This is a genomic window from Halomonas urmiana (assembly GCF_005780185.1).
Classification (GTDB): domain Bacteria; phylum Pseudomonadota; class Gammaproteobacteria; order Pseudomonadales; family Halomonadaceae; genus Halomonas; species Halomonas urmiana.
This window is the reverse complement of sequence record NZ_VBUI01000007.1, coordinates 1-56,911: the sequence shown is the minus strand read 5'-3', so window position 1 is coordinate 56,911 and position 56,911 is coordinate 1. Positions and strand designations below refer to the sequence as shown.

Sequence of the window (56,911 nt, the reverse complement as noted above, 5' to 3'; positions counted from 1 at the left end):
CAGCCGCGTGGTACCGCGGGGCGACGCGGCGTTGACCGGCCACTGGATCGGTGCCAGGGCATCGTAGCCCTCGCGATCCAGCTCACACAGCGCCGAGATATCGAAGACGCGCTCGCCGTCGTTCTCGAACCCGGACAGCCGGGCATGCTCGGCGAAGATCTCGCCGGGATGGGCATAGGCGAAGGCCTCGCCGTAGCCCAGGCGACGAGCCACCTCGGAGATGATCCACCAATCGTGGCGCGCCTCCCCCGGCGGCGGCAGCAGGCCGCGCTGGCGCGAGATGCGCCGCTCGGAGTTGGTCACAGTGCCGTCCTTCTCGGACCAGGACGTGGCCGGCAGCACGATATCGGCATACGGGAGCAGGTCGGTGTCAGCCATGCACTCGGAGACGATCACCAGCGGACACTTGGCCAGGGCCGCACGCACACGGTTGGCGTCGGGCAGGCTGACCGCCGGGTTGGTGGCCATCACCCACAGGGCCTGGATCTCGCCGCGCTCGATGGCCTCGAACAGCTCGACGGCCTTGTGGCCCGGCCCCTCGGGCAGGGTCGGCACCAGGCTGGCGGTGGTCCAGAAGCGGCGCACCCGGTCGAGGGCGCCGGGACTGTCGTAGTCCATATGAGCGGCCAGCTGGTTGGCAAGCCCGCCCACCTCGCGGCCGCCCATGGCATTGGGCTGGCCGGTGATGGAGAAGGGGCCTGCCCCGGGCAGGCCGATCTTGCCGCCGGCCAGATGGCAGTTGATGATGGCGTTGCACTTGTCGGTGCCGCTGGACGACTGGTTGATGCCCTGCGAGTACAGGGTCACTACGTGCAGCTGGCTGGCGAACCAGTAGAAGAAGGTCTCCAGACGCTCCGGATCGACATCGCAGTCGGCGGCGATGGCCTCGATGCTGATGTCATCCTCACGGGACGCGGCAAGCGCCTCGTCCAGCCCCTGGGTGTGCTTCTCCAGGTAGACCCGATCGAGCTTGCCCTTGTCGGCCATCCAGGCCAGCAGGCCATTGAACAGCCGCGCGTCGCTGCCAGGCCTGAGGCCCAGGTAGAGATCGGCGATCTCGCAGCTGTCGGTGACCCGGGGATCGATCACCACCACCCGCATCAGCGGGTTGCGGGTCTTGGCGGTGCGCAGGCGCTGGTAGAGCACCGGATGGTTCCAGGCCAGGTTGGAGCCCACCAGCACCACCAACTCGGCCTCTTCCAGGTCCTCGTAGCTGCACGGCACGGCATCGGCGCCCAGCGAGCGCTTATAGGCGGCCACCGCCGAGGCCATGCACAGCCGCGAGTTGGTGTCCAGGTGCGGCGTGCCGAGGAAGCCCTTGAACAACTTATTGGCAGCGTAGTAATCCTCGGTGAGCAGCTGGCCAGACAGGTAGGCCGCCACGGACTGGTTGCCATGGGCGGCGCGTGTGGTCTGCAGCCGCTCGGCGACGGTATCGAGCGCGCTATCCCAGTCGACCTCGACACCATCGACGCGTGGACGGGTCAGGCGGCCGTGATCACCGAGGGTCTCGGCGAGCGCCGAGCCCTTGACGCACAGACGCCCGTAGTTGGCCGGATGATCGCCGTCGCCTTCCACGTCGGCCAGGCGATCCCCGTCGACGTGAGCCAGCACGCCACAGCCGACGCCGCAGTAAGGACAAGTCGTTCGGGCCTGGTGCATGGCATACCTCTTGGTTGCGCAAGAAAGAAAAAGGCGCCCACCCCCATCGTGACCCGCAGGTCACCGAGGTTGGACGCCGTTGTCATGTTGCCGAATGGTTGGCTGCGAGAGCCCTCTTTGGCTCCCGGTTACTTGTTACCCCACCATCATGCAATCGATATGCCATTCTTTCCTACAGGACCGCCATCAGCCCATGCTGCCGGGCCTCACGGAGGCCAGCAGGGTCATGGCGTCGTCTGGCGGCAAGGCCAAAAACGCACCATGACACCCCTCATGAAGCGGTCTTCGCACCACAGGGATGCAGGAAGCCCGCTGTCGCTCGCCCGGGTCCAGGAAGCCATTTGCTGACACCGCCAGGCACCCGGCGACGATGAGGCGCCACCCATGCCCTGTCGTAGTGCACAGCGCCTCTTACTTGTCACGTTCTGGAACATTGCTTGCATGGAACACTGGCTGACTTGCATAGCTGGCTTGCAGAGAAGGCAGCCAGACACCCATCGAGAACATCCACGAGAACGAGCCAAACGCCATGCCACCACCGCTCAAGGTCCTACTCGTCGACGATGAGGTCGTGCGTGCCGCCATGGTCGAGGAGGCCCTGACCAACGAGGGCCATCAGGTCACCTGTCGCCTGCAGAGTCCGGCGAGCCTCAATGAGATGGTCGCCCGCCACCAGCCCGACGTGGTGATCATCGACATGGACTCCCCCGATCGCGACACCCTCGACAGCATGGCCGTGCTGAATCGCGAGAATCCCCGCCCGGTGGTGTTCTTCGCCGACCAGCACGACCCGGACACCATGCAGGCGGCGCTGAAGTCAGGCGTCAGCGCCTATGTCGTGGACGGCCTGGTCCCCGGCCGAGTCAAGACCATCATCGAGGTCGCTATCGCCCGCTTCGACTCCTTCCAGTCGATGCGTCAGGAGCTCGAAAAGGCACGCAACCAGCTGGCCGAACGCAAGCGCATCGAACGCGCCAAGGGGCTGCTGATGAAGCACCAGAGCTGCGACGAGGAACAGGCCTATCGCATGCTGCGCAAGATCGCCATGGACCGCGGCCAACGCATCGCCGACGTCGCCGAGAGCGTCATCGATATCCTCGAACGCCTGGAGAATGGATCATGACCACACTGCAAGATGCCGAGCTCGACCGCTTGACACTGGGCTTCGTGCCGCTATTGGACGCGGCCCTGCCGATCATCGCCCGCGAGGGTGGCTTCTTCGACGCCGCGGGGCTCGAGGTCACGCTCTCGCGGGAGAATGCCTGGTCGACATTGCGCGACAAGGTCGCCGCCGGGCTGCTCGACGGGGCCCACATGCTCGCTCCGCTGCCGCTGGCCATGAGCCTGGGGCTGGGACGCGCGCCCTGCGATACCCTGGCGCCGATTACCTTGAGCCGCAACGGCAACACCATCGTCTTGTCCCGCTCTCTTGCCGAAAGCGCCGGCGTGGCACTCGGCGATGAGCCGGCCGACAGCGCCCGGGCGTTGGGCGCCTACCTCGCCGCCCACCCCGAGACGCGCCCGCGCCTGGGCATGGTCTACCCCTTCTCCTGCCAGCACTATCAGCTGCGCCAGTGGCTGGCCCTGGGCGGCCTGGATCCCGACCGGGACGTAGAGCTCAGCGTACTGCCGCCACCGCGCATGGTGGAGGCCATGCAAGCCGGGGAGATCGACGGGTGCTGTGTCGGCGAACCCTGGGGCAGCCTGGCAGTCGCCCGCGAACTGGGCACCCTGGCCGCCACCGGCGTCCAGCTATGGCCCGACCACCCGGAAAAGGTCCTTGGCGTGACGCGCTCCTGGGCCAGGCGCTATCCGGCCACCCTGCAACGCCTGATCGCGGCACTCCTTGACGCCAGCCGGTGGCTCGCCGCCGATCCCGACCACCTCCGCCAGGCCCGCGAGTGGCTGTCCCTGCCGCCCTACCTGGACCGCTCGGTGGATCATCTCTCCCTGCTGTCGATGGATACACCCCCTATCGCCCAGCGCCTGTTCGGCGAAGCTGTGCTGCGTCCGGACCCCACGGCGGCAGGCCACTTCGCCGAGCACATCGACCAGCACATGCGAAACCATGGCCGCCGGCTCGATCACGCCACCCTGAGCGAGTGCTACAGCCCCGTGCATTTCGATGAGGTAGCGCACCAGCCAAGTGCAACTCCTCGCTGACCCGATCGATGGCGACCCAACACTCACCATTATAAATACCTGAATTAAAAGAAAATAAAAACAAAATGGCACATCCTGGCTAATCCTTTGCCTCTATTCAGGACAAGAAGCATGGCGGTCAATGGCGACCGTCTTGGCAAAGCGATGACAAAGGCGTCTCCGCACTCCCCTTCTCGGGTGTGCCGAGACGCCTTTTCTTTTTTGCGGATGAGGAGCGCACGATGCCCCATCAAGGTTCCACACAGGACGCGACCCTGCCCACACGGGATGAGCACCTGGTCATCATCGGTAACGGCATGGCCGGCCACCGGCTGCTCGAGTCCCTGCTCGACAAGCAGGCACGACCGTCGCGCATCACCGTGATCGGCGAGGAAAAGGCTCCCGCCTACAACCGTATCCTGCTCTCGCCGCTGCTGGCCGGCGAGATGGAGCGTGACGCCCTGACCCTGCGCGATACCGACTGGTATGCCGAACAGGGGGTCGAGCTGGTGCTCGGCGAGCGGGTCATGGAGATCGACCGCCAGGCTCATCGGATCACCACCTCCGGCGGCCGCCAGGTCACCTACGACCGTCTGGTGCTGGCCACCGGCTCACAACCAGCGATGCCGCCGATCCCGGGCCTCGACCTGCCCGGCGTCTATGTCTTCCGCGACCTCGACGACGCCGCGGCGCTGGTCGATTGCTCCCAGGCCCTGGCCGCCGAGGGCGGCGGTCGCGCGGTGGTCATCGGCGGCGGCCTGCTGGGCCTGGAAGCCGCCGAGGGGCTGCGCAAGCGCGGCATGACGGTGAGCATCGTCCAGCGCGACGACCGGCTGATGAACCGCCAGCTGGACCTCACCGCCGCCGGGCTGCTCGAGGGCGAACTCGCGAGCCGCGGCCTCGAGATCATCACCGACGGCCAGCTGGACCACCTGGAGGCCGACGACCAGGGCCATGTCGCCGGCGCCCGACTCGCCGACGGCCGCTTGCTGGCCGCCGACTGCGTGGTGATGGCGATCGGCATCACCCCCAACGTGGCGCTTGCCCGGACGGCCAGGCTCGAGGTCAACCGCGCGGTGGTCGTCGATGCCCACCTCACCAGCTCCGACCCGGCGATCCACGCCCTGGGCGAATGTTGCGAGTTCGACGGCCAGACCTACGGCCTGGTCGAGCCGATCTGGCAACAGGTCGAGGTGCTGGCCGCACGGCTGGCCGGCGAGAGCGTCGACGGCTACGTGGAGGCCCCCACCGCCACCAAGCTCAAGGTCAGTGGCGTCTCGCTGTATGCCTTCGGGCCCATCGAGGCCACGGACGACCATGAGGTGCTGACCTACCACGACCCGGAACATGGCGACTACCGCCGGCTGCTGCTGCGCGACGGCCGCCTCGAAGGGGCCGTGCTCTACGGCGATACCGCCTCGGGCCCCTGGTACTTCAAGCAGTCGCTGGCCGGCCGCGACCTCTCCGCCTGCCGTCAGGCACTGCTGTTTGGCAAGGCCGACGCCACCCCGCTTCTCGATACCCCGACGTCCAACACGCCGAATCACACCACGGACAGCCCCCTACAGGAGGAGGCCGCATGAATAAGCCCCAGTCCGACAAACAGCAGTTGATCATCATCGGTAACGGCATGGTCGGCCACCATCTGGTCGAGCAACTCATCGAACGCGGCGCCACCGAGCAGTACCGCATCACGGTGTTCGGCGAGGAGCGTCACCGCGCCTACGACCGCGTCCACCTCTCCGAGTACTTCGCCGGTCGCGACGCCCAGTCGCTGGCCATGTGCGATGCGGACTTCTACGCGGAGAACGGCATCGAGCTGCGCCTCCACGAGACGGTGACCGCCCTCGACCGCGACCAGGGCGAGGTGATCACCGACCAGGGCCGCTACGCCTATGACCGGGTCGTGCTGGCCACCGGCTCCTACCCCTTCGTGCCACCGATCCCCGGCAACGACCGCGAGAACTGCCTGGTCTACCGCACCCTGGATGACCTCGACGACATCCGCGCCGCGGCCGAGAAGGCCACTACCGGCGTGGTGGTCGGCGGCGGCCTGCTGGGCCTGGAGGCGGCCAACGCCCTGCGCGGCCTCGATCTCGACACCGCCGTGGTCGAGTTCGCCCCGCGGCTGATGCCGATGCAGGTCGACACCGAGGGTGGCGAGCTGCTGCGCGAGAAGATCGAGGCGCTGGGCGTCCAGGTGCTGACCGGCCGCGCCACCCAGCAGATTGAGGACGGCGAGGCCAGCTTCCACCGCATGGTCTTCCAGGACGACAAGGTGCTGGAGACTGACCTGATCGTGTTCTCCGCGGGCATCCGTCCCCGCGACGAGCTGGCCCGGGACGCCGCCCTGGAGATGGGCGAGCGCGGCGGCGTGGTGATCGACGACCGTTGCCTGACCAGTGACCCGGCGATACTGGCCATCGGCGAGGTGGCGCTGTGGAACAACAGCATCTTCGGCCTGGTGGCCCCCGGCTACCAGATGGCCAAGGCCGCCGCGGATACCCTGCTGGGCGGCGAGCTCACCTTCGAAGGCGCCGACATGAGCACCAAGCTCAAGCTGCTCGGCGTCGACGTGGGCGCCATCGGCGATGCCCACGGCAACCAGCCCCCCGGCGCGCGGATGTTCCGCTACCTGGACCAGATCAAGCAGGAATACCGCAAGCTGGTGGTCTCCAGCGACGGCAAGAAGCTGCTCGGCGCCATGCTGGTGGGTGACAACGCCACCTACGACACCCTGATGCAGTACTACAGCAACGGCCTGGAGCTGCCCGAGGACCCGGCCGCGCTGATCCTGCCCTCCACCGAGGGTGCGCCGACCCTGGGCGCCGACGCCCTGCCCGACGACGCGACCATCTGCTCGTGCCACAACGTCACCAAGGGCTCGATCTGCGCGACCCTCGATGCCGGGGCCACCGACCTGGGCAGCGTCAAGGCCTCCACCCGCGCCAGCACCGGCTGTGGGGGCTGCGCGGCCCTGCTCAAGAGCGTGGTCGATCACGAACTGGAGGCCCGCGGCGTGGAGGTCGACCAGTCGATCTGCGAGCACTTCGCCCACACCCGCCAGGAGCTCTTCGACATCGTCCGCGTCGAGGGCATCAAGACCTTCGGCGAACTGGTCGAGAAGCACGGCTCTTCACAAACCGAGGGTCTGGGCTGCGACATCTGCAAGCCGGCGGTGGCCTCGATCCTGGCGTCCTGCTTCAATGAGCCGATCACCGATGCGGCGCACATCCCGCTGCAGGACACCAACGACACCTTCATGGCCAACATGCAGAAGAACGGCACCTACTCGGTGGTGCCGCGTGTCGCCGGCGGCGAGATCACCCCGGACAAGCTGGTGGTGCTCGGCCAGGTCGCACAGAAGTATGGCCTCTACACCAAGATCACCGGCGGCCAGCGCATCGACCTGTTCGGCGCCCGCCTCGAGGACCTGCCGGACATCTGGGGCGAGCTGATCGAGGCCGGCTTCGAGACCGGTCACGCCTACGGCAAGTCGGTGCGTACCGTGAAGTCCTGCGTGGGCAGCACCTGGTGTCGCTACGGCGTGCAGGACAGCGTGGGCATGGCGATCCGGCTCGAGCACCGCTACAAGGGCCTGCGCTCGCCGCACAAGCTCAAGTTCGCGGTCTCCGGCTGCACCCGCGAGTGTGCCGAGGCGCAGAGCAAGGACATCGGGGTGATTGCCACCGAGCATGGCTGGAACCTCTATGTCTGCGGCAACGGCGGCATGCGCCCACGCCATGCCGAGCTCTTCGCCACCGACCTGGACGACGATCAGCTGATCAGGATCATCGATCGCTTCCTGATGTTCTACGTGCGCACCGCCGATCGCCTGCAGCGGACCTCGGTATGGCGCGAGAACCTCGAGGGCGGCCTGGACTACCTCAAGGAGGTGGTGCTCGAGGACAGCCTGGGGATCAACGAGGAGCTCGAGGCGCAGATGCAGACCGTCATCGACAACTACGAGTGCGAGTGGGCGGGCGCCATCAACGACCCCGAGAAGCTCAAGCGCTTCCGCAGCTTCGTCAACGACGCGCGCCCCGACCCGGACATCATCGTGACCGAGGAGCGCGGCCAGCTCCGCCCTGCGTAAGGAAATCGCTGCGCGAGCTAGGCGCCCGCTTCATCTCGCTCGCCAATTTCTCGACATCATCGAGAGGACTACTAATCCATGAATAGCGCAACTGCAGAAGCCTCGACCATGACCCAGACCTGGCGCCCCCTGTGCACCAAGGCCGACCTGGTACCCCACTCCGGGGTCGCCGCCTGGATCGAAACGCCCGAGGGACCGGCTCAAGTGGCCCTGTTCTACCTGCCGGGCCACGCCACCGAGCTCTACGCCGTGGACCATCGCGACCCCTTCTCGGGCGCCAACGTCATCGCCCGGGGCATCGTCGGTGATCTCTCGGGGGCGCCGGTGGTGGCCTCCCCGATCTACAAGCAGCATTTCCGCCTCGACGACGGCCACTGCCTAGAGGACGAGGCGGTGCGGCTGCGCTGCTGGACGGCGTGCTTCAAGGGCGACCAGGTGATGATCCGGGTGTGATCCTGCCCCACCTAGCCTGCCCGCGGTATCCGGTCACAGGCGGGATACCGAGGCCGCGCACTACTGGCTCGCGTCGAGCAGTCAAAGATCACACCTAGCGGGCCAGGGGGCCGTCCAGGGCCTCCAGCAGCGCCGCGTCGCGCTGGTAGATATCGGGGCGGAAGACCAGCTGCCCCCCCTCGTCCGGGTGCACCGTCCAGTAGTGCAGGATAACCGGCACGGGACGCTCGAGGTGGATGTTGCGGGTTCTCCCGCTGGCGACCAGGGTGGAGACCCGGGCGTCGGTGCCGGTGTCGTCGAAGAGGTGCTGGGCGAGCTCGAGCACGCCCTGCACGCGGATGCAGCCGGAGCTGAAGGCACGCTGTTCCCGGTCAAAGAGCGCCTGTGCCGGGGTGTCGTGCAGGTAGACCAGGTGATCGTTGGGAAAGCGCAGGACCACGCGCCCCAAGGCGTTCTGGGGGCCGGCACGCTGGCGCAGGATGACGTTGCCGGGTCGCCACCAGTCGACGTCTCTCGGGTCGAGGCGCCGGCCGGAGGGGCTCAGCACCATCAGATCCTGCTGCCACAGGTAGCCGAGGTTGCGGCGCACCCTGGGCAGCACGTCTTCGCGCAGGATGGTCGGCGGCACCGTCCAGGTGGGGTTGATCGTCAGGTGGGTGATCTTTGATCGCAGCGAGGGGGTGCGACGATAGGGCCGCCCCACCACGATGCGCGAGCGCCAGACCTCACCGTCCGGGCGGAAGTAGCGGATCCGGTAGCCGGCGATATCCACCAGGACGAAGGAGTCCGGCAGGCCGTGGAGCAGCCAGCGAGCGCGCTCCAGATTGACCCGAATCTGGTCGATGCGGGTGGCCACGGGGACGTTCAGAGCCGCACGTGTCCGAGGGCCGACGATGCCGTCCACCTCCAGCAGGTGGCGCTGCTGGAAGCGCTCCACGGCCGCCACCAGAGTCTCATCGTAACGGCGCGGATCGGGGGTGCCCGATGCGGGTTCACCGGCGACATGCGCCGCCATCACCTCCAACTCGCCCAAGATCGCCAGGCGCTCGCGCAGCAGCCGCACATCGTCGTGGCGATCCCCCGGGCGCAGCGACTGCGGTCGGGGCGGCATCATCGGCCAGCCTCCCTGCCGCGCGATATGACGATAGCGCGAGAGACTCGAGCGCAGACGCTCGTAAGGCGGCGCAGAGGGACGCGCCGAGGCGAAGGCCTGCTCGACACGACGGGCGTCCACCGCCTGCGATATCGCCGCGAGATCGAGCGGGGGCGCCTCGATGGGCACCTCCCAGCCGGGATCGATGCGATAAGGATCCACCTTGCCGCGTTGAAGGTGACGCAGGGCCATCAGCAGGGTTTGGCTGGCTTGCAGGTCGAAGCGAGCCCGCGCCGCCGGGGGACTCTGCTCGTCGAGCGCCTGGCGATGGGCCGCCACCAGCATGTCCGGTCGGTAGTCCTGCGGGGTCAAGCCATCGCCGTCGAGGGTGCGCAGGGCAGTGGCGAGGGCCGCCACGGTCGCGGCCTCCTGCCAGGCAGGCCGTCCATCGCGCGCCGCGTAGAACGCCCGCAGGGCCACCTCCTGCTCTTCCAAGCGCTCGGCGAGGACCTCGTTCAGGGAGGGCGTGCCCTCCTCGGCCAGCGCCGAAGAGGCGAGCGACAGCATCATCGCCGCCGCGAAAATCAGCGGCTTCCATCCGGTTGCCGAGGACATGGCGACCTCCTCGAGGTTGATGTCGGTGGCTGGTGCATTATGATGCTCACCATCATCATAGTGTTGGATCTCGAGCCGCAGGGAAGCCGCTTGTCAGTTCGCGTGATCGCCGCTCCGTCACGGAATGGACGTCGAGCCGGCAGCGCCACCCACCCGACAGGTTCCCGAATGCCGATCAATGCCCCGAGCCGATGGCTGCCCGGTGCGGTCCTCTGCAGCCTCCTGCTGCTGAGCCCCCTGCCCTCCCTGGCCAGCGACGACTTCCTGACGCAGACCGACACGCCCGCCCCCCAGCCCTTGCAATCTCTCGACCAGACCCTGCAGCGGCTGGCCCCCGGCGCCGATGCCCAGGTGATGCGTCTGGCGGCCCGCGCGCTCTCCTGCGCCGACCCGGACGCCGAGCGACTGGCGGTGATCGACTTCTCGCTGCCCTCTACCGAGCCGCGCTTGTGGGTCTTCGACCTGCAGCGTCAGCGGTTGTTGTTCAAGGAGCTGGTCTCTCACGGCCAGGGATCGGGCAATGCCGTGGCACAGCACTTTTCCAACGTGCCGGAGAGTCATCAGTCCAGCATCGGGCTGTTTCGCACCATGAACAGTTACCGGGGCAGCAACGGCTACTCCCTGCGCCTCGAGGGGCTGGAGCCCGGCGTCAACGACCTGGCCTACGAGCGTGCCATCGTCATCCACGGTGCCGACTACGTCAGCGAGGACTTCATCGAGCAGACCGGTCGGCTCGGCCGCAGCCACGGCTGCCCGGCGGTTCGCCAGAAAGTGGCGACCCCGCTGATCGACAGCATCAAGGAGGACCAGTACCTCTTTACCTACTACCCGGATCCGGAGTGGCTGGCGAGTTCGACCTTCTTCCGCTGCGACCGTGACGAGGCGTCACTGGCCATGAACTGAGGCTCCGACCAGCGCCCGGCGGCGCCCACAGGGGCGAGCAAGCCACGCGCCGGGATTGCGCAGATGTCGATGACTGCGCCATTCTGCATTCTGGCGACTCACTGGCACAGGAGAGGACGATGAAAGATCGGGTATTACTGATTACCGGAGCCTCGAGCGGCATCGGTGCGGCCACGGCCCGCGCCGCCGCCCGCGACAACTACAAGCTGGTGCTGGCGGCCCGCTCCCGGGAAAAGCTGAGGGCCCTGGCCGAGGAGCTGGGGCAGGAAAACGTCCTCGCCATCGGCTGTGACGTCACCTCCATGGACGACCAGCAGGCCATGGTCGAGCAGGCGCTGGAGCGCTTCGGGCGCATCGACGCGGTGTTCGCCAACGCGGGGCGAGGCGGTTCGCCGGGCGGCTTCAGCGGCGCCGACCACGAGGCCTGGCGCGACATGATCCTGACCAACGTCTACGGGGTGGGCTTGACCCTGCAGGCGACCCTGCCGGCACTGCGCCACAGTCACGGCCAGGTACTGCTCACGGGATCGGCCGCCGGCCGGGCCACCATCCCCGGCTCCATGTACAGCGCCACCAAGTGGGCGGTCACCGGCATCGGCTACAACCTGCGGGAAGAGCTGCGTGGCAGCGGCATTCGGGTGACACTGATCGAGCCCGGCATGGTCAACACCCCCTTCTTCGACGAGCCCCCGGGACACGCGCTGGAGGAGCGCGACATCGCTAACGCGGTGATCTACGCCCTTCAACAACCGGCTCATGTGGATGTCAACGAGATCCTCATCCGGCCCACTCCCCCCGAGGAATAAGCCCTCTCCTTCCCACCGTTTTTGGTACCCTCCATCGCTGCCTGGCATTACCCGCCAGATCCTGCGCCACGGATGGCCGCAACTCCCCCTGGCGCGGGTGTCAACGTACGCGGTCCGATCGAGCCGCTCGGTCGCCATGACGCGACAGGATAGATCGACGGGGGGCTGGACAGAGAACGCGTCCCTGGACAGGGCATTGTGCTAAGAGCTCGAGAAAAAGCTCGGTGTCGAGATGACGAGACGCTGGCGAAATGAGCCTGCTCACAAGCTTTGATGGTGCCTTCGCCTACCCGAGTACCACTCCAATCATGCCTACCAGCCTCAAGTACCAATTTCATGATGCCAATGACTAGACGCTCTCTCGACCGGTGTCGAGTTTCTCTCTCCAACCATCTGAAAATCATAGAGTTTTATTTTGATTGTGGCTCACTCATCGAGCACCGCTTTCTCCACGGCTTTGTAACATGACTTTACAATAGAGGGAGAGCCGCCAACAATTGGGACGGTAGACATTGGACAGCGATCGCTAGGCCATCGATGCGTCACTATCTCTCCACCTTCTGGCAAGGGGGTGAGGACGGTCATGTCCTGGAGGGACAGGGGCGGCGGGCATCCTGCGACAGGCATCGCGAATAAGAAATCATGAAAAGTGGGATAAGACCCGCGGCTATCAGCAGGCTTCGCAGGGCCCTGATCACCATCAACGATGGTTGCCAGCAACCATAAGGACAACTGATGATGGAGTCATCACGGCAGATCATGGCAATCGGCAATCACCCGGCCTTACCGGCCACCATTGAGGAGCTTTCTCGCCACGGATGGTCATTTTTTCAACCCAACAACCTTCATGAAGCATTGGCTATCGTTGAAGATCATGACTGTCGGATTGGACTTATCTTTGTTGAAGAAGACACCGTATCGCTACCTCTTGAAATGGAAAGAGCCTCCGAACCACCGGCGCTTCACTGGGTCGTGCTTGTCGAGGATGTTGAGCGGTTGAGTGACAAGGCTCGCGATCTGATATACAGCTACTGCTTTGCCTATCGCGCTGCCCCCCTGGACACCCGCAGCATCAACGTGCTCCTCGAGGGTGCGCTGGGCATGGCAAAGCTTCAAGACCGCTACGATGCTTACCGAGAGAGCCAGCAGAATGCTGACTTGCGCATGGTTGGCGATACGCCGGTCATGCAGCACCTCTACCGCACCATCCACAAGGTGGCCTCCGTCGATGCCCCCGTTCTGATCACCGGAGAGTCGGGGACGGGCAAGGAACTCACCGCGCGGGCCATTCATGAGCTATCGTCTCGCCGTCAGGGACCGTTCAACGTCGTCAACTGCGGCGCGCTTCCCGCAGGACTCATCCAGTCGGAGCTCTTCGGCCATGAGAAAGGCGCTTTCACCGGGGCCAATCAACGCAAGACCGGCATCATCGAGAATTCACGGGACGGCACGCTCTTCCTGGATGAAATTGGCGACCTTCCTTTGGACATGCAGGTCAACCTACTGAGGTTTCTGGAGACCCTGACGGTATTTCGCGTCGGCGGGCTCAAGGAGATACCCGTCGATGTCAGAGTCCTGGCGGCCACCCATGTCGACCTCGAAAAGGCCGTCGAGAGAGGAGATTTCAGAGAGGACCTCTTCCATCGCCTCAACGTCCTGCAAGTGCAAACTCCCGCCCTCAGGGAGCACCCGGAGGACATCGAACCGCTGGCCAACTTCTTCTTTCGTCGCTTCTTCGCCGACAAGCCGGCAAAGGTACGAGGATTCAGCCACGAGAGCCTGGTGGTGATGCGACAGCATCGCTGGCCGGGGAACATACGCGAAATGGTAAACCGGGTAAGGCGCGCCATGATCATGTGCGAGCATCGCCTGATCAGTCCCGGTGACCTGGGGCTGGAACGTCGCAATGGCCATTCCCGCGGCAGCGACTCCCTGCAGCAGGCCCGCGACATGGCAGAATGCGAGGCGATCAAGGCCGCACTGGCGCGCAACAAGCACAAGATACTTCACGCGGCGCGTGAACTGGACATCTCGCGGGTCACCCTGTATCGGCTGCTCGAGAAGCATGGGATCGACAGGAACAGCGGCCAGGATGAGGCGGCATCAGACTTTCCATCGACATCTGAGACCATTCAACTAACCTAAACATGAGCCTATATCAGCGCTTACCGGCGCGTGACGGCTCGCCCCAGGGGTGGGGCCGAAGCAACGGGGATCATTACTGCACGCCTCGAAGCGCTGCCGGTGCAGCGTAAAATGTGGCGCGTGACAAGCAACAAGAAAAGGAACGAAGCTATGAGCTCAGCAACCTCGACCGTCCGCCATGCTGCGGGCCTTCTCACCATGGTTGCCTGCCTGCCGGCCCTTGCCCAGGAGGCGGCGCAGAACGCGCAGATCCAGCCGGTGGGTCAGGAACCCGAGTCGCAGGAAGAGCGACCGCAGATCCAGGCCATCGCCGAGTACGGGGGGGTGCTCACCCCCAAGGGCCGGCTCATCCTGGAGCCCGAGTTCCAGTACTCCCACGAAAGCATCAACCGAATGACCTTCGAAGGGGTCAGCGTGCTCAGCACGCTGCTGATCGGGGTGTTCACGGCTCAGGACGTCGACCGCGACAACTACACCGCCTCGCTGACCGGCCGCCTCGGCTTCACCGATCGCCTGGAGCTCGAGATGAAGGTGCCCTACGTCTACCGGGACGAGAACGAAAGGATCAACGTCCCGATCGAGGATAGCGAGGACGATGTCTTCAGCATCGACCAAGATCTCTCCGGCGACAGCCTGGGCGATATCGAGATGGCCGCCCACTATCAGCTGAATCGCGGCCAGAACGGCATGCCCTTCTTCATCGGCAACCTGCGCTACAAGAGCACCACCGGCACGGGGCCCTTCGATATCGACCGCAACAGCGAAGGCAACCCGCTGGAACTCTCGACCGGTACGGGGTTTCATTCGATCGAGCCCAGCATCACCATGCTGCTGCCCTCGGCGCCGGCGGTCTACTTCGCCAACCTGGGCTACGTCTTTCATCTGGAAGACAACGTAAACCAGAACCTCTCCGGCGAGACTAATGATGGTAGCCCTGTTAATGTCGTTGTCGGCGACGTCGATCCGGGCGATGCCGTACGCCTCAGTTTCGGCATGGCCTATGCCATCAACCCGCGCACCTCCTTCACCCTGGGCTACAAGAACGACTTCATCGGCAAGACCAAGACCGAATACATCAATACGGATGACGGCAGCATCACCCGGGTAGAGTCGCAGACATTGAACGTCGGCTCCCTGTTGCTGGGCTGGAATTACTCACTCAATCAGGATGTGTCCGTCAACCTGGGCCTCGAGCTGGGTATCACCGAGGATGCCCCGGACACCACCTTGACCCTACGCATGCCCATCGGCATGAACGTCTTCTAAGCTGACACGCCCGGCGCGGCATCAACGTGCGGAAAGGCAAATAATAGATCCAAAAATATGAGGCTGCCTGTAAGTGGCAGCCTCATTTTTTTGCCTATGGTTCGATGCGAGAGCGATGGAAAAATCAGTGTCAGCGCAGGATGCCGGAGAAGGAATCCAGGATCGCGGCCCGTTTCCTGGCGGCGTCCAGGGCGCCGATGTTGTTGAGCCGAACACTGATATCGATTCTCTGTTGGATGTTGCGGCTCGACGCGTTACTGACCACGCCGCTGATGATGGCATCCCGGGTGATGTTGTGCAGGGCGGTGGTAAAGCCCTTGGCATCGTTCAAGGCAATACCCGAAAAATCGGCGAGGCCCGTCAGGTCCACCCCACCCGGTGTCGCGTCGGTCACCGAGATCGCGCCGTTACCCACCGGTATGGCCGCCCCGTCAGGATCACGAAAGGTCTGCGAGACGAGATTAGCGCCTGCCTGGGTGAAGTTCACGACGGAGACCATCTCGACGCGGTTGTCGATCAGCGTCTGCAGGCGGGCGCCGAAATCCACATCGAGTCCCCCGAAGTTGAAGCCGGCGCGCATCTGCCCCATTTCCTCATCAGCGATCACGGTGCCGCGGTAAAAACCATCCTGGGCGCCGCGCGACCGCAACACCTCGGCATAGAGTCTGTCCGCGTCCTGAACCGCTGCAGGTCCATAACGCTGATGGGAAGCAGTCGTGGGATCCAATGCTAACGACTCAGGAGGAACCATTCCCGAAGAAAGCGTTGCCGCCTGAGAGGCAGCCGACAGCAGCAGAGCAGTCGCACAGGCCCACCCAAGCGGGCTTGCCGTCACTCCTCTAAAAATCTGAAAGTTCATCGTGTCGCCTCCTCGTTACCGACCCAGCTCGTTATATGCGGGCAGGGTCAGCAGGCTGGCACCGACGCTCGAGCGGTTCACGCCCCTGGCGAGCGGAGAGTCGGGGCGGACGGCCCAGTCCTGGTCATGGTTGAAATGCTGGCGAGCTACCTCGATCTCGTCGCGAGCACCGAGGACCGTGCCGTTCCACACCTGCTCGAACTGCTCGCGAGGCACCACCAGGGTACCGGCGGCGGGATCTCCCACCAGGATATTGTCGGCATCGATCCCCTTGACGACGACGAAGTGCTTGTAGCCTCCGGTGTTCACCATGGTGATGGCCGGCACGCCGATGCGAATGAAATCATCCAGCGAGATCCGGAACCCATCGGCATTGAGTCCACGGCCATCCAGGTAGCGCTTCATGTCGAGCATGGAAAACCCATATCGCTGGATCTTCTCGGCGTCTCCGGCACGAATCATGGTCTCGAAGACCTCAGCCTCGGTGGTGTCGCGTTGATAGTGGTAGGTCAGCAGCGTCGCCACAGCGGCCGACCCACAGCTGAAGTCGTACTCCTGTCGAATCACCCGGTCCCAGCCCTTTTCCTGCAGGCTCTTGGCCTCGACCTGAAAGTTGCCGAACCGACCGGCAATGGTCACCTGACCGGCGATGGCGTCCATGCTGCTCGCAATGAGCAGCAGTGATGCCATGCCACAGCAAAGACTCCGATGCACGTTCATGTCGAATCATCCCTTGGTGGGCGTGTCATGTGACGGACAGTCGTCGCGTTAGTCTGAGATGAACACGCTGATCCCCACCGCGTTATTGATGGAGTTGCCGTTACCGGTGACGGCGCTGAAGATGCCGGTGCCGTTATAACTGCCCAACGCTTCCGGCGCGAAGGTGATATTCCCCGACACCATGTTTCCCCCGATATCGAAGGAGGTGTCATTCACCGACGCCTTCATCTTCTGGACGCTCTTGACCGTGTTGACATTGATGATCCTCTGCCCTTCCCGGGCCCTGGCCTGCTCCATGGTCGTGAGATCCAGCTGCTCCATGGCCGCAAAGCCCTCCGCAACTCCCTCCATGCGGCTCTCATCGATGTCGCTTCCGACCGCGGCGGTTTCTTGGTACAGGGTAGTGCTGGTCTCAGCCTGACTATTTGACGCACCCACCGCCAGCAGCGCCGCAAGGAGAAGTGAGACCGTCGCCGTGTGGCGATGACGGCCCCTGCCGGAACATGAACTGAATGTCGCATTCTTCATGGCGTGAACTCCCGAACTCCGGTCCATAGGGACGTTTCATCGAGGAGCCAGTGGAGTTTCCTCCACCGGCTCCCGACTCTTGCGTCGTATCAGCGCATCATGCGCTCCGGATCAGTTGCCGATGCTCACGTTGCTGTGAGCCGCCACGCTGGTGCCGGACAGCTGGGAGTTGTAGAGGCCGGTGGACACGTTCATGTTGTTGATGCCACCGAACGTTCCACTACCCACGGACACATTGGCCGCGCCGGTGGCCAGGCTGGCTGCCCCGCCGTTACCACCGTTGCCGCCTGCCCCGCCATTGCCGGCATAGGCGTAAGCATCACCGGTGGTGGCAGTGCCACCGCCGCCGCCGCCACCGTTGCCGTTGCCGCCGTTGCCGGCCAGGGCACCAGCATCGCCACCGGAACCACCGGCGCCGGCAGTACCCGTGCCAGTACCGGTACCGTCGCCAGTCCCGGTGCCGGTTCCCGCACCTCCGTCACCGGTACTTGCGTCGGCAGTGGCTGCAGAGTCAGCCGCAGCGTCCTGCGCTGAGTCGAAGCTCCCCGTGGAGTCATCATCGGAGAAGTCATCATTGACTGTTCCGATGCCAGCCAAGTTACCGGCGCCAGCACCTGACAAAGAGCCAGCACCGGCATTAGAGTTTCCGCCTTGGCCGGCACCAGTGCCCACGCCAGCACCGAGCCCGACACCACCGGCATCGCCGCCTGAGGCATCGGTCAAGGTAATCGCACCGGCATCACCGCCGTCACCGCCATTACCGTTACCGCCTGCGCCACCGACACCGATGCCGACGTTGGCGGAAAGCGCACCGCCACCTTGTCCACCGTTAGCACCGGCAGCACCGCCACCACCATTGATATTGATAGTGGCGCCCGTGACGTTCGAGTTCATCTCCTGCAGGGAGATGACGCTGGTAGAGGTGTTATAGGACTCGCTCATGGCCCAGGCATCGCCGCCACGACCAACCGAGCCGCCGTTGCCACCGGTGCCGGTCCCGGCACCATAGCCGCCGGTACCACCATTGGCCCCGATGGATTGGTCATCGTTGGAGTCGTCGTTGTTTGTGCCTCCATTAGCATTTCCACCAAAGCCCAAGCCGCTACCAGCACCACCATTGGCGTTACCGCTGTTGCCGCCAACCGCGGTGGCCGTGGAATTCACTTGCTGGTCGACTTCATCGGCGAAGCCTGCGCTCGGGTTGGCATGCGCCGTGGAGATGGCCATCACCATGGCCAGCAGAGGGGTACCCGCTACTACGAGATACTTTTTCATGATCATGTCTCCATTTGTTGTGTCTGCTGCAGCCTGCGAACTCGCGCCATCGTCCTAAGCATTCGATTCTGGACCCTTGAATGACGCATCCTGCTCGCAGTCACTAATCCAGGAGCATGATCCATGCCAGTTAAGAAACTACTGCATGTAATCGACTGTAAAAACGGGAAATTTATATAAGCCGGACACTTAACAACCGGTGAAGGCATCGCCACGCCGTTTTGTAACTGAACGGTTAGTGCATCATTTATGAAACAGTGGATCGGCAAGAAAGCCTGATATACCGCTAATTCATTTCAGAAACAGAAGATTACCGATAGCACATGAAGTGACTCGGCAACGTTACAGTCAGGCATCGATAACAGCACCAGACCGACCAGCAGTCGGCTGGCCGCTCTCCATTACTGCCGTTAAGCTGGAGATGATGCGCTGCAACAGCAGCTAAACAAGCTAAGGAGCGAAAATGAGCGAGAGACGACGGATCGACCTGGCCCTGCAGGGCGGGGGCGCTCACGGCGCCTTCACCTGGGGAGTGATGGACCGATTACTCGAAGACGAGCGCATCGAGATCGAGGGCATCAGCGGGACCAGTGCCGGCGCCATGAACGGCGTGGTGATGGCCGATGCCCTGACCCGCGGCGACGAATCCACCGCCCGCGTGGCCTTGCATGACTTCTGGCGGGCGGTGAGCCGAGCGGGCATGGCAAGCCCCGTGCGCCGCACCCCGCTGGACGTGATGACCGGCAACTGGAGCCTCGACCACTCCCCGGGCTACCTCGCCCTGGATCTGATGAGCCGGCTGGTCTCGCCTTACCACTTCAATCCCCTCAACCTCAATCCGCTGCGCGACATCGTCGCCAAGCGAGTCGATTTTGACCGAGTACGCGCCTGCGAGCATCTCAAGCTCTTCGTCACCGCCACCAACGTGCGCAGCGGCAAGCAGCGGATCTTTTCCCGCGAGGAAATGAGCCTCGATGCGGTGATGGCGTCGGCCTGCCTGCCCACCGTCTTCCAGGCCGTGGAGATCGACGGCGAGGCCTACTGGGACGGCGGCTACATGGGCAACCCCTCGCTCTCACCACTGCTGCACGACTGCACGGCGGGCGACATCCTGATGGTACAGATCACGCCCATGCATCGTCAGGAGCTGCCGACCAGCGCCGCTGACATCCTCAACCGTCTCAACGAGATCACCTTCAATGCCGCCCTGATCAAGGAGGTGCGCATGATCGCGGTACTGCAGAAGCTGCTCGGTGATCATGACATCGACATCGGCTGCTACGGGGAGGCCCGGCTCCACCACCTCAGCGGCGACGAGCCTCTCTCGCACCTCTCGGTGTCCAGCAAGCTCAATGCCGAGTGGGCCTTCCTGTGCCATCTGCACGACCTGGGGCGCGCAGCCACCGAGGCCTGGCTGGCCGATCACTTCGAGGCGCTGGGCCATCGCTCCACGCTGGACATGGAACGCATCTTCCAGGAGGTCGAATCCGCTCGCTGAGCCAGCGTTGATGGCGCATCATGATATTGCATTGCAGCATCCGTAAACGGCGTCCATGCTCGAATCAGGCTGGCACTGCGCCGGTAGCTACGACAACCAGGCCACCAGGAGGCGACACGACACCTATCTAGCGGGACGACATCGCTTGCGCCGCTGTCACCTATCTGACATCGCGCGCCGGCAGTGTCGACACCATGACACCAGGAGAACTGCGCCGATGGTACTCATCGACAAGAAGGCCACCCGGCTCTACGTGCTGGACACCAACGTCCTGATCCACGACCCCGCCGCCCTCTACCAGTTCGACGAGCACGAGGTCGTCATCCCCATGACCGTGCTCGAGGAGCTCGACAAGCACAAGAACGGCATCCGCGAGATCGCCCGCACCGCCCGCCAAGTCAGCCGCACCCTCTCGGACCTCACCGCCAACGTCGATATCGACCAGATTCGCAACGGCATTCCCATCCCTAGACTCGTCGGTCCCGAGGGTCGCCTGCGCCTGCTCTGCTACAACGACCTGAAACCGCTGGACCCGCTCGAGGAGAGCCCCGACAACCGGCTGCTGGCCGAGACCTGCCGCCTGCGCGACGAGCGCCCCGACGCCTCGGTGATCCTGGTCACCAAGGACATCAACCTGCGGGTCAAGGCGGCGGCCCTAGAGGTGCCGGTCGAAGACTACCTCACCGATCGCGCCTTCGATGACAGCGACGCCATGATCGACGGCGCCCGGGTCTATCCCGATGCCGGCCACGACGGTAGCGGGCTGTGGGACAGCCTCGAGGTAGACGTGAAGGTCGAGCGCCGGGATCATCGCGTCTTCTATCGTCTCGGCGGCGACATGCCTCGCGAGTGGCACCTGGGCATGCTGGTCTCCGACAGCGACGAGGGGGCCAGTTTCGAGGCCATCGTGCGCGAGGTGGGGCCGAAGCACGCCCACCTGGAGCTGCTCACCAACTACCGTCACGGTACCAGCGTGTGGGGCGTGCATGCCCATGACAGCCGCCAGAACTTCACCCTCAACCTGCTGATGGACGAGGAGATCGACCTGGTCACCATCGCCGGCAGTGCCGGCACCGGCAAGACCTTCATGACGCTGGCCGCCGCCTTCCAGCAGACCCTGGACAGCAAGCGCTTCGAGCGCATCGTCTTCACGCGGGCGCCTATCTCCATGAGCGAAGACATCGGCTACCTGCCCGGCACCGAGGAGGAGAAGATGTCGCCCTGGATGGGCGCCTTCCATGACAACATGGACAACCTGCTGCGCGACGAGCACGACGGCAGCAGCACCTGGAACCAGGAGGCTACTCGCCAGCTGCTGGGCTCACGGGTGCAGATCCGAGCGCCCGGCTTCATGCGCGGACGCACGCTCAACGACACCTTCCTGATCATCGACGAGGCCCAGAACTTCACGCCCAAGCAGCTCAAGTCGCTGATCACCCGGGCCGGGCGCAATACCAAGATCGTCTGCCTGGGCAATGTCGGTCAGATCGACACCCCCTACCTCACCGCCAACACCTGCGGCATGGCGGCGGTGGTCCAGCACTTCCGCGACTGGCCCCACGCCGGCCACGTCACCCTCAAGAGCGTCGAGCGCTCACGCTTGGCCCTGGCCGGCGAGGAGCTGCTCTAAAAGGCACCGCTTCAAGAGGAACCGACCTCAACGCCGAAGGGCCGGCGCCTCGCGGCCCGGCCCTTCTTTATGGTCCACCACGCGGAGATTCGCCTCGCGATGGTTCGCTTAGCGATGGCTCCTCAGGCACCGCGGTTGACCGCCTTCTCGATCAGGGCCTCGCTCTCGCTGCCGGGCCCCTTTCTCAGCACGGACTGCGCCTCGTGCCACAGGCAGATGAAACGATGGCAGGAGGCGCAGTGCACCTGGTCATCGGGGTTCTTCACCTGGGAGACCCGCATCAGGTGACTGCCGCAACTCGGACAGGCGACCGGCAGGCGAAAGTCTTCCGACAGGGACATGGCATGGCTCCTCGTGTTGTGGTGTCAGTAATCCCCATCCTGCCGATCTCGACGGCGTTTCTCCAGCCATTCGGCTCGCGATCAGCGGGCGCGCTCCTGGGGCTCAGGGTAGCCCGGCGCCGGGACGAGGCGATTGCGCCCCTCGTGCTTGGCGCGATAGAGCGCGCCGTCGGCCTGGGAGAGAGCGAGCTCGAGGCTGCCCTGCGGGGGCATCACCGCCAGTCCCAGGCTGACCGTCACGTCCAGAATCTCGCCGTGCACATCGAGTGCGATCGCCTCCACCGCGGCGCGCAGACGCTCCAGCACGCTCCAGGCTTCCTCTGGCGACGTATCCACCAGCATGACGGCAAACTCCTCGCCGCCGATGCGCGCAAAGAGATCGTAGGGGCGCAGGCAGTCGCGACAGGTCGTGGCGAACGCCTGCAGGGCCAGGTCGCCGGCGGCATGGCCATGCGTATCGTTGAGCTGCTTGAAGTGATCGATATCGAGCATGGCCAGGGGCACCGCCCGTCCATGACGCGCGGCGAGGGCTCGTACGGCCTCACCATAATCGAAGAAGGCACGACGATTGAGCACCCCGGTGAGCATGTCGGTGCTGACCAGCTTCTGGGTGCGCTGCTCTTCCCCCTTGCGCGCGGTGATATCCAGCAGCACGCCGTCCCACAGGGTGTCGCCGTCACGCTGCCGGAGGGGGGTAGCCCGCCCCTCGATCCAGCGGACGTCGTCACCGAGGGCGAGGCGAAACTCCAGCGTCCAGGGCGTCAGGCTGACCGCCGACTGCGCCAGGACGGTGCTGAGCCGCTGACGATCGTCATCGTGGACCCGCCCCAGCAGCGTCTCGGCGCTATCCATCACGGTCTGCGACGAGAGACCCGCCAGCGCCTGAAGCCCGGCACTGAAGTAGCGGAACTCGAGATCGCCCCGCGCCGACTGGCGAAGCTGGAAGACCACGCCGGGGAGCCGGTCGAGCGTCCCCTGAAGGGAGGCGAGCAGGGCATGATCGTGCAGGGCGCCCTGATGCAGTTCGGTGATGTCGTGCAGGGTCACCAGCAGGCGCAGCGCCTCACCCGGCCGAGTCTCCAGCGGCTGGAAGACACCCTGCTGATGGATTTCCTGCCCGTCAGCCCGGCGGCACAGCAGCACCCCTCGCCAGGGCGAACGACGTGCCATGCAGCAAGCCAGAGCCCGGCGGATATCGCCGTGCAATGGATCCACGTCCAGGCAGGTGACGCGACGACCGAGCATCGTGTGGGCCGGGTGACCGCTGTAGTGCTCGAAGCCGGGGTTGACGCTCAGGATGATGCCATCGGCATCGACGAGCATCGCCACGCCTGGGAAACCGTCCAGCAGCGACGAGGCCAGCGATGCCTGCTGCCTCCGGGACGAGGCCCAGTGCCGCCAGTGATCCCTGATGCGTGCCATGCCCACCGTCCCGGGCTTCCCCGCGTCGATCATGAAGGCTCTCCTGCCCCTCGTACATCTCACACCCTAGCCCAGGATGGTCGAGGACACATGTCCGATGCCCAACGCACGGCAGGACCACAGATCTTCGGCGCCGCCGCCATTCGAGCCGATGCCTCAGGCGGCGAGCCAGAGCCCCAGGTTGAGCAGCGAAAGGCTCGCCAGCAGCAGCGCAACGTTGAGTCCCAGCAGTGGCAACAACCCGGCGAAATCGCCGGCATCCACGTCGCTCGGCAGCCGCCAGAGGCCCACGATGAGTCGAAGGGCCACGGGCGCGGCCAGCCACATCAGGCCGGTCTCGGCTGGCAGCCAGCCCGCGGCCCAGGCCAGCGGGACCACCAGGAAGGCGCCAAACACCAGCACCGCCACCAGGCGTGCCGCCCGCCGGGCGCCCAGCATGATGGCCAGGTGATGGCGTCCCACCCAGCGGTCGGGCTCGATGTCCGGCAACTGGTTGGCCAGCAACAGGGCACTGACCATCAGGGTCGGCACCGCCGAGACGGCCAGCGCCGTGGCGGAGAAGCCGCCGGTGAGGGCATGGTTCGCCCCGATCACCATCAGCGTACCGAACCCCACCCCCGGCGCCATCAGACAGAGCCAGGGCCGGCGAGTCAGCCAGCCGGTATAAGCCACCACCAGCGCCAGGCCGAGCAGGCCGTAGAGCAGCAGCGCGGGGCCGGCACGCCACAGGCACCAGGCGCCAATGATCACGACCCCAGCCAGGCAGGCCAGTGCGGCACGATGCACCGCCCGGGCCGCATCTGGATGCTCGGGTAGCGCGCCGCTGCCACCAGAGAAAGGCGTACGCCGGGTGGTAGCATCCAGGCCGCTCGCGAAGTCGTGATGCTCGTTGAACAGGTTGACCGCGGCATGGGCCAGCAGCGCGGCGAGCAGCACCAGCAGAATCGCGGCGCCCTCCGGCGCCCGGCCGTCGAGCCAGGCGCTGGTCACCGCGAGTCCCGCGCAGAGCGGCGCCAGCACCAGGAAGTTGGGACGCGCGCATCGCCAGCAGACGCGTAACACGCCCGCCGAGGAGGTAGCGGCCATCACGCGAGCGTCACGATCGGGCATGGCCAGCCGCCGCTCAGCGCGCGAGCCGCTCGGCCAGCCAGCGGCCGATATCGCTGATCTGCTGCGGGCAGAGCGCATGGGCCATGGGATAGCGGCGATAGTGCGCTGGATACCCGAGCGACAGCACACGATCGTATCCGGCCCTGCCCAGCGCCTCGGGCACCACCGGATCGAAGCTACCGTGGTGGACCTCGATGGGCAGCGCGCGATTAGCCTCGGACAGGGTGATGCTGTCGGCCGTGGCGAAGTAGGTGGAGAGCGCCAGCAGGCCGCCCAGCGGTGCCTCGAAGGAGAGCGCCGCCTGGTAGGCCACCGCGCCGCCCTGGGAGAAGCCCGCCACGATGATCCGGCGACTGTCGATGCCATGCTCGATCTGCTCGCGCACCATGGCCTGGATACGCTCGGCGGAGGCCAGCAGCTGCGGCTCGTCGATCTGCCGGTCGAGGCTCATCTCCTTGATGTCATACCAGGCCGGCATGGTCATGCCGCCGTTGACGGTCACCGGAAGACGCGGTGCATGGGGCAGGATGAAGCGCACCGCGGCCTCGTCGGGCAGAGGCAGTGCCGGCACCAGTGGCTCGAAGTCGCGGCCGTCGGCGCCCAGGCCATGCAGGATGATGACACAGGCGTCGGCCGGCTGGCCGTTTCTCGGCTCGATGATCAGTTCGCCGGGGTGGTTCATGAAGTCGCCTCCTGGGCCGGAAATCGGGTCGGTCGAAGGACGACACCCTACCGCAAACGCCGCCCGGCGGCGAGCACGCTCAGAAGGGCCAGAACAGCGGGATCAGGGTCAGCGCCACCAGGGCGATGAGCAGGTTCAAGGGGCCACCGAGGCGCAGGAAGTCGCCGAGGCGATAGCCTCCGGGGCCGTTCACCATGAGGTTGGTCTGGTAGCCGATCGGCGTCAGGAAGCTCGCCGAGGCGGCGAACATCACCGCCACCACGAAGGGCATGGGACTCACACCGAGGCTCTCCGCTCCGGCCATGACTACCGGGAAGGTGATCACCACGGCCGCGTTGTTGGTGACCAGCTCGGTGAGCAGGGCCACCAGCAGATAGCTTCCCACCAGCAACAGCCAGGGATTGCCGTCGGCCAGCACCAGCGCCAGGCCGGCCAGCGTGGCCGCGGCGCCCGAACTCTCCAGGGCGGCCCCGAGCCCGAAGGAAGCGGCGATGGTCAGCAGCACCTGGGTATCGAGTCCGCGCCGCGCCGCCCCGACCGAGCAGCAGCCAGTGGCCAGTGCCAGCAGCGCCCCGAGCATGGCGGCCTTCATCATGCTCATCACCCCGAAAGTGGCCAGCACCACCACCCCCGCCAGGATGACCCAGGCCAGCCAGGCCTTCTCGTGGACCGGGCGCGCGGCGCCGTTGACCTTGCTGATCAGCAGGAAGTCCCGCGACTGGCGATGACGCTCGATGAAGGGCGGCCGCGCCTCCAGCAGCAGCACATCGGCGGGCTGCAGGCGGATCTGGCCGAGGTTGCCGGCGACCCGCTCGCCGCCCCGGCAGACCGCCAGCACTGCCGCACCGTAGAGGGTGCGGAAGTGGCCATCGCGAATGCGCCGGCCGATGAACTGGCACTGGCCGGAGACCACCGCCTCCACCAGGCGCCGCTCCTTGAAGTCCTTCTCGAGGCTGGAAGCGCCCTGGCGAGTCGGCACGAGCCCGCGAATCTGCTGCAGCTCCACGGCGCCCTCGCTGGTGCCAGCGAACACCAGTCGGTCGCCACCCTTGAGGTGTTCGCCGGGCCCCACCACGCTGACGACATTGCCGTCGCGCTCGATCTCGACCAGGAACAGCGCCTGCAGGTGGCGCAGGCCGGCCTCCTCGACCGTGCGATCCACCAGCGGGCCATCGGGCGCCACCTCCATCTCGATGGTGAACTCGCGGGGATTGTCGAAGGCCGAGGCGGCGCCCCGCCGCGCCGGCAGCAGGCGCGGCCCCAGCAACAGCAGATAGAGCAACCCCACCAGGGCCACCGGCACGCCGACCCAGGCGATGTCGAAGAGGCCCATGGCCAGGGAAGGATCGCGATCGACCAGCAGGCCGTGGACGACCAGGTTGGTGCTGGTGCCGAAGAGGGTGATGGTGCCGCCGAGGATCGAGGCGAAGCTGAGCGGCATCAACAGGCGGTGCGCCGGCACGGCGACACGCCGACTCCAGCTCAGCACCGCCGGGATGAAGGTCGCCACCACCGGCGTATTGTTGAGCAGGGCGCTGAGGGAAGCGACCGGCAGCAGCAGGCGCAGCAGCGCCCTGCTCTCGCTGCGGGGACGCCCCAGCACGTGGCGGATGATCAGGTCGATGCCACCGGTCTCACGAATGCTGGTCACCAGCACGTACATGAAGGCCACGGTAAACAGGCCCGTGCTCGAGAAGCCAGCCAGCGCCTGGGCCGGTTCGATCACGCCGAGGGTCAGCAGCAGGATCACCGCGCCGAGCAGCACGATGTCGGGACCGACGCGCGAGAAGGCCATCAACGGGAAGACGGCGATCACGGTGGCAAGGGAGAGCCAGGCATCCAGCGGCATGAAGGGGATCCGGTCGCAACAGAACGAGCCCCATTGTGAACGCCGCCGGTTATTCTAAAAAGTTATTTTTAGAAATCTAGAAATAACTTTTTAGAACATAGAAACCGAAAGACCGCCCACGCGAAAGGCCCGCTTTCGCGGGCCTTTCTCGACTGCCGTCAGGCAGTCACATCAAGATCGGTCGACGTTCAGCCGATGACCTGGATGTTGGAAGCCTGGAGGCCTTTCTTGCCCTGAGTGACGTCGAAGGAGACCTTCTGACCGTCTTGCAGGGACTTGAAGCCTTCTGCCTTGATCTCGGAGAAGTGAGCGAACAGGTCGTCACCGTTGTCGTCCGGAGAGATGAAGCCGAAGCCTTTAGTGTCGTTGAACCACTTGACGGTACCAGTAGCCATGATCGAATTCCTCGAATAGCGTTAGATTGTGCCGGGAAATACCCGAGTTGCAGTGGGTAAAACAAGAAACTTTCACCGGGAAATCGACGCTATGAGCTTTCGATGACCGCTTGGACGTTCCAATTGCTAACCAACTGCGCGCATAGTGCGCCGTTGCCGAAGGCAGGTCAAACCTTATTTTTCTCGCGTGACGAGAAAGTGCGAGGAAAGTGATGGGAAGGTGGCGGGCCGACATCGCCCCCGCCTTCCCCCGATCGTGGCGGACGTCATTGAGATTTCAGGATCCATCCCGCCGCCTTCTCGGCAATCATCAGGGTCGGCGAATTGGTATTGCCGCTGGTGATGGTGGGCATGATGCTGGCATCGACGACTCTCAGACTCCGAAGACCGCGTACGCGAAGGTGGGAGTCGACGACCGCCATGGGGTCGTCGTCGCGCCCCATCTTCACGGTGCCTACCGGATGGAAGATGGTGGTGCCGATGTCGCCGGCCAGCCGCGTCAGGTCCTCGTCGGTCTGGTACTCCACGCCGGGCTTGACCTCCTCGGGGGCGTACTTGGCGAAGGCCGGCTGCCCGGCAATGCGTCGGGTGACGCGCAGCGAGTCCGCGGCCACCTGACGATCTTCGGGAGTGCTCAGGTAGTTAGGCGCGATGGCCGGTGCCTGGCGCGGGTCGCGACTCTTGATGCGCACCGCGCCCCGGCTGGTGGGATTGAGGTTGCACACGCTGGCGGTGATCGCCGGGTAGTCGTGCAGCGGCTGGCCGAAGGCCTCCAGGCTCAACGGCTGGACGTGGTACTCGAGATTGGGATGCTCGTAGTCCTCGGAACTGCGCGTGAAGGCGCACAGCTGGGACGGCGCCATGCTCATGGGCCCGGAGCGTCTGAGAACGTACTCCAGGCCGATCTTCGCCTTGCCCATGAGCGAGTTGGCCATGGTGTTGAGGGTCTTGGCCCCCGTCACCTTGTACACCGAGCGGATCTGCAGGTGATCCTGCAGGTTTTCCCCCACGCCCGGGAGGTCGGCCACCACGGGGATGCCGTGCGCGGCCAGCAGATCCGCGGGGCCGATCCCCGAGAGCTGCAGCAATTGCGGTGAGCCGATCGCGCCCGCGGAGAGGATCACCTCACGGCTGGCCGTTGCCACGACCCTCTCGCCATCCCGCTCGGCCTTGACACCACAGCAACGCGGCTCGCCGCCTTCGCCCTTCTCGACCTCGAGTCCCAGCACCTGGGTGGAATGCCACAGGGACAGGTTGCCACGCTTCTCGACGCCACGCAGGAAGGCCTTGGACGTGTTCCAGCGCCAACCAGAGCGCTGGTTGACCTCGAAGTAGTCGACGCCCTCGTTGTCGCCACGGTTGAAGTCGCGCGTCCGTGGAATGCCGGCTTCGACGGCGGCGGTGGCGAAATCATCCAGCACCTGCCACTTCAGGCGCTGCTTCTCGACGCGCCACTTACCTCCGTGGCCATGGAAGTCACGGTGGGCGGCATCGGCGTCTCCCCCGTCATCCAGGCGATGGTGATCCTCATGCTTCATGAAGTCGGCAAGGCAGTTCTCCCAGCGCCAGGCGTCGTCGCCGGTGAGCTCGGCCCAACCGTCGTAGTCGCGAGCCTGGCCACGCAGGTAGAGCATGCCGTTGATGCTGGAGCAGCCACCGAGCGTCTTGCCGCGAGGATAGATCAAGGAGCGGCCGTTCAGGCCCTGGTCCGGCTCGGTGCGAAACCGCCAGTCGGTACGGGGATTGTCGATGCAGTAGAGGTAGCCCACCGGGATATGAATCCAGTGGTAGTTGTCACGACCGCCCGCCTCGATCAGCAACACCCGGTTGGCCGGATCGGCACTGAGGCGGTTGGCGAGCAGGCAGCCGGCAGTGCCGGCGCCCACCACGATGTAGTCGAAGGCTTGCTTGTCGTTGGAATGGTCAGCCATGGCATGCTCTCGTTCGACATGCCGGCCATACCGCCACCCGGGTGGCGTTACACGGTCAGTTGGCGGACACCACCTGGCCGGCCGGCATGCCTGTCGGTCGTTGAGGGAGGAGTTACTTGGACGTCGGCATCGCGAACTCGGCCCCGTGCTCGATGGAGCTCGACCAGCGCTGCATGATCGACTTCTGCTTGGTGTAGAAGCGCACGCCCTCCTCGCCGTAGGCGTGGGTGTCACCGAACATCGAGCGCTTCCAGCCGCCGAAGCCGTGCCAGGCCATCGGCACCGGGATCGGCACATTGATGCCCACCATGCCCACCTGGATGCGGCGGCCGAACTCACGGGCCACGCTGCCGCTCTCGGTGAAGCAACTCACGCCGTTGCCGAACTCGTGATCGTCGATCAGCTGGATCGCCGTGGCCACGTCCGGCACCCGCACGCAGACCAGCACCGGACCGAAGATCTCCTCCTTGTAGATGGTCATCTCCGGCGTGACGTGATCGAACAGGGTGCCGCCCATCCAGAAGCCGTCGGCACAGCCGTCACCGGTCACGGAGGGATCGAAGTCACGACCGTCGACCACCAGTTCGGCGCCCTCGGCCACGCCCTTGTCGATGTAGCCGGTGATGCGCTGGTGAGCCTGGGCCGTGACGATGGGGCCCATCTCGGCATCCAGCTCCAGGCCGTTCTTGATCTTCAGCGCCTTCGCTCGCTCCGCCAGGCGCGGCACGATGGTGTCGGCCACATCACCCACCAGCACCGCCACGCTGATCGCCATGCAGCGCTCGCCGGCGGAGCCATAGGCCGCACCGATCAGGGCATCGACGGCCTTGTCGAGGTTGGCGTCGGGCATCACCACCATGTGGTTCTTGGCGCCCCCCAGGGCCTGGATACGCTTGCCGTTGCGCGCACCACGCTCGTAGATCAGGTTGGCGATGGGGGTGGAGCCGACGAACGAAAGCGCCTTGACGTCGGGGTGGTCGAGCAGCGCCTCCACCGAGTCCTTGTCGCCCTGCACTACGTTGAACACGCCGTCCGGCAACCCAGCCTGCTTGAACAGGTCGGCCATCAGCAGCGAGGCGCTGGGATCCAGCGGGCTCGGCTTGAGGACGAAGCTATTGCCGGCGGCGATGGCCAGCGGGAACATCCACATCGGCACCATGGCCGGGAAGTTGAACGGGGTGATACCGGCGACCACGCCCAGCGGCTGGCGCGTGGTCCAGTTATCGATGCCGGTGCTGACCTGCTCGGTGTAGTCGCCCTTGAGCAGCTGCGGGATGCCGCAGGCGAACTCGACGATGTCGATGCCGCGAGCCACCTCGCCCTGGGCATCGGTGAACACCTTGCCGTGCTCCCGGGTAATGGCTTCGGCCAGCTCATCCTTGTGCGCATTGAGCAGTTCGAGGAACCGGAACAGCACCCGCGCGCGGCGGATCGGCGGGGTATCGGCCCAGGCGGGGAAGGCGGCCTTGGCGGCGACCACGGCCGTGGCCACATCGGCCGGGGAGGCCAGGGCCACCCGGCCGGTCACCCGGCCGGTGGCCGGGTTGGTCACGGCCTGGTGCTGGCCGGATTCGCCGGGTGACATTTGCCCATTAATATAATGCTGGATGCTGGCTGTGGTCATGGTCGCCTCGTCTTGTCGTTGATGGGATCATCGTCAGAGCGCATCACTGCTGATATCAGAAGCGATGCCATGAACGCCAAGATTAGCTGGACCGTTACCAGGATCAATTGAGTAATTTCTAACCGGGATATAAGGTTTATAAATATCTCAGGACACAGGAGCGACACACCACCATGCAGGAGCTTCAGACCCTGCGCGCCTTCGTCACCGTCGCCCGGGAGGGCAGCGTGTCACGAGCCGCCGAGCGTTTGCATCTGACCCAGCCGGCGGTCAGCCTGAAGCTCAAGCTGTTTCAGGAGGCCCTGGGCCTCACGCTCTTCCAGCGACATTCCAAGGGTTTGTCGCTGACCGACGACGGCCAGGCCCTGGTCCCCGCCGCCGAGAAGGCCCTCGCGGCCATGGCCGCCTTCGAGCAGAACGCCCGTGCCCTGCACAGCACCCTGCGTGGCCGGCTGAAGATCGGCACCATCGTCGATCCCGAGTTCATCCGCCTGGGCGCTTTTCTGAACCGCCTGGTGGAGCGAGCCCCGCAGCTCGAGACCGAGCTGCAACACGGCATGAGCGGGACGGTGCTGGAGTGGGTGCGGCGCGGGGAGCTCGACGTGGGCTTCTTCCTGGCGCCGCCCGGCGAGGGGCCGGGCGACCCGGAAATCGCCCATTGCGAGCTCACCCACTTCGACTACCACGTGATCGCCCCGGCCGGCTGGGGCAGCCGTCTGGCCGGCGCCGACTGGTCCCGGCTCGCCACCCTGCCGTGGATCACCACGCCCAAGAATTCCGCCCATCACCGCCTCCTGCACGGCGTGCTCGACCCGCTGGGCATCGTGCCCAACGGCGTGGCCCAGGTGGACCAGGAAGCCTGCATGCTGGACCTGGTACGCGCCGGGGTGGGGCTCAGCCTGGCTCGGGACGCCCTGGCCATGACGGAGCGCCAGGAGCGCGGCCTGACGGTCGCCGAGGGCGTGCGCCTGCCCTGCGCGCTGAGCTTCGTCTGGCGCCGCGACCGCGGCGAGGAGGCGGTGATCGCCGAGGCGCTGGAGGTGCTCACCGGCGTCTGGGGCGCGTTGGCGCCATGACACGTCCACATCGGACATGACACTTCCATACGGGAAAGGAGCGCCCTGATGGCCGACCTCGAGATTCCCCAGCTTGTGCTGATCGGGCTGATCTTCGTCTGGAGCGGATTCGTGCGCACCAGCCTGGGCTTCGGCGGCGCCGTGCTGTCGCTGCCCTTCCTGCTGCTGGTGCTCGACGAGCCGCTGGTGTTCCTGCCGATCATCGCCGTCCACCTGCTGATCTTCTCCAGCTGGATTGCCTGGCGCGGCCACCGGCTGCTGGTGGCCGAGAACGGCGGTCGGACGCCGAGCGAGGGCAACATCGACTGGGGCTACCTGCTCAAGGCGATGAAGGTCATGATCATCCCCAAGCTGATCGGGGTCATCGGCCTGCTCACCCTGCCGGGCAATGTTCTGAGCAGCATCATCTTCGTCATCGTGATGGTCTACGCGGTCGGCTACGTGCTCGACAGGCCCTTTCGCAGCAACAGCCGTGTCCTGGACGCGATCCTGCTGGTCCTGGGCGGCTACGTCAGCGGCACCTCGCTGATCGGCGCCCCGCTGATCGTCGCGGTGTTCGCCTCCCATGTCGCCGCCCACCAGCTGCGCGATACCCTCTTCGCGCTGTGGTTCATCCTGGTGCTGATCAAGATGGTGTCGTTCCTGATCGCCGGGGTCGACCTGCAGCTCATCCACCACCTGTGGCTGCTGCCCTGCGCCCTGCTCGGCCACCTGCTGGGCGAACGCGCCCACCAGCACCTGCTCGCCAGCCGCACGAACCTCTACTTCCGGGTGCTCGGCGGGGTCCTCATACTGGTCAGCGTGGTGGGACTTGTCGGCGGCTCGGCGGGCTGAGTCGCGCGGCGCGAAGCGCCGGCGGGGGCTCGCCACATGAATGCCGGATGAACGAGGCGTTCAGGCTCCTGCAAGGCGACCAGGTGTAAGACGGATCATGTCCCCACAGAGAGGAGTGATCCCGATGAACTGGCTCGATACCGAACACCGCTATGGCGCCGTCTCCCGCGCCCTTCACTGGTCCATGGCCCTGATAGTGCTGCTGATGCTGGGCAGCGACTGGTGGATGGAGGCCTTTGAGGGCCTCGGCGAAGCCGCCGCGATGTCCCTGCACCAGAGCATCGGCATGACGCTGCTGGCGCTGCTCGTCTTCCGCCTGGCCTGGCGCGCCGTCAACCGTGGCCGCCCGGCCCCGCCCGCCCACTGGCGCCTGGCCGCGAAGCTCGGCCACCTGGCCCTCTATGCCCTGCTCCTGGTCATCCCGCTGAGCGGCCTGCTGACGGCCATCGGTAGCGGCGAGGGCGTGGCCCTCTTCGGCGCGCCGCTGGTCGCGGCGGATGGCGAGATCGAGTGGCTCGAGGAGGCCTTCGAGGAGACCCACGAGGTGCTCGTCAACCTGCTGTGGTTCGCCATCGCCGGCCATGTGCTCGCCGCCCTGGCGCACCAGTGGTGGCTGGGGGAGCGCAGCCTGCAGCGCATGACCTGACCGCCCCACGCAGCGGGCCCGGCGCGAAGCTATCGCGCCGGGCCCGCTGCGTTCAGGGGATGGCGCCGGGGCCGATGGCCCCGGCACCAGTTCAGTCCTGCTCCACCTCGAGCAGCGCTCCGCCACGGCTCCTGACCTCGAGCTCGCGACCGTCGGCGTCGCGGCCCTCGATCTCGATGCGGCCGTTGCGGTAGACCTCGAGCTCCTCGAACTCGGCCAGCCCCTCGGCCGTGGCCAGGGCCATCGCCTCGCGAATCTCGGCCTCGGACATGCCCCAGGCGCCCCCCTCACGACGGTTGCGCTCCTCCTTTAGGCTCTCGCCGCTCTCCAGCGAGAAACGCACCTCGGCGCGCCACTCGTCGTCGAGCCAGCCCTCCACAGAGAAACGGTCATTTCGCTCGACCTCGATCTCCTCGAAGGACTGGAAGCCGAAGGCGCTGGCATGGGCCAGGATCTCATCGAGTCGCTCCGTCGCCAGGCGCTCATCCTCGGCCTGGGCCAGGGTGGCGACGCTCATCAGGGCGGCCAGGGAACCGGCCAGGATCATCGTGCGTTGCATGGGTCACTCCTCCTTACTGCGGGTTGCCGGTCCGTTGTACCGCGGCCGACCTTGCCACAGGGTGACGGCGCCGTTCATGCTGCATTCATGTTCGGACTGGCACGCTGTGACCATGATGACGAGACGCCTGCCCTCCTCCGCTTCCCGCCTGCGCCTGCCGGTGCTGGCCGCCCTGCTCGCCCTGCTGGCCGCCTCCCCCGCGCCGGCAGATGAGGGGTGGCACGACCTCCACGAGGCGGTGCGCGAAGGGAGGATCGTGCCCCTGCCCGATATCCTCGACTGGCTGGAGGCCCGCTATGTGGGCCAGGTACTGGAGGTGGAACTCGAGCGTGACGACGGCCGGATGACCTACGAGGTCGAGATGCTCGGCCCCCAGGGCCAGGTGGTGGAGTTCGCGTTCGATGCCGCCAGTGGCCAGCTGATCGGCATGGAAGGGGTGAACATCAACGGTATGCGACGCGAGGATGGCGCGGAATGAAGGTGCTGCTGGTGGAGGATGACCGCGCGCTGGCCGAGGCGCTCGCCGAGGCCCTGGGGGACGCAGGGGTGCTGCTGGAGACCGCCACCGCCGGTGGCGAGGCGGACTTCCTGGTGCGCACCGAGGCCTACGACGCGGTGATCCTCGATCTGGGCCTGCCCGACGGCGACGGCAGCCGCTGGCTCGCCCAATGGCGCGAGGACGCCATCGACACCCCGGTGCTGGTACTCACCGCCCGCACCCGCTGGACCGACAAGGCCGCCGGCTTCTCGGCCGGGGCCGATGACTACGTCACCAAGCCCTTCGAGACCGCCGAGGTGCTGTTCCGGTTGCGCGCCCTGGTGCGGCGCAGCCACGGCCACGCCCATCCGGTGCTGAGGATCGGCGAGCTCGCCTTCGATACCCACGCCGGCAGCGTCACCCTGGCCGGCCGCCCGGTAAGCCTGACCGCCCAGGAGTCGCGTCTGCTCGCCTACCTGGCCCACGCCGCGCCCCGCGTGGTGAGCCGCAGCGAGCTCGCCGAGCACGTCTATGACCGCGACCACGAGCCGGACTCGAACGTCATCGACGTCCAGATCAGCCGGCTGCGCCGTAAGCTGGGCGCGGCCCGCATCCAGACCCACCGTGGCCAGGGCTATCGCCTGGCCGGAGGCGACGAGACGCCATGAGTCGACTGCGGCGGCTGTCGCTGGCCAGTCGCCTGCTGCTGGCCTCCCTGCTGACCCTCGCGATCGCGCTGCCGCTGGCCGGCATGGGCCTGGCCCAGAACTTCCGCACCACCACCACGGCCGCCTTCGACGAGCGCCTGGCGTCGCTGCTCAACGTGGTCATCGCCGGCCTCGACTGGGATCCGACGCAGCAGCGGCTGGTCCATGAACGCTCGCTGGGCGACCCGCGCTTCGAGCGGGTCTTCTCCGGCTGGTACTGGCAGATCAGCGACGGCGCCGAGCAGCTGCTGACCTCCCGCTCACTGTGGGACCAGCGACTGCCCACGCGCCAGCACCGCGAGGTGGTGCTGCGCGACCTGACGGGGCCCCGCGGGACGCCGCTGCGCGTCATTGAGCGCGATATCCGCCTGGCGGCCATCGACGGCCCCTTGCACGTCAGCGTGGCCGTCTCCCGGGAATCGCTGGACGCGGCGCTCGCCCGCTTCGGCGGACGGGTCTCGCTCTTCCTGATCGGTCTGGGGCTGCTGCTGCTGGCCACCCTGGCCCTTCAGGTACGCTGGGGCCTGGCCCCGCTGCGCCGGATACAGGCCGACCTGCAGCGCGTGGAGAACGGCGACGCCGAGCGCCTCGATACCCGGCTGTCACCGGAGCTCGCGCGCCTGGCCCGGGCCATGAACGACGTCCTGGCCCGTGACCGGCGACTGATGGCGCATGCGCGCCATGCCGCCGGCAACCTGGCGCATGCGCTGAAGACCCCGGTGAGCGTGCTGACCACCCTAGCCGACGGCATCGAGGAGCCGCGACGCAGCCGCCTGCGTGACGAGCTGGTGCGCATCGATGCGGCGGTACGCCACCACCTGGCCCGCGCCTCGGCGGCCGGAGACGCCGGCCTGGCGCCTCGCGTCGATGCCGGCGAGGTGCTCATGCCTATCCTCGAGGGGCTCGGCCGCCTGGCCGAGCGGCGCGGCATCGCCCTCCACCACGACCTGCCATCCGGGATGCGCGTGCGCATGGAGGCCCAAGACTTGCAGGAGCTGGTCGGCAATCTACTCGACAACGCCCTGCGCTGGGCCGAGAGCCGAGTCGCGATGCACGGCGGCAGCGATGACGGGGGAAGCTGGATGACGGTCGAGGACGACGGGCCGGGCATGGACGAGACCCAGCGCCAGGCCGCCCTGGGCCGCGGCGCGCGGCTCGACGAGCAGCACCCGGGCAACGGCCTGGGCCTGGCCATCGTGGTCGACCTGGTGAAGCTCAACGGCGGCCGCCTGGCGCTCGGCCGCTCGCGCCTCGGCGGGCTGGCGGTGCAGGTCTGGCTGCCCGACCGCCCCTTCCAGTCCGCCGGTTGAGACGACGCGCGACCCTGACCCGCCGGGCGCATTGACAGTCACTCCACGCGACCGTGCAATGGCAGGGCCGCCCCTTCCATCAGGAGTCCCTCATGCTCCCGCTTCCGCTGCGCTACGGCGCCTACGTGATCAGTCTGCTGGGCCTCGCCGTCAGCCTCATCGGCGTCCTGGAGGCCCCCGGCTGGTGGTGGGGCGTGCTCAGCTTCGGCCTGCTCGTCGCTCTGGGCACCCATGACATCCTCCAGCGCAAGCGCACGGTGAGCCGCAACTACCCGATCCTCGCCCACCTGCGCTACAACCTGGAGTCGTTCGGCCCGGAGCTGCGCCAATACATCATCCAGTCCGACAACGAGGCAATCCCCTTCTCGCGGGAGCAGCGCCGGCTGGTCTACCAGCGCGCCAAGGGCATCAGCGACAAGCGCCCCTTCGGCTCGCTCCACGACATGCGCGCCCCCGGCTACGAGTGGATGAGCCCCTCGATGGCGCCGGCCCGCATCGACGACCCGGACTTCCGCACCACCATCGGGGCCGGACGTGGCCGGCCCTACCGCGCCAGCGTGTTCAACATCTCGGCGATGAGCTTCGGGGCGCTCTCCGCCCATGCCATCAACGCCCTCAACCAAGGGGCGAGACTGGGCGGCTTCTACCACGACACCGGCGAGGGCGCGATCTCCCCCTACCACCGCCATGGCGGCGACCTGGTCTGGGAGATCGGCTCCGGCTACTTCGGCTGTCGTGACGCACAGGGCCGGTTCGACCCCGAGCGCTTCCGCGAGCAGGCCACCCAGGACGCGGTGAAGATGATCGAGATCAAGCTCAGCCAGGGCGCCAAGCCGGGCCACGGCGGCATCCTGCCCGCCGCCAAGGTCACGGCCGAGATCGCTTCGACCCGCGGCGTGCCCATGGGCCAGGACGTGGTCTCCCCCTCCGCCCACGCGGCCTTCTCCACGCCCCGCGAACTGATCCACTTCATCCGCCGGCTGCGCGAGCTCGCCGACGACAAGCCGGTGGGCATCAAGCTGGCCATCGGGCATCCCTGGGAGTGGTTCGCCCTGGTCAAGGCGATGCTGGAGGAGGACGAGCATCCGGACTTCGTGGTGGTCGACGGCGGCGAGGGGGGCACCGGTGCCGCCCCGCTGGAGCTCATCAATCGCCTGGGCATGCCCCTCACCGAGGCCCTGCTGCTGGTGCACAACACCCTGGTGGGCGCCGGGCTGCGTGAGCGGGTCTCCGTCGGGGCCGCCGGCAAGGTGATCAGCGCCTTCGATCTCGCCCGCGCCCTGGCCTTGGGCGCCGACTGGTGCAATGCCGCCCGGGGCTACATGTTCGCCCTGGGCTGCATCCAGGCCCAGACCTGCCACACCGACCGCTGCCCGAGCGGCGTGGCGACCCAGGACCCGTTGCGCGGCAACCGCCTGGATGTCGACCACAAGTCACGCCGGGTGGAGCGTTTCCACGCCAACACCCTCGCGTCGCTGGCCGAGATGCTGGCCGCCGCAGGCCTCTCCCACCCGCGGGAGCTCGGTCCCGAGCACGTGAGTCACCGGCTCTCCGCCCACGAGGTGAAGCGCTTCGACGAACTCTACGACATCCTCTCCCCGGACGAGCTGCTGCAGGGCGGCGCCTCCCGACATGCCGTATTCCGCGACTACTGGGACCTCGCCGACCCCGACCATTTCGACCCTCCCGAGGTGGTGGCCAGGCGCCGTCAAAGCAAGCTGGTCTAGCGGCCCGCGCATCAGGACCGGTCAGACGCCTCGTCGTGCGCCTCGTCGCTGACGGGCGCGTCGGCGCATTCGTGACGGCTCTCCAGCTGGATGGTGGCGTGGTAAAGGCCGTAGCGTTCCCCCAGCAGCGAGCGGATCGCCACCAGGGTGGCCTGGCGATCCTCGCCCTCGTCGATAGCCGCATGCAGCGAGACGAGATGGCGTCCCGGCGTCAGCGACCAGATATGCACGTGATGGACGTTGCAGACCGCCTCAAGCTGCTCGGGAATCTCCCGGCGCAGCGTCGAGGGATCGACGCCCTCCGGCGCCCCCTCCAGCAGGATATGCCCGGACTCCCGGGTCAGCTTCCAGGCGCTGCGCAGGATCAGCAGCGCCACCAGCACCGAGAGCAGCGGGTCGATGGGCATCCAGTCAGTGGCCAGTATCACCAGGGCCGCGACGATCGCCGCCACCGAGCCCAGCAGGTCCCCCAGCACATGCAGGGCGGCCCCACGGATGTTGAGGTTCTCGCGGTCGCCGAAGTGCAGGATGGCAAATACCACCACGTTGACCACCAGCCCCAGGCCGGCGATCACCAGCATGGTGCTGCCCGTCACCTCCACCGGCGAGATCAGCCGGCGGATCGCCTCGAAGAGGATCCACGCCACGATGGCGATCAGCGTCAGGCCGTTGACGAAGGCGGCCAGGATCTGCACCCGGTGGTAGCCGAAGCTGCGCCTCTCGTCGGCCGGCCGGCGACTGATGCGCGCGGCGAACCAGGCGAGCGCGAGGGCTGCGGTATCGGTGAGCATGTGGCCGGCGTCGGCCAGAAGGGCCAGCGAGCCGGAGAGAATGCCCCCGACCACCTCGGCGACCATGAAGCCGCCGGTCAGCAGGATCGCCCAGAAGAGCCGGCGCTGGCTGTCGTGCCCGCCATGATGCGAATGATCGTGTGCCATGTGCCCTCCCTTGCCAGGCCCCAGCATACCGCATCCGACGCAGAGGCCCAGCCGCCCGTCCAGGGTGGCCGGCGCCCCTCGCCAGCCTCACATCACCGGCACGCCGATCAGCCACGCATGCAGGTAGAGGGCGAACACGACGTAGGCTGCCAGGCCGATCGCCACGGTGGCGACGGTGCCGGCCACGCTCGGGGCGGCGATCTCCGGCCGGGGACGACGGCGGGCCGCACGGAAGTCGAACACTGCCCACAGCAGGAAGGCGCCGAAGAGCACGATGTCGGAAAGCCGGCCGTTGGCCAGCAGGTGGGCGAAGGCCCACAGCTTGACCGCCAGGATCATCGGATGGCCGAGCTTCGCCTTGAGGTGGTTGCGCGGCACGTAGGCCGCCACCAGCAGCACGAAGGCAGGTATCATGAACAGCGAGACGGCATGGCGAAGGCCCAGCGGCGGCTGCCAGACCCACACCGGGTCCAGGCGCGTCTGGCCGTAGCCCCAGATCGCCAGGGCCAGGCCGATGATCGAGACCACCGAGTAGGCCGCCTTCCAGGGCAGCTCGCCCATTCGCTGGATCTGGGCGCTTCGCCAGTCGTCAGCCAGGATGCGCACCGAGTGCGTACCGAGAAAGATCAACAGGCCGAGCAGCATCACGGTCATGGTCAGGGTCTCCATCAGGGGAAAGGGGGCAAGGTGGAACCTCGCCGCCGCCAGCCTAGACGGTTGACTCGACCGCGACCAGTGCCATCGGCCGCCACGGCTCATTGATGCAAAGGACTGCCATGTCTCGCGACACCGCCCCCCTGCCCGAGGTCCTCGCCGGCCCCATCCTGCGTCGCCTGAGCGCGGAGCGCCTGGTGATCTGGCTGGTGGGCTCACGCCGCCTCGCACCGAGCCTGATGCTGCACCCGGTCGGGCATACCCCGCGCCGGCTGGTGCTCAACGATTCGCGCCTCAGGCGGCTCCCACTCGGTCGCCACGCCTGGCTGCACCTGATAGACGTACCCCTCGAGACGCCCCTGCCCCGCGGGGTGCGCATCGACTACGACCTGAAGCTGCCCGGCGAGGCGGGCGCGACCGGCATCGCCGACTGGGCGCCCCACCTGCTGCACGAGGGCGCGGCACATCCCTGCTTCGTGCTCGCCGAGCGCCACGGCCGGCTGCTCCACGGCTCCTGCCGTCGCCCCCATCACGATAGCCCGGACGGCCTGGTGCGCGCCGATGCCTGGCTCGCCGAGCGGCGCGCCTCGCCCGAGGCCTGGCCGGCCTGGCTGCTGATGACCGGCGACCAGGTCTACGCCGACGACGTGGCCGGTCCGATGCTGGTCGCCATCCACGACCTGATCCGTCGCCTGGGACTCTTCGACGAGACCCTGGAGGGCGCCACCGTGGCCGACAGTCAGGCGCTCTACGACGATCCCGCCGGCTACTATCGCCGCGAGGCGCTGCTGCCCGAGGCCGAGAGCAGCGAGAAGGTGCGCAAGGGCTTCTTCGGCGGGGCACGCAAGCCGGTCTTCACCTCGGCCAACGCCCACAATCACCTGATGAGCTTCGCCGAGGTGATCGCCATGTACCTGCTGGCCTGGTCGCCGACCCCGTGGCGCCTGGTGAACATGCAGGCCCCGGTGCTGGACGAGGAGAATGCCGCCCTGTTCAGCAGGGAGAGGGCGGTGATCGAACGCTTCGCCGCGGGCCTGTCCGTCGCCGCCCGAGTGATGGCCCACCTGCCCTCGCTGATGATCTTCGACGACCACGACATCACCGACGACTGGAACCTCACCGCGGACTGGGAAAGTACCGCCTACGGCCACCCCTTCTCGCGACGGATCATCGGCAACGCCCTGCTGGCCTACCTGCTCTGCCAGGGCTGGGGCAACGACCCGGACCGCTTGGCCGTGCCCCTGGATGACGCTGCAGGGTTGCTGGAGCACGCCGCCGACCAGGAGGGCTGGCTGCCCGCCGAGGAGCAGGACGCCGTCATCGAGCGGCTGCTGCGCTTCCAGGGCTGGGAGGTAGAAATAGAGGGCGACCCGAAGCTGGTGATCCTCGACACCCGCACCCGACGCTGGCGCAGCGAGCGCAGTCTCACGCGCCCCTCCGGCCTGATGGACTGGGAGGCGCTCTCGGAGCTGCAGCAGAACGTGCTGGGGGCGGCGTCGGTGGTAATCGTCTCGCCGGCGCCGATGTTCGGCGTCAAGCTGATCGAGGCCATCCAGCGACTCTTCACCCTGGCCGGCCGTCCGCTGCTGGTGGATGCCGAGAACTGGATGGCCCATCGCGGCGCGGCGAGCGTGATGATGAACATCTTCCGCCACTCCCGCACCCCCGGGCACTACGTGATCCTCTCCGGCGACGTGCACTACTCCTTCACCTACGACATCCGCATCCGTCACCGCCGCGAGGGACCGAGGCTCTGGCAGATCACTTCGAGCGGGGTCAAGAATGCCTTTCCCGACACCCTGCTCGACTGGTTCGACCGCCTCAACCGCTGGCTCTATGCGCCACGCTCGCCGCTCAACTGGCTCACCCAGCGTCGGCGCATGGTGATCTCGCCGCGCGATCCGGACCGCGCGAGGGCCGGTGAGCGGCTCTGGAACGGCAGCGGCATCGGCCTGGTAGAGCTCGATGAACAGGGCCGCCCGAGCGACATCCGCCAGCTCGACGCCCGCGGCTTCGACGTTCGCTTTCCTACCCCGGACGAACGCTCGCGCCCCTGAGGTAGCCTCGACTCAGCGCGTCTGCCGGCGGCGCCAGAGCGCCAGTCCACCGGCCATGACCAGCCAGGTCATGGCCGCGGCCACGCTGTCGTCGAGCACGATGCCGATACCGCCGGGCAGCGCCTCCGCCTGGCTCACCGGCGCCGGCTTGGTGATATCGAATCCCCGATAGATCACATAGGCCCCGGCCAGGGCTGCGGGATGGCGGGCCGCGGCCTGACCGAGCACCGCCACCGGGAAGGCCACGATCTCGTCGAGCACGATGCGCCCGTCGTCCTTGAAGCCCAGCAGGGTCGCGGCCTGATGGCAGACCGGAATGGCCGCCACCAGCAGTGCCGCCGTGAGGCCCAGCTGCACCCGCCGGGTGCGTCCCAGCAGCCACCAGGCGAGCGGCAGTCCCAGCAGCGTCCCGACCGTGCCCGGGGCCCAGGGCGAGAGCCCCAGGCCAAGTCCCGTCGAGAGGGCCATCAATAGCGTCTCCATCTCTGCTCCCTGTCACTGAACGACTGCATCGAACGACTGCATCGAACGGCATGCGCCGAACGCTCGACACCTTACCCCCCGACTCGCAGCGCCGTCGACGCCGCCCCGGGCATCGGCCATCGGACTTCGACAAGCGCCGTCCGGCGACGCATCATGGAGCCCTTCATTCATCACGACCCTGCCCGCACCGTCCATGAGCCACGACACCACTGCACGCAATCGACGCATGACCCACTTCGACGACCATGACGCGCTCTGGCTGTTCGGCTACGGCTCGCTGATCTGGAAGGCCGACTTCCCCTTCCTCGAGCGTCGCTGCGCCCATGTCCACGGCTGGGTGCGGCGCTTCTGGCAGGGCTCCCACGATCATCGCGGCACTCCCGAAGCCCCCGGCCGCGTGGCCACCCTGGTGCGCGAGCCGGGGGCCATCTGCCACGGCATGGCCTATCGCATCGCCCCTGAGGTGCTGGGCCCGCTGGATATCCGCGAGAAGAACGGCTACCTGCGCGAACTGACCCGGCTGCACTTCGACGACGGTGGCCAGCCGGCGGGCGCCGATGGGCTCCTCTACCTGGCCACCGAGGATAACGCCGCCTTCCTCGGCGATGCCCCGCTCGACGCCATCGCCGCGCAGATCGCCGTTGCCCACGGTCCCAGCGGCCCCAATCGCGATTACCTGGTCCACCTGGCCCGGGCCCTTCGCGAACTCGGTGTGGACGACCCCCACGTGTTCGCGCTGGCAGCGCGCCTGCCCCACCCGGCAGGCGATGACTGCCCCCACGACCCCAAATAACAAGGAGAAGATCCTCCCATGAGCGTGACCCTCGACGACATCCGCCAGGCCGCCGCCCGCCTCGAGGGCAGCGTGGAACATACCCCCTGCCTGCACTCCTCAACCCTCTCCCGGCTCACCGGCTGCGACGTCTACATCAAGTTCGAGAACCACCAGTTCACCGCCTCCTTCAAGGAGCGCGGCGCGCTGAACCACCTGCTCGCGCTGACGCCCGAGGAGCGCGCCCGGGGCGTGATCGCCATGTCCGCCGGCAATCACGCCCAGGCGGTGGCCTACCACGCCGCCCGGCTGGGCATCCACGCCACCATCGTCATGCCCCGCCACACCCCCAACCTCAAGGTGCGCAACACTCGCGACTTCGGCGCCGAGGTGCACCTGGAGGGCAATGGCGTCGACGAGGCCGGCGCCTACGCCCGGCGCCTCGCCGAGGAACGCCACCTGGTCTTCGTGCACCCCTACGACGACCCACGGGTCATCGCCGGCCAAGGCACCATCGCCCCGGAGATGCTCGAGGCGGTTCCCGACCTGGACTGCCTGGTGATCCCCATCGGCGGCGGCGGCCTGATCAGCGGCAACGCCGTGGCGGCCAAGGCGCTGAAGCCCGACATCGAGGTGATCGGGGTGCAGACCCAGCGCTTCCCGGCCATGCAGCAGGCGCTGGCCGGCGAGGAGATCCACTGCGGCCTGGCCACCCTGGCCGAGGGCATCGCCGTGAAGCAGCCCGGCACCCTGACCCGGGAGATCGTGCGCGAGCTGGTCAGCGACATCGTGCTGGTGGACGAGCCCGAGATCGAGCGCGCCATCCTGATGCTGCTGGAGATCGAGAAGAGCGTGGCCGAGGGCGCCGGCGCCGCGGGGCTCGCCGCCCTGCTCAGCGACCCGCCGCGCTTTCGCGGCCGCAAGGTGGGGCTGGTGCTGTGCGGCGGCAACATCGACATGCTGGCGCTCTCCTCGGTGATCCAGCGCGGCCTGGTGCGCTCTGGGCGCATCGTGCGGGTGCGGGTGGGCATCTCCGACGTGCCCGGCTCGCTGGCCGAGCTGACCCAGCTGCTCGCCGAACAGCGCGCCAACGTCATCCAGATCGCCCACCAGCGCACCTTTACCGACCTCTCGCTGCGCGCCACCGAGGTGGAGGCCACCCTGGAGACGCTGGGTAGCGACCACACCCGCGAGGTGATCGCCGCGCTGCGCGCCGAGGGCTACGACCCGGTGCTGCCCGCCAACGAGGTACACCCGGACGAGCGCTGGGCCGCCGACCCCGAGGGCCAGCACTGAGATGAGCACGCTGGCGCTCTATGTCGCCGCCGCCCTGGCCGAGATCGCCGGCTGCTTCAGCGTCTGGGCCTGGTGGCGGCTGGACAAGTCGGCCCTGTGGCTGATGCCGGGGCTCGCCAGCCTGGCGCTTTTCGCCTGGCTGCTGAGCCTCTCCACGGCCGACTACGCCGGGCGCGCCTACGCTGCCTACGGCGGGGTTTACATCGCCACTTCGGTGGCCTGGCTATGGCTGGTCGAGCAGCGCCTGCCCGATCGCTGGGACCTTGCCGGCGCCGGCCTGTGCCTGATGGGTGCCGGCGTCATCCTGCTCGGGCCACGGCCCGCGGGGTGATCTCCGCCACCGGGCGATCTCTGGCAGAGGATCGACGGCAGGCGTACCCTATTAGCATTCGTTACCCCTCCCATTCCATCACCTCAACCAAAGGAAGCGTGATGAGCAGCAAGATCAACGTGTCCGCCCCCCTGGTCATCCTGCATGGCGACGAGATGGCGCAGGTGGCCTTCGAGCGCATCCTCGAGACCTTCGTGACCTCCCGGCTGGACGTCGACCTCGTGGAGATCGACCTGACCGCCGAGAACCGCCTGGTCACCAACGGCCAGGTGGTGATCGATGCCATCGAGGCCCTCAAGCAGTACGGCGTGGGGGTGAAGAACGCGGGCATGACCGTGAACCGCACCCAGCTGGGCGAGCTGCTGGCCAAGCACCCCGAACTCGACGGCACCACGCTGCATCCGCTGGCCACCAAGTCGCCCAACGGCGCCATCCGCAAGGGCATCGGCGGCAACATCACCCGCGAGGATATCCAGTTCCGCAACCTGGAGTTCAACACCCCGGAGTGGATCGGCCGCGATATCGAAGTGGAGACCATGGATGTCGGCGGCATCAAGGACAGCTTCAACGAGCTCTCCAGTGCCACCGGCATCGTCAAGCTGCTGTTCGTGGGCGAAAGCGGCGACCCGATGGAGTTGCACCGCCGCGAGGTGAAGAAGGGCGACCCCTGGCTGCTCGCCACCAACGACATCGACCAGGTCAAGGCTTGGGCGCACCGCTTCTTCCAGCGCGCCATCGACGAGAAGCGCGACATCTACCTGGGTCTGAAGGATACCGTGATCGCCGGCTACGACGGCGTGATGCGGGCCGCCATCGAGGACATCTACCGCGATCACTACCAGGCCCAGGTCGAGGCGCTGGGGCTCGCCTACCACTACGAGCTGATCGACGCCCAGGCCGCGCGCCTCGTCGCCAATCCGCCGGAGCGGGCGCTGTGGGGCGTGCCGGACAACAACACCGGCCGCAAGCTCTACAAGCTGGTCGAAGAGCTCAAGATCCACGGCATTCCCAAGCGCAAGGCCCACGTCTCGCTGTCGCGGATGAGCGCCGGCGGCGGCGACCAGTACGGCAGCTACAACGCCCCCGCCCTGGAGGACGGCATCCTCAAGGTGGTGGTCGATGGCGAGGAGAAGCACGCGCGCCACGTCAAGCAGGGCGACCCGATCCTGCTGATGTCCAACGACCACCAGGCGATCAAGGACTGGGTCACCCAGGTATTCCGCGACGCCTCGCGCAAGGACAAGGAGGTCTACTTCGGCCTCAAGCGCGAGTACATGGAGTACGACGACGTCTTCAGCACCGCCATCACCGACGTGCGCCGCGAGCTGGCGAAGGCCGACACGCCGCCCCCGTCGTTCATGATCATGCGGCCCTCGCGGCAGCTCATCAAGATGATCACCGATCCGCCCCGCAACGCCCTCTACCCGGCGCAGAACCTCGACGGCGATATCTTCTCAGACATCTCCGCGGCGCTTGGCGGCAGCCTGGCCACCGCCAGCTCGATCATCGAGAGCAAGAACGGCACCATGCTCTTCGAGGCGCCCCACGGCACCGCCCACGACCTCTACCTGAACTACCTGGAGAGCGATGGCCGCCAGGCGCACTTCAACTCCTCCGCGCTGATCTTCGCCGTGGCCAACGCCCTGGAGACCCTGGGCGAACGCGATGCCAACGCGGCCCTGGTCGACTACGCCACCGGCCTCAAGGCCGCGCTGATCGATACCGTCGCCGACGGCGTCATCACCGGCGACCTCAAGGGCAAGACCACCGATCCGGCCGCCGAGACCCTCGTCGACATGCAGGGCTTTCTGGATGCCGTGGCCGAGCGGCTTCCCGCCTGACGCGCTCCCGGTGACTCCCCCGACCCCGCCCACCCGGGCGGGTTTTTTCCTGTGACGCCGCCCGGCGTCAATGCAGCGGCAACACCTGCTTTATCTCTCCCAAGCAGATAATTCGCCCATCCTGGCGATAATTGCTGCTAGAATCGCGCGCGCCACGCAGACGTCCCCTGTCCCGGCTACCCGCCTGGGGCGGCTCGCGCGGCGCGTCGCTGTGCTTATCGGCCCCGCCGACGCGACCGTTCGAGCCGTCCCGCAGGGAGGCGTCTGTCCGCCCATTACAATGCCCGAGAGATCCTCCATGATCGCCACCTTGCAAACCCTCGGCCGCCCGCTGATGCGACTGGGGCTGATCCCCCAGATCGCCATCGGCATCGTCTGCGGCATCCTGCTCGCCCTCCTCTCGCCGGACACGGCCCAATCGGTCTCGCTGCTGGGCCAGCTGTTCATCTCCGCCCTGAAGGCGGTCGCCCCGATCCTGGTGTTCATCCTGGTGACCGCGGCCATCGCCAGCCACCGGCAGGGTCAACCGACCCACATCCGCTCGGTGATGGTGCTCTACGTGATCGGCACCTTGGTCGCCGCCCTGGTGGCCGTGGCGGCGAGCTTCGCGTTCCCCACCACCCTGGCGCTGGACCGGCCCGAGGTCAGCGGCAACCCGCCCGGCGACATCATCGAGATCCTCCAGAACCTGCTGCTCAACGCCGTTGCCAACCCGGTCACGGCGATCATGGAAGGCAACTTCATCGCCATCCTGGTGTGGGCCATCGGCCTCGGCATGATGCTGCGCCAGGGAAGCGACGCCACCCGCACGATGCTCGGCGACCTCTCGGATGCGGTCTCGCACATCGTGCGCCTGGTGATCCGCTTCGCCCCGCTGGGCATCTTCGGCCTGGTCGCCAACACCCTGGCGGAGTCCGGCATGAATGCCTTGCTCGACTATGGCCACCTGCTGATGGTGATCGTCGGCTGCATGCTGTTCGTCGCCCTGGTCACCAACCCGCTGATCGTCTATTGGCAGACCCGCGAGAACCCCTACCCGCTGGTCTTCACCTGCCTGCGCGGCAGCGCCATCACTGCCTTCTTCACGCGCAGTTCGGCGGCCAACATCCCGGTCAACCTGGAGTTGTGCAAGCGCCTGAAGCTGCATGCCGACACCTACGCCATCTCGATCCCGCTGGGCGCGACGGTCAACATGTGCGGCGCGGCCATCACCATCACCGTGATCACGCTCTCCGCCGCCCATACCCTGGGCATCGGCGTCGACTTCCCCACCGCCCTGCTGCTGTGCATCGTCTCGGCACTGGCTGCCTGCGGCGTCTCCGGCGTGGCCGGCGGCTCGCTGCTGCTGATTCCCATGGCCAGTAACCTGTTCGGTATCTCCACCGACGTGGCCATGCAGGTGGTGGCGATCGGCTTCGTGATCAGCGTGGTGCAGGACTCCACCGAGACGGCGCTGAACTCGTCCACCGACGTGCTGTTCACCGCGGCCGCCTGCCGCCGCGAGGAGAACGCTCAGGCCTGATTCCCCGGTGCGGCCCCGTGATCGTCACGGGGCCGCGCGCCATCGGCGACGCCCCCGTCGCCACCGCACTCCGCCTGTCGAACGCATGGGGTTTTCCACTCTTAACATGAATCAACGTTATCACTCTTCAGAGTGATAACGTTGGGGGAACTTCACGACTACAGATAGACAGCATCGGTATCATTTAAGATAGTAGGGGCGCATAAATACATTTCGTAACCGGTATCGAACGATCGGAGACCGGCCGCTGCCCACGATCACACAGGAAGCGCTGACGCCATGCTCTCTCACCTATCCTCCTGCCGCCGTCTCACCCGCCCCTTCCTCTCCTCTCTACGGCGTCCTCTCCTGGGGCTTTGCCTGCTGCTGGCCATGGGCGCCCATGCCGCGGATGGCATCGCCCCCCACGATCCGGTCCTGACGCTCACCCAGGGCAGCGACCACCAGGGATTCTCGCTGGAGGCGATCGAGGCCACCGACGACCTGCATCATGTTCAGATGCAGCACCCCGAGGGCCCCGAAGGCCGCTTTTCGGGCGTCTGGCTGAATGCCTTCCTGGCGGAGAATGGCCTGGCAGATGCGCGACGCGTGCGCTTCATCGCCGATGACGGCTACACCACCTTCCTCACCCCCGCCCAGCGACAGGAGAAGGCCTACCTGCTGGCAACGCGGCTCGACGGCGAGCCGATCGGGGTGGACCGGCTCGGCCCGCTGATGCTGGTGGTGCCCGAGGACGCCGAGGCCGTACTGGAAGGCACGGTGCCGATGAACCGCTGGATCTGGGCGATCGAGGAAATCCGCGCGAGATGACGACCGCCCCGGTCAGGGCCCTGCGCCATCGCCTGCTGCTGGCCTTCGGGCTGATCGCCACGGTCTGCGCCGCGGCAATCAGCTACTACGCCGCCCAGGCGCACCAGCATGTCGGCGCCGACTATACCGCCATGGTCGCCGACGTCGTCCGCTCCCAGGCAGATCCCAAGGAGTTGCTGACGGCCCTGATGCGTCTCGACGGCGCTCATCCGGATCATCAGGCCCATCAGGAGGAGCTAGGCGAACTGCTGCTGCGCATTCCCCGGCGTATCGAGAACATCCGCCTCCAGGTCCTGCGCAGCGACCTTCCCCGTCAGGACTACGCGCCGCTCATCGACGAATTGACCCTTGTCCAGGAGCGTATCGCGACCCTGCAGACCCGCTTCGACCAGGCGCAGCGCGATGGGCTCGACGGTCAGGAAATCGATGCGCTGCGCGCGCTTGGGCGGGAGATCGAAGCGGGGCTCGCCTGGAGCTACAGCGAGCTGAGCCTGCTCGTGCAGAACGCCTCCGCCGACCAGCGCCAGCTGATGGAATGGCTCACCGTCGCGGTGGTCGGTCTGTTGATGATGGTGGTGGCCGCCGTCGGCGCGGTGATGCTGATGATGCTGCGCCTGCAGCACCAGCGAGACATAATGCGCTTCCAGAGCCAGACCGATGAACTGACCGGGCTTTATAACCGTCGGCGCCTGCAGGAGGTGGCCGAACAGGAGTTCGCCCGTCGCCAGCGTCACGCCTCGCCGCTGAGCCTCATGCTGCTCGACCTGGACCACTTCAAGCTCATCAATGACGCCTATGGCCACCCGGTGGGCGACGCGGTGCTCTCCGCCTTCGCCGACACCCTCCAACACCAAGTGCGTCGCCTGGATACCGTGGCGCGCATGGGCGGCGAGGAGTTCGCGGTGCTGCTGCCGAACACCGATGGTGAGGCCGCACGCCAGCTCGCCGAGCGGATCCTCGCGGCCACCCGCGCCATGCCGATGCCGGAGGCGGCCGGAGAACACCGGTTCACCGTCAGCATCGGCGTGACCGAAGCCCGACAGGGCGACGGCTTCGAACACCTCTATACCCGCACCGACCGGCGACTCTATGCCGCCAAGCAAGCCGGCCGGGATCGCGTGGTCAGCAGCGACGTGCTGGCGGAGGTGCCCAATCGCGGCGCCTCCCTGGCCCAGGCGAACATGCAAGGCGACATGCACCCAGACGTCTGGGCCAGCGGCCGGAAGGATAGTTGACAGGCAAACGTTCTCTAGATAGAACGTTCGATTAAAGGAACAACGAGATCGCCTGTCATGGATACCCTCTCCCTCAGCACCCTGGGGCATCACCTGCAGTCCCTCCGCCGGGCCCAGGGCTGGTCGCTGTCGCGGCTGGCCGCCGCCGCCGGCATCGCCAAGTCGAACCTGTCACGCCTCGAACAGGGCAACGGCAACCCCACCCTGGACACCATCTGGCGGCTGGCGGTGCAGCTGAAGGTGCCCTTCGGCACTCTGGTCGCCCCCATCGCCGTGCCCCTCGGCGAGGACGGCGTGGAAGTGCGCCTGATCGATCAGGGCAAGGACACCCCCCAGGTCGATGCCTACTGGATGCGCTGCGCGCCCTTCACCACCCGCGTCGCCGAGCCGCATACCCCCGGCGCCCGGGAGTCCCTGACCCTGATCAGCGGCCACCTCGAGGCCGGACCCGAGGGCGACACCCGTCGGCTCGCCGCCGGCGATACCCTGACCTTCCCCGCCGACCGAGCGCACTGCTATCGCACCGGCGACGACTGGGCCACCCTGCTGGTCAGCGTGGTCTACCACGGGGAGGCGCAGCGATGAGCCAGCAGGCCGTCTCCTCGTCTCAGCGCCCCTGGCTCACCGGCATGCGCGAGGCGATCCCCCTGCTGGGCGGCTACGTGCCGGTGGCCATCTCCTTCGGACTGGTCGCCATCCAGTCCGGCTTCAGTGCCCAGGAGGCGGTGCTGATCTCGGCCCTGATCTACGCGGGCGCCTCGCAGTTCCTGTTCGTCGGCATGGCCGCCGCCGGCTCGCCGCTGTGGCTGGTGGTGGTCATGACGCTGCTGATCAACGTGCGCCACGTGGTCTATGCCCCCAACCTGGCCCCCTGGCTGACGGCGAGCCGCGGCTGGCCCTGGCTGATGCACGCCCTCACCGACCAGGTCTTCGCCCTGGCGCACACCCGCCTGCCGCAGCTGCCGGAAGCGCAGCGGCTCGGCTGGTTCAGCGGCGCCGCCCTGTTCGCCTGGGCCAGCTGGATCGCCGGCACCGCCCTGGGCGCCCTCGCCGGCGAGGAGCTGATCGCGCGCTGGCCGCTGCTCGGCGAGGTCATGCCCTTCGCCCTGCCGGCGCTGTTCCTGGTGCTGGTGGTGCCCCGCTTCACCACGCGGCGCTGGAGCCTGGCGCTGAGCCTGACCATCCTGAGCGCCCTCGCCCTGACCGTGACGGGCTTCACCAACCTGGCGATTCCCCTCGCCGCCGCCTGCGGGGCGCTGTGCTTCCAGGCCGTTAAGTGCCGCCTCGCCGCGAAAGGAGCCCGCCATGAGTAGCGCCCTGTGGATCGCCGTTCTCGCCTCGGCCGTCGGCACCCTGCTGCTGCGCCTGCTGCCGATGCTGTGGATGCGGCGTCGCCTGAAGCGGCTCGACCACGACGACGGCCTCGAGGCCATGCCCCAGTGGCTCGGCATCCTGGGCCCCCTGATGATCGCCGCCCTGCTCGGCACCTCGCTGGTGCCAAAGACCCTGGACGGCATCTCCTGGCTCGCGACCGTGATCGGCGTGCTCGCGACGCTGGCCGTATGGTGGCGCACGCGCACCCTCGGCTGGCCGGTAGCGGCCGGGGTGGCAGCCTTCGGCGCGGTGGTGGTGCTGGCAAGCTGGATGCTTTAGAAGGAGGCGTGATCGCCAGGTGGCGTGGTGGGCCCAGCTGGACTCGAACCATAAAGTGGGGTTGAAGATTACCATCCAATCACAGCGCATTGATTCTTAATGGTTTTTTCACGGCATGAAATAAGCGAATCCTTTGCATATTTGATTTTTCGCCTGCCTCACTGCCAAGACCTACCCATGGTCCCCACATCACTAAGCGTACGTAGTAGCTGATCACTGTGGGCCCGAGCGTGGATCTGGTGCCGCGCATGGGGGGGCGGTCGAGGGCACTATCACGGTACCGTCCACGGCTAAGGGTCGCAACGGATTGGCGAGCCAGTTGGATGTTGCTGGTGCTGGGGGTACTTCCTGAATATCGGTACAAACCTACGGTGTCGTGGTCGCCTGCTTGTGTTGCTTGATGCCCATGCTCATAATTCAGAATAGACTACTGTAGAATCTCTCTTTCTACCAGCAAGGTAAACTCCTGTAGTTCGTCAACCACACGGGACTCTATGCACACTCAAAGGAATTAGTTATGGAACTAAATGAAGCAAGAGAGCAACTCCAATTTGCGAGAGAGCACCTAGAACACATTAGACACATAAAAAATCATCCAGAATTCAGAAAGTGGTGGCAGGCATTCAGGACATGTATATCAACCGCGTGCAACTCGGTGGAAAACAAGATTATAGAAATGGGATACCACAATGGAAGCCACATATTAAAACCAATAATTGAAGCCAGGAATAAAAAAGAAACACAATACATCATAATGGCAAGGAGCGCGGCCTTCCATAAGGTTGACCCAATTTCAGAGGTTAAGCCTGGTTGGATAAAAATGTCGCCGGGAGATCAGCCCAATGGCATTAAACAGCCAGACGGCTCAGTCATCTACCAATCACACACGCTACTGGAGTTTAAAATTAACCACCCACAGATAATGCTACTACCCGTTATCAATAGGGGTGAAGAATATCCTGCTCCCTCTTCAATCAATCAAGGCGAAGAAGAAACTCTCTCTGCCACATCACTTGGACAGTGTGCCATTGAGCAGATTCAAGAAGCGATCAACCGTATAGAACTGTTAATATAAAGTTATCAGAAACGATAAAAGAGGATTCTTCAATCCGATAATTGAGAGCACCAATCGTTTCAAAGTTGATAATCTCCACCTGATATAGAGGCACCGCAAAATAATCACAGCTAACGACAGTAACCTCTCAGCCCCAGAATGAGACCACAGCAGTACTAGGCAGATAACACGAAGCTCTATATAATGTAATAAGCAAGTCGTTGAATTGGCGAGAATAATGTGAAAAATGTGAAGTACGCCGTTTTGTTGCTATGTCTTTCATTTCCTCTCGCAGGATGCAACTTAGAGCTTCCAGTCGAAAGAGTTGTTCAGGGCTCTACTGAGACCTCCTAGAGGGAGGCGACAGACTACATGGACGGTAGCGAAAACCTGATTGTTGTGCCCTACACGGGAGTCCCGTGCTCGGGAGACTTTATCTTCGTTATTTCCCGCCTTGGAGTAGGGCGCTCAAGTGAGTGGCGGACGCAATGGCACGTTCCAGCTTGGATCAACTGGGACCATAGGTAGAGGCCCATAGAGATCTAAGAAAATAGGCACTTCACCCTCACAACCGTAATGTCATGAGCTGAACAGAAGGCTTTAGATTACCCCAACCTCTGCTTTCACGCGCTGCACAGTCGAGGCAGCCACACCAGCCTCCTTAGCTGTCTTGCGAATCGACAGCCCGGAAGCCAATAATTTTAGGATTTTCTCCCGGTCTACAGAAGCAGGACGACCTTTATACTTCCCAGCTTCCTTTGCCTTTATAATGCCCTCACGCTGACGTTCAAGAATCATTGACCGTTCAAACTGGTAGATAGCGCCAAGCATACTTAGCATGAGGTCTTGCATTGGGTTCACCTCTCCAGTGAAGGTCAGACTCTCCCTGTGAAAGCGTACCTGCACACCTCTCCCGGTCAGCCCCTTCACCAGCGTAATCAGATCCTCCAAGTTACGCGCCATCCTCGATATGTCGTGAACATGGACAACATCACCTTCTCGCACATAGTCCAACAGCGATTTTAGTTGGGGTCTGTTGGTGTCTTTTCCTGAACACATGTCTTCATAGACTTTATCTAGTCTGACCCCGTCTAACTGGCGCACGGTTTTCTGATCGACTGTTGACACTCGGATATAGCCGACTTCTGCCATAGCTCTGCCCGCCTTTGTGTACCTTTTTAAATCCTAGAAGTCAGGACTGTCATGTACCGATTATAGAAAATCCATATATATAGGTACAGAATTCGTATTCACCTAAGGTGTACCTACAGGGTGTAATCAAATCGATACTGGAGTCAGGAGCAGGCGAACGTGAGGCAGTTCGTCGCTGGGTGTGAAATTTAGCAGAAGATGAGCCAAAGTAAGCCTCAAGTACGACAAAGGGAAAAGCCTGGACAGACTTCCGAACCTGACAATCAGCCAAGGCCTGTTAGCGCTCCAGTTCATCAAGGACTCGCTCCCGGGTTCACTCGAGTAGCACTATCGCCAAGCAGTTCAGCCTGTGACCGTGCCTATGGTGCAGCAATCCCACCCCTATGTATGTTCATCAACTCTGAAGCTTCCAGCACGCGGGAAGAGGTCTGCGACCTCAACGCCAAGGGCTTCACTGAGCTGGTAGATTTTGATCAGTGTGACGTTTTTCTCTCCGCGTTCGACTTGCCCCATGTAGCTCCGATCAATTCCAGACAGCACGGCAAACCTATCCTGGGATAAGCCTTTGTTTTTACGCAGTTCTCTGACCCTTTTGCCAAACGCAACCAGTTTTTCGTTCCGCATCTTCACCACCCATCCAAAGGGTGGAACTATCTCGAAGGACGGGATATAGTGCCACGGACTATGAATACCATTTTGGAGAATTTTCATGCCGCTGCACATAGAGATGCTAGCCGATGACGACGATGAACAGAAATACGCTCCCATCTGCGAGGACTACTGGCGACAGGATGAACAAGGAATTTTTTACTTCAAGATCAAGGAGATAGCTAACAAGTATGGGATGCAGCCCCAGGTAGTTAGTAATTTCGTAGAGCAACGTGCCTTAGTGTGGCTGGATGAAATTTTCTGCCCGGAGTGCAAACACCACCACCTCTTTGGTACGCGCAGCCAGTATCAGGAACGAAACGGATTCCAGAACCGTGTCTGTGCGTCCTGCCTCATACCGAAGCACAAGACCATAGCGGAGAAAACGAACCATCTTAACTTGGAATCTGACCAAGCTAAGGTAAACAAAAATGTGAACCTAGAAAACATTGACCTAAAGAGTAAGATTTATTTTCTATCGCTATTGCAGGCACTAGGAAACGAAACGTTAACAAAAATTTGGCCTCTGAATAATTATCCTGCCAGTACGCTGTCACCAGACCCTGCCTATGACAAAAAGATTCTCAGTTATTTAATCGATAAGCAAATTCTTCTGGTAGATTTTGGCACGCACCCTGACGTGACTGCACCTGATGACAATGATCCATTTAAAATCAATCTTGAGAATACCGAATTTGAACTAGCACTTGAAAACGAAGAGGTTAGTGCGTTTGTCAATAACTTTTATGATGATGCAACATTGAATAATATCAAGCAGTCAGATGAACTCATAGAGCTTTGCATGGAAATACAGATGCATGAATGCACTTCTTTCCTGGACCAAGCATTGGCTGATCATCAAATATTTTCTGAGCAAGGAGAAAAAACGAAACTTGTATTCAGTCAGTGCCTATCAAGATTTAGTGTTTCTCAAATCTATAGCTTTATATGGAGCGGTGTTTCAGATGCAGCTGCATTTTACAACAGATACCCTATCGACATGAGAGAAGCGGCTAATGTTTCGATTATTTATATCTCGCGGTACATGGAAAGAGCCCTAGCCCATGGCTGGGAAATCAAGCCATATTACAGGAGCCACAATCTTCCTCAGTCATGCTTGAGTCGCATTGTATTTAACACGATACTAGGTACAAACGACGGAGGATTTAAACAGCCGTTACATGAATTAATAGAAATAGAGGATCTTGCATCTGTATAGAGGTGTGAAAGACATTACTCTCTAAAAGGTGCTCTAATCTTTAAAAAACCACAGAGCGGAAAGCATGCTGGATCACAACGAAATCCAAAAACAGAAGGTTCATCTGAGGGAGCAGCACCGCGATAAATTATCATCTACTGCTCTGGAAGACTTCGTCACGAAACTATGCACCTATTACCTCATAAAACCACAGCCCTGCTGGGCTATCCATGAAAAAGATATCGATGGGCGGGCTTCCATTGTTCGAAAATGGCAAATAGTTAATGTTGTTGATACTAAAGTTGCGATGCGCTTTTTGTTCTCTGAAATGCTAGTATCAGACTACAAAAATCGCGGCATATTCGGTGACTATGTATTCACCAGCCTTATTGAATATTTCGACATCGAAAATGGTTTGGTGAAAACCAAAAACACACTGTACTGCCTAGACGGCGAGGGTGAAGAGGTTAACGCTACGCTGCTAGAATTCAGCAAAATGAGGGCTATAAAGCAACCTCTCCATATGGTGCGCGCAATCGAGCGCGATGTTGGCACCATTCAGGATCCCACCGATTAATCAGGCATAGCCATCATGCTCAATGTGCTCAATATAGCTCAGCACTTCAGCCACCCTGCCTCTGGCGACCAATTGCTGGGCGGTGAGATCTCCCAGCGCGGGGATAGGTGTCTCTTTGTACCAACGCTGAGCTTCTTTGGTAGAGCCAGCCCATGCTTCGACAAGCGGCAAAATCACGTCTTCTCCTGGATCGTGGCCGTGCAGTTGGTCGATTCGACGATACAGGAACGCCCCCCAATGTCAGGATGAGTGTCGTGCCCTCTGATACCCTGTTCTTATAAACCGATCAGGGGGCGAAAGGAGACGCT

At 64.9% G+C, this 56,911-nt stretch carries 53 protein-coding genes (1 of these 53 cut by a window edge); 32 read left to right on the top strand and 21 right to left on the bottom strand.

Features of this window, described 5'->3' with window-relative positions; all coding sequences use genetic code 11:
- Window positions 1-1,662 carry the 5' portion of a nitrate reductase gene (locus FEI13_RS06020; RefSeq protein ID WP_138180387.1) on the bottom strand. Its footprint begins 1,089 nt before the window's first position, so only the first 1,662 of its 2,751 coding nucleotides appear in the window; it begins with the start codon at window positions 1,660-1,662; the stop codon falls past the left edge of the window.
- 529 nt (window positions 1,663-2,191) lie between these two features.
- On the opposite strand from FEI13_RS06020, the gene FEI13_RS06015 reads away from it, so the two are divergent.
- The 5 genes from FEI13_RS06015 to nirD all read left to right on the top strand — a co-directional run bounded on the left by FEI13_RS06015 (window position 2,192) and on the right by nirD (window position 8,353).
- Window positions 2,192-2,785: an ANTAR domain-containing response regulator gene (locus FEI13_RS06015; protein ID WP_138180385.1), complete on the top strand. Its 594-nt coding sequence runs from the start codon at window positions 2,192-2,194 to the stop codon at window positions 2,783-2,785.
- On the top strand, window positions 2,782-3,825 hold the full coding sequence (locus FEI13_RS06010) for a CmpA/NrtA family ABC transporter substrate-binding protein (protein WP_138180383.1): 1,044 nt from the start codon (window positions 2,782-2,784) through the stop codon (window positions 3,823-3,825). Before FEI13_RS06015 ends, FEI13_RS06010 begins: the two co-directional genes overlap by 4 nt.
- Window positions 3,826-4,046: 221 nt before the next feature.
- Window positions 4,047-5,387, top strand: a complete 1,341-nt coding sequence (locus FEI13_RS06005; RefSeq protein WP_138180381.1) for an NAD(P)/FAD-dependent oxidoreductase — start codon at window positions 4,047-4,049, stop codon at window positions 5,385-5,387.
- On the top strand, window positions 5,384-7,900 hold the full coding sequence (gene nirB / locus FEI13_RS06000) for a nitrite reductase large subunit NirB (protein WP_138180379.1): 2,517 nt from the start codon (window positions 5,384-5,386) through the stop codon (window positions 7,898-7,900). Before FEI13_RS06005 ends, nirB begins: the two co-directional genes overlap by 4 nt.
- A gap of 78 nt (window positions 7,901-7,978) precedes the next feature.
- Complete coding sequence (gene nirD, locus FEI13_RS05995; RefSeq protein ID WP_138180377.1) at window positions 7,979-8,353, top strand: nitrite reductase small subunit NirD; 375 nt, start codon at window positions 7,979-7,981, stop codon at window positions 8,351-8,353.
- Between the two features lie 94 nt (window positions 8,354-8,447).
- On the opposite strand, the gene FEI13_RS05990 is transcribed toward nirD, so the two are convergent.
- Entirely contained in the window at window positions 8,448-10,061 is a 1,614-nt protein-coding gene (locus FEI13_RS05990) for a L,D-transpeptidase family protein (protein ID WP_138180375.1), read from the bottom strand.
- A gap of 168 nt (window positions 10,062-10,229) precedes the next feature.
- Here FEI13_RS05990 and FEI13_RS05985 point away from each other — a divergent pair, with 168 nt between their 5' ends.
- From FEI13_RS05985 to FEI13_RS05970, 4 genes are all read left to right on the top strand, one after another.
- Window positions 10,230-10,964: a murein L,D-transpeptidase catalytic domain family protein gene (locus FEI13_RS05985; RefSeq protein ID WP_138180373.1), complete on the top strand. Its 735-nt coding sequence runs from the start codon at window positions 10,230-10,232 to the stop codon at window positions 10,962-10,964.
- Window positions 10,965-11,083: 119 nt separating this feature from the next.
- On the top strand, window positions 11,084-11,770 hold the full coding sequence (locus FEI13_RS05980; RefSeq protein WP_138180371.1) for an SDR family oxidoreductase: 687 nt from the start codon (window positions 11,084-11,086) through the stop codon (window positions 11,768-11,770).
- 735 nt (window positions 11,771-12,505) lie between these two features.
- Window positions 12,506-13,915, top strand: a complete 1,410-nt coding sequence (locus tag FEI13_RS05975; RefSeq protein WP_138180369.1) for a sigma-54 dependent transcriptional regulator — start codon at window positions 12,506-12,508, stop codon at window positions 13,913-13,915.
- Between the two features lie 150 nt (window positions 13,916-14,065).
- Window positions 14,066-15,181, top strand: a complete 1,116-nt coding sequence (locus FEI13_RS05970) for a DUF481 domain-containing protein (protein WP_240036449.1) — start codon at window positions 14,066-14,068, stop codon at window positions 15,179-15,181.
- Between the two features lie 130 nt (window positions 15,182-15,311).
- Here the strand turns inward: FEI13_RS05970 and FEI13_RS05965 are convergent, their stop codons facing one another.
- From FEI13_RS05965 to FEI13_RS19640, 4 genes are all read right to left on the bottom strand, one after another.
- Complete coding sequence (locus tag FEI13_RS05965) at window positions 15,312-16,040, bottom strand: hypothetical protein (RefSeq protein ID WP_138180367.1); 729 nt, start codon at window positions 16,038-16,040, stop codon at window positions 15,312-15,314.
- A gap of 15 nt (window positions 16,041-16,055) precedes the next feature.
- Window positions 16,056-16,730: a C39 family peptidase gene (locus FEI13_RS05960; RefSeq protein WP_138180365.1), complete on the bottom strand. Its 675-nt coding sequence runs from the start codon at window positions 16,728-16,730 to the stop codon at window positions 16,056-16,058.
- Between the two features lie 78 nt (window positions 16,731-16,808).
- Window positions 16,809-17,288 carry a hypothetical protein gene (locus FEI13_RS05955; RefSeq protein ID WP_138180363.1) on the bottom strand — a complete coding sequence of 160 codons (480 nt, stop codon included), beginning with the start codon at window positions 17,286-17,288 and terminating at the stop codon, window positions 16,809-16,811.
- A gap of 111 nt (window positions 17,289-17,399) precedes the next feature.
- Window positions 17,400-18,563 carry a hypothetical protein gene (locus FEI13_RS19640; protein ID WP_138180361.1) on the bottom strand — a complete coding sequence of 388 codons (1,164 nt, stop codon included), beginning with the start codon at window positions 18,561-18,563 and terminating at the stop codon, window positions 17,400-17,402.
- 463 nt (window positions 18,564-19,026) lie between these two features.
- Between FEI13_RS19640 and FEI13_RS05945 the strand changes: the two genes are divergently transcribed.
- Window positions 19,027-20,061 (top strand): patatin-like phospholipase family protein, encoded by a 1,035-nt coding sequence (locus FEI13_RS05945; RefSeq protein ID WP_138180359.1) that lies wholly within the window; start codon window positions 19,027-19,029, stop codon window positions 20,059-20,061.
- 217 nt (window positions 20,062-20,278) lie between these two features.
- Complete coding sequence (locus FEI13_RS05940; protein WP_138180357.1) at window positions 20,279-21,691, top strand: PhoH family protein; 1,413 nt, start codon at window positions 20,279-20,281, stop codon at window positions 21,689-21,691.
- Window positions 21,692-21,813: 122 nt separating this feature from the next.
- On the opposite strand, the gene FEI13_RS05935 is transcribed toward FEI13_RS05940, so the two are convergent.
- From FEI13_RS05935 to FEI13_RS05900, 8 genes are all read right to left on the bottom strand, one after another.
- The gene (locus tag FEI13_RS05935) at window positions 21,814-22,032 is read right to left on the bottom strand and encodes a hypothetical protein (RefSeq protein WP_138180355.1); all 219 of its coding nucleotides are present in this window, start codon (window positions 22,030-22,032) and stop codon (window positions 21,814-21,816) included.
- Between the two features lie 81 nt (window positions 22,033-22,113).
- Window positions 22,114-23,487 carry a sensor domain-containing diguanylate cyclase gene (locus tag FEI13_RS05930; RefSeq protein WP_138180353.1) on the bottom strand — a complete coding sequence of 458 codons (1,374 nt, stop codon included), beginning with the start codon at window positions 23,485-23,487 and terminating at the stop codon, window positions 22,114-22,116.
- 123 nt (window positions 23,488-23,610) lie between these two features.
- A complete protein-coding gene (locus FEI13_RS05925) occupies window positions 23,611-24,564 on the bottom strand; it encodes a prenyltransferase (protein WP_240036447.1) in 954 nt (317 codons plus the stop codon).
- A gap of 13 nt (window positions 24,565-24,577) precedes the next feature.
- A complete protein-coding gene (locus FEI13_RS05920; RefSeq protein ID WP_138180351.1) occupies window positions 24,578-25,246 on the bottom strand; it encodes an alpha/beta hydrolase in 669 nt (222 codons plus the stop codon).
- Window positions 25,247-25,325: 79 nt separating this feature from the next.
- Complete coding sequence (locus tag FEI13_RS05915; protein WP_138180349.1) at window positions 25,326-27,095, bottom strand: SLC13 family permease; 1,770 nt, start codon at window positions 27,093-27,095, stop codon at window positions 25,326-25,328.
- 188 nt (window positions 27,096-27,283) lie between these two features.
- Entirely contained in the window at window positions 27,284-27,490 is a 207-nt protein-coding gene (locus FEI13_RS05910; protein WP_040185674.1) for a cold-shock protein, read from the bottom strand.
- Between the two features lie 266 nt (window positions 27,491-27,756).
- Entirely contained in the window at window positions 27,757-29,421 is a 1,665-nt protein-coding gene (locus tag FEI13_RS05905) for a GMC family oxidoreductase (protein ID WP_138180347.1), read from the bottom strand.
- Window positions 29,422-29,533: 112 nt separating this feature from the next.
- Window positions 29,534-31,045 (bottom strand): CoA-acylating methylmalonate-semialdehyde dehydrogenase, encoded by a 1,512-nt coding sequence (locus FEI13_RS05900; protein ID WP_138180346.1) that lies wholly within the window; start codon window positions 31,043-31,045, stop codon window positions 29,534-29,536.
- Between the two features lie 173 nt (window positions 31,046-31,218).
- Here FEI13_RS05900 and FEI13_RS05895 point away from each other — a divergent pair, with 173 nt between their 5' ends.
- The 3 genes from FEI13_RS05895 (at window position 31,219) to FEI13_RS05885 (ending at window position 33,601) form a co-directional block, all read left to right on the top strand.
- Window positions 31,219-32,121, top strand: a complete 903-nt coding sequence (locus FEI13_RS05895) for a LysR family transcriptional regulator (protein WP_138180344.1) — start codon at window positions 31,219-31,221, stop codon at window positions 32,119-32,121.
- Window positions 32,122-32,169: 48 nt separating this feature from the next.
- Entirely contained in the window at window positions 32,170-32,955 is a 786-nt protein-coding gene (locus FEI13_RS05890; RefSeq protein WP_138180342.1) for a TSUP family transporter, read from the top strand.
- A gap of 124 nt (window positions 32,956-33,079) precedes the next feature.
- Window positions 33,080-33,601: a cytochrome b gene (locus FEI13_RS05885; protein WP_138180340.1), complete on the top strand. Its 522-nt coding sequence runs from the start codon at window positions 33,080-33,082 to the stop codon at window positions 33,599-33,601.
- Window positions 33,602-33,692: 91 nt separating this feature from the next.
- Here FEI13_RS05885 and FEI13_RS05880 read toward each other — a convergent pair whose 3' ends face one another.
- On the bottom strand, window positions 33,693-34,160 hold the full coding sequence (locus FEI13_RS05880) for a PepSY domain-containing protein (RefSeq protein WP_138180338.1): 468 nt from the start codon (window positions 34,158-34,160) through the stop codon (window positions 33,693-33,695).
- A 112-nt stretch (window positions 34,161-34,272) separates the two neighbouring features.
- On the opposite strand from FEI13_RS05880, the gene FEI13_RS05875 reads away from it, so the two are divergent.
- The 4 genes from FEI13_RS05875 (at window position 34,273) to FEI13_RS05860 (ending at window position 38,382) form a co-directional block, all read left to right on the top strand.
- A complete protein-coding gene (locus FEI13_RS05875; protein WP_204758363.1) occupies window positions 34,273-34,638 on the top strand; it encodes a PepSY domain-containing protein in 366 nt (121 codons plus the stop codon).
- Complete coding sequence (locus tag FEI13_RS05870; protein WP_138180336.1) at window positions 34,635-35,306, top strand: response regulator transcription factor; 672 nt, start codon at window positions 34,635-34,637, stop codon at window positions 35,304-35,306. The genes FEI13_RS05875 and FEI13_RS05870 overlap by 4 nt, the downstream gene beginning before the upstream one ends.
- Entirely contained in the window at window positions 35,303-36,655 is a 1,353-nt protein-coding gene (locus tag FEI13_RS05865) for a sensor histidine kinase (protein WP_138180334.1), read from the top strand. Before FEI13_RS05870 ends, FEI13_RS05865 begins: the two co-directional genes overlap by 4 nt.
- Window positions 36,656-36,747: 92 nt before the next feature.
- Window positions 36,748-38,382 (top strand): FMN-binding glutamate synthase family protein, encoded by a 1,635-nt coding sequence (locus FEI13_RS05860; protein WP_138180332.1) that lies wholly within the window; start codon window positions 36,748-36,750, stop codon window positions 38,380-38,382.
- Window positions 38,383-38,393: 11 nt separating this feature from the next.
- On the opposite strand, the gene FEI13_RS05855 is transcribed toward FEI13_RS05860, so the two are convergent.
- Together FEI13_RS05855 and FEI13_RS05850 are read right to left on the bottom strand one after the other, a co-directional pair.
- On the bottom strand, window positions 38,394-39,320 hold the full coding sequence (locus FEI13_RS05855) for a cation diffusion facilitator family transporter (protein WP_138180330.1): 927 nt from the start codon (window positions 39,318-39,320) through the stop codon (window positions 38,394-38,396).
- Window positions 39,321-39,407: 87 nt separating this feature from the next.
- Entirely contained in the window at window positions 39,408-39,974 is a 567-nt protein-coding gene (locus FEI13_RS05850; RefSeq protein WP_138180328.1) for an NnrU family protein, read from the bottom strand.
- Between the two features lie 122 nt (window positions 39,975-40,096).
- Here FEI13_RS05850 and FEI13_RS05845 point away from each other — a divergent pair, with 122 nt between their 5' ends.
- Window positions 40,097-42,031 (top strand): metallophosphoesterase family protein, encoded by a 1,935-nt coding sequence (locus tag FEI13_RS05845; protein ID WP_138180326.1) that lies wholly within the window; start codon window positions 40,097-40,099, stop codon window positions 42,029-42,031.
- Between the two features lie 12 nt (window positions 42,032-42,043).
- Here the strand turns inward: FEI13_RS05845 and FEI13_RS05840 are convergent, their stop codons facing one another.
- Entirely contained in the window at window positions 42,044-42,514 is a 471-nt protein-coding gene (locus tag FEI13_RS05840; RefSeq protein WP_138180323.1) for a phosphatidylglycerophosphatase A family protein, read from the bottom strand.
- 193 nt (window positions 42,515-42,707) lie between these two features.
- Between FEI13_RS05840 and FEI13_RS05835 the strand changes: the two genes are divergently transcribed.
- The 11 genes from FEI13_RS05835 (at window position 42,708) to FEI13_RS05785 (ending at window position 53,049) form a co-directional block, all read left to right on the top strand.
- Window positions 42,708-43,307 (top strand): gamma-glutamylcyclotransferase, encoded by a 600-nt coding sequence (locus FEI13_RS05835; RefSeq protein WP_138180321.1) that lies wholly within the window; start codon window positions 42,708-42,710, stop codon window positions 43,305-43,307.
- A gap of 18 nt (window positions 43,308-43,325) precedes the next feature.
- Window positions 43,326-44,582, top strand: coding sequence for a threonine ammonia-lyase (locus FEI13_RS05830; RefSeq protein ID WP_138180319.1), 1,257 nt, complete (start codon window positions 43,326-43,328; stop codon window positions 44,580-44,582).
- A gap of 1 nt (window position 44,583) precedes the next feature.
- Window positions 44,584-44,913, top strand: coding sequence for a YnfA family protein (locus FEI13_RS05825; protein WP_138180317.1), 330 nt, complete (start codon window positions 44,584-44,586; stop codon window positions 44,911-44,913).
- Window positions 44,914-45,014: 101 nt separating this feature from the next.
- The gene (locus FEI13_RS05820) at window positions 45,015-46,754 is read left to right on the top strand and encodes an isocitrate/isopropylmalate family dehydrogenase (protein ID WP_138180315.1); all 1,740 of its coding nucleotides are present in this window, start codon (window positions 45,015-45,017) and stop codon (window positions 46,752-46,754) included.
- A gap of 298 nt (window positions 46,755-47,052) precedes the next feature.
- Window positions 47,053-48,276: a serine/threonine transporter SstT gene (sstT, locus tag FEI13_RS05815; RefSeq protein WP_138180313.1), complete on the top strand. Its 1,224-nt coding sequence runs from the start codon at window positions 47,053-47,055 to the stop codon at window positions 48,274-48,276.
- 279 nt (window positions 48,277-48,555) lie between these two features.
- Window positions 48,556-49,086, top strand: a complete 531-nt coding sequence (locus tag FEI13_RS05810) for a molybdopterin-dependent oxidoreductase (RefSeq protein ID WP_138180311.1) — start codon at window positions 48,556-48,558, stop codon at window positions 49,084-49,086.
- Window positions 49,083-50,321 carry a GGDEF domain-containing protein gene (locus FEI13_RS05805; protein ID WP_138180309.1) on the top strand — a complete coding sequence of 413 codons (1,239 nt, stop codon included), beginning with the start codon at window positions 49,083-49,085 and terminating at the stop codon, window positions 50,319-50,321. Before FEI13_RS05810 ends, FEI13_RS05805 begins: the two co-directional genes overlap by 4 nt.
- A 57-nt stretch (window positions 50,322-50,378) precedes the next feature.
- The gene (locus FEI13_RS05800; protein WP_138180307.1) at window positions 50,379-50,906 is read left to right on the top strand and encodes a helix-turn-helix domain-containing protein; all 528 of its coding nucleotides are present in this window, start codon (window positions 50,379-50,381) and stop codon (window positions 50,904-50,906) included.
- Window positions 50,903-51,634: an AzlC family ABC transporter permease gene (locus FEI13_RS05795; RefSeq protein WP_138180306.1), complete on the top strand. Its 732-nt coding sequence runs from the start codon at window positions 50,903-50,905 to the stop codon at window positions 51,632-51,634. The genes FEI13_RS05800 and FEI13_RS05795 overlap by 4 nt, the downstream gene beginning before the upstream one ends.
- Window positions 51,627-51,974, top strand: a complete 348-nt coding sequence (locus FEI13_RS05790) for an AzlD domain-containing protein (RefSeq protein ID WP_138180304.1) — start codon at window positions 51,627-51,629, stop codon at window positions 51,972-51,974. The genes FEI13_RS05795 and FEI13_RS05790 overlap by 8 nt, the downstream gene beginning before the upstream one ends.
- Window positions 51,975-52,491: 517 nt before the next feature.
- A complete protein-coding gene (locus tag FEI13_RS05785) occupies window positions 52,492-53,049 on the top strand; it encodes a hypothetical protein (protein WP_138180302.1) in 558 nt (185 codons plus the stop codon).
- A 579-nt stretch (window positions 53,050-53,628) separates the two neighbouring features.
- Here FEI13_RS05785 and FEI13_RS05780 read toward each other — a convergent pair.
- Both FEI13_RS05780 and FEI13_RS05775 read right to left on the bottom strand, forming a co-directional pair.
- Window positions 53,629-54,180 (bottom strand): recombinase family protein, encoded by a 552-nt coding sequence (locus FEI13_RS05780; RefSeq protein ID WP_138180300.1) that lies wholly within the window; start codon window positions 54,178-54,180, stop codon window positions 53,629-53,631.
- Between the two features lie 381 nt (window positions 54,181-54,561).
- The gene (locus FEI13_RS05775; protein ID WP_338035077.1) at window positions 54,562-54,891 is read right to left on the bottom strand and encodes a helix-turn-helix domain-containing protein; all 330 of its coding nucleotides are present in this window, start codon (window positions 54,889-54,891) and stop codon (window positions 54,562-54,564) included.
- Here FEI13_RS05775 and FEI13_RS05770 point away from each other — a divergent pair.
- On the top strand, window positions 54,890-56,047 hold the full coding sequence (locus tag FEI13_RS05770) for a hypothetical protein (RefSeq protein WP_138180298.1): 1,158 nt from the start codon (window positions 54,890-54,892) through the stop codon (window positions 56,045-56,047). The two genes, FEI13_RS05775 and FEI13_RS05770, sit on opposite strands and share 2 nt — an antisense overlap.
- A gap of 64 nt (window positions 56,048-56,111) precedes the next feature.
- Complete coding sequence (locus FEI13_RS05765) at window positions 56,112-56,603, top strand: DUF6957 family protein (protein WP_138180296.1); 492 nt, start codon at window positions 56,112-56,114, stop codon at window positions 56,601-56,603.
- On the opposite strand, the gene FEI13_RS05760 is transcribed toward FEI13_RS05765, so the two are convergent.
- The gene (locus FEI13_RS05760) at window positions 56,604-56,780 is read right to left on the bottom strand and encodes an antitoxin Xre/MbcA/ParS toxin-binding domain-containing protein (protein ID WP_158294517.1); all 177 of its coding nucleotides are present in this window, start codon (window positions 56,778-56,780) and stop codon (window positions 56,604-56,606) included.
- Window positions 56,781-56,911 lie beyond the last annotated feature (131 nt).

Coding starts and splice junctions, on each gene's coding strand:
- FEI13_RS05925 (WP_240036447.1), bottom strand. CDS start 24,564: ATGCCCGATCGTGACGCTCGCGTGATGGCCGCTACCTCCTCGGCGGGC.
- FEI13_RS05775 (WP_338035077.1), bottom strand. CDS start 54,891: ATGAAAATTCTCCAAAATGGTATTCATAGTCCGTGGCACTATATCCCG.
- FEI13_RS19640 (WP_138180361.1), bottom strand. CDS start 18,563: ATGAAAAAGTATCTCGTAGTAGCGGGTACCCCTCTGCTGGCCATGGTG.
- FEI13_RS05940 (WP_138180357.1), top strand. CDS start 20,279: ATGGTACTCATCGACAAGAAGGCCACCCGGCTCTACGTGCTGGACACC.
- FEI13_RS05805 (WP_138180309.1), top strand. CDS start 49,083: ATGACGACCGCCCCGGTCAGGGCCCTGCGCCATCGCCTGCTGCTGGCC.
- FEI13_RS05920 (WP_138180351.1), bottom strand. CDS start 25,246: ATGAACCACCCCGGCGAACTGATCATCGAGCCGAGAAACGGCCAGCCG.
- FEI13_RS05905 (WP_138180347.1), bottom strand. CDS start 29,421: ATGGCTGACCATTCCAACGACAAGCAAGCCTTCGACTACATCGTGGTG.
- FEI13_RS05860 (WP_138180332.1), top strand. CDS start 36,748: ATGCTCCCGCTTCCGCTGCGCTACGGCGCCTACGTGATCAGTCTGCTG.
- FEI13_RS05830 (WP_138180319.1), top strand. CDS start 43,326: ATGAGCGTGACCCTCGACGACATCCGCCAGGCCGCCGCCCGCCTCGAG.
- FEI13_RS05930 (WP_138180353.1), bottom strand. CDS start 23,487: ATGATCGACGCGGGGAAGCCCGGGACGGTGGGCATGGCACGCATCAGG.
- FEI13_RS05845 (WP_138180326.1), top strand. CDS start 40,097: ATGTCTCGCGACACCGCCCCCCTGCCCGAGGTCCTCGCCGGCCCCATC.
- FEI13_RS05965 (WP_138180367.1), bottom strand. CDS start 16,040: ATGAACTTTCAGATTTTTAGAGGAGTGACGGCAAGCCCGCTTGGGTGG.
- FEI13_RS05885 (WP_138180340.1), top strand. CDS start 33,080: ATGAACTGGCTCGATACCGAACACCGCTATGGCGCCGTCTCCCGCGCC.
- FEI13_RS05875 (WP_204758363.1), top strand. CDS start 34,273: ATGATGACGAGACGCCTGCCCTCCTCCGCTTCCCGCCTGCGCCTGCCG.
- FEI13_RS05960 (WP_138180365.1), bottom strand. CDS start 16,730: ATGGCATCACTGCTGCTCATTGCGAGCAGCATGGACGCCATCGCCGGT.
- FEI13_RS06015 (WP_138180385.1), top strand. CDS start 2,192: ATGCCACCACCGCTCAAGGTCCTACTCGTCGACGATGAGGTCGTGCGT.
- FEI13_RS06010 (WP_138180383.1), top strand. CDS start 2,782: ATGACCACACTGCAAGATGCCGAGCTCGACCGCTTGACACTGGGCTTC.
- FEI13_RS05785 (WP_138180302.1), top strand. CDS start 52,492: ATGGAACTAAATGAAGCAAGAGAGCAACTCCAATTTGCGAGAGAGCAC.
- FEI13_RS05825 (WP_138180317.1), top strand. CDS start 44,584: ATGAGCACGCTGGCGCTCTATGTCGCCGCCGCCCTGGCCGAGATCGCC.
- FEI13_RS05990 (WP_138180375.1), bottom strand. CDS start 10,061: ATGTCCTCGGCAACCGGATGGAAGCCGCTGATTTTCGCGGCGGCGATG.
- FEI13_RS05945 (WP_138180359.1), top strand. CDS start 19,027: ATGAGCGAGAGACGACGGATCGACCTGGCCCTGCAGGGCGGGGGCGCT.
- FEI13_RS05820 (WP_138180315.1), top strand. CDS start 45,015: ATGAGCAGCAAGATCAACGTGTCCGCCCCCCTGGTCATCCTGCATGGC.
- FEI13_RS05795 (WP_138180306.1), top strand. CDS start 50,903: ATGAGCCAGCAGGCCGTCTCCTCGTCTCAGCGCCCCTGGCTCACCGGC.
- FEI13_RS05765 (WP_138180296.1), top strand. CDS start 56,112: ATGCTGGATCACAACGAAATCCAAAAACAGAAGGTTCATCTGAGGGAG.
- nirD (WP_138180377.1), top strand. CDS start 7,979: ATGAATAGCGCAACTGCAGAAGCCTCGACCATGACCCAGACCTGGCGC.
- FEI13_RS05890 (WP_138180342.1), top strand. CDS start 32,170: ATGGCCGACCTCGAGATTCCCCAGCTTGTGCTGATCGGGCTGATCTTC.
- FEI13_RS05975 (WP_138180369.1), top strand. CDS start 12,506: ATGATGGAGTCATCACGGCAGATCATGGCAATCGGCAATCACCCGGCC.
- FEI13_RS05900 (WP_138180346.1), bottom strand. CDS start 31,045: ATGACCACAGCCAGCATCCAGCATTATATTAATGGGCAAATGTCACCC.
- FEI13_RS05915 (WP_138180349.1), bottom strand. CDS start 27,095: ATGCCGCTGGATGCCTGGCTCTCCCTTGCCACCGTGATCGCCGTCTTC.
- FEI13_RS05810 (WP_138180311.1), top strand. CDS start 48,556: ATGCTCTCTCACCTATCCTCCTGCCGCCGTCTCACCCGCCCCTTCCTC.
- FEI13_RS05780 (WP_138180300.1), bottom strand. CDS start 54,180: ATGGCAGAAGTCGGCTATATCCGAGTGTCAACAGTCGATCAGAAAACC.
- FEI13_RS05835 (WP_138180321.1), top strand. CDS start 42,708: ATGAGCCACGACACCACTGCACGCAATCGACGCATGACCCACTTCGAC.
- FEI13_RS05800 (WP_138180307.1), top strand. CDS start 50,379: ATGGATACCCTCTCCCTCAGCACCCTGGGGCATCACCTGCAGTCCCTC.
- FEI13_RS05880 (WP_138180338.1), bottom strand. CDS start 34,160: ATGCAACGCACGATGATCCTGGCCGGTTCCCTGGCCGCCCTGATGAGC.
- FEI13_RS05935 (WP_138180355.1), bottom strand. CDS start 22,032: ATGTCCCTGTCGGAAGACTTTCGCCTGCCGGTCGCCTGTCCGAGTTGC.
- FEI13_RS05970 (WP_240036449.1), top strand. CDS start 14,066: ATGAGCTCAGCAACCTCGACCGTCCGCCATGCTGCGGGCCTTCTCACC.
- FEI13_RS05850 (WP_138180328.1), bottom strand. CDS start 39,974: ATGACCGTGATGCTGCTCGGCCTGTTGATCTTTCTCGGTACGCACTCG.
- nirB (WP_138180379.1), top strand. CDS start 5,384: ATGAATAAGCCCCAGTCCGACAAACAGCAGTTGATCATCATCGGTAAC.
- FEI13_RS05895 (WP_138180344.1), top strand. CDS start 31,219: ATGCAGGAGCTTCAGACCCTGCGCGCCTTCGTCACCGTCGCCCGGGAG.
- FEI13_RS06005 (WP_138180381.1), top strand. CDS start 4,047: ATGCCCCATCAAGGTTCCACACAGGACGCGACCCTGCCCACACGGGAT.
- FEI13_RS05910 (WP_040185674.1), bottom strand. CDS start 27,490: ATGGCTACTGGTACCGTCAAGTGGTTCAACGACACTAAAGGCTTCGGC.
- FEI13_RS05870 (WP_138180336.1), top strand. CDS start 34,635: ATGAAGGTGCTGCTGGTGGAGGATGACCGCGCGCTGGCCGAGGCGCTC.
- FEI13_RS05790 (WP_138180304.1), top strand. CDS start 51,627: ATGAGTAGCGCCCTGTGGATCGCCGTTCTCGCCTCGGCCGTCGGCACC.
- FEI13_RS05980 (WP_138180371.1), top strand. CDS start 11,084: ATGAAAGATCGGGTATTACTGATTACCGGAGCCTCGAGCGGCATCGGT.
- sstT (WP_138180313.1), top strand. CDS start 47,053: ATGATCGCCACCTTGCAAACCCTCGGCCGCCCGCTGATGCGACTGGGG.
- FEI13_RS05770 (WP_138180298.1), top strand. CDS start 54,890: ATGCCGCTGCACATAGAGATGCTAGCCGATGACGACGATGAACAGAAA.
- FEI13_RS05840 (WP_138180323.1), bottom strand. CDS start 42,514: ATGGAGACGCTATTGATGGCCCTCTCGACGGGACTTGGCCTGGGGCTC.
- FEI13_RS05985 (WP_138180373.1), top strand. CDS start 10,230: ATGCCGATCAATGCCCCGAGCCGATGGCTGCCCGGTGCGGTCCTCTGC.
- FEI13_RS05955 (WP_138180363.1), bottom strand. CDS start 17,288: ATGAAGAATGCGACATTCAGTTCATGTTCCGGCAGGGGCCGTCATCGC.
- FEI13_RS05865 (WP_138180334.1), top strand. CDS start 35,303: ATGAGTCGACTGCGGCGGCTGTCGCTGGCCAGTCGCCTGCTGCTGGCC.
- FEI13_RS05855 (WP_138180330.1), bottom strand. CDS start 39,320: ATGGCACACGATCATTCGCATCATGGCGGGCACGACAGCCAGCGCCGG.